Origin of the sequence: Paenibacillus sp. 2003, assembly GCF_031455635.1 — a bacterium.
Taxonomy (GTDB): domain Bacteria; phylum Bacillota; class Bacilli; order Paenibacillales; family Paenibacillaceae; genus Paenibacillus; species Paenibacillus amylolyticus_B.
In genome coordinates, this window is record NZ_JAVDTB010000011.1 from 1 (window position 1) to 57671 (window position 57671).

The following is a 57671-nucleotide window of genomic DNA, read 5'->3' on the forward strand; positions in this document are numbered from 1 at the left end:
CGCCCACAGGAGGGCGGAGGGCATGATGATTCCAATAATCAGTGGGACGATTAACATGGGCAACCAGAGCTGAACGCTGGCTGTGACGGACCGGATATCTTTACGTACCAGTGCACGTATGGCTTGGCGGTTATTCATGGTGGTGTGCCTCCCTTATGGCAAAATAGATACTTTCCAGATCACTGCCCGTGATGCGGGCCTGATAGACTTGACCATGCTCCGTTAATTGCCTTAGCAGTAATGGAATATCTTCACGCGATGTAAGCTGGAATGTCGCTTGATGTGCGGAGATTATTTCAGGTGTAAAGTTGGTTGCCGTGTGCCATCCATCGGACATGTCGGCTTCTACTTCGAGCTTCGGAGTGGACAGGTACCGGCTAACAATCTCCTGTTCCGTGCCTTCCTCCACGATGCGCCCCTTTTCCATGAAAATATAATGATCACAGACGGCTGACAGTTGGGACAGCACGTGGGATGAGACCAGAATTGTCATCTTTTCTTCCTTATTTAACTGACGGATAATGCGCAGCACCATCTGAATTCCATCCGGATCCAGGCCATTGGTGGGCTCATCCAGAAACAGGATGGAAGGACGGTGCAAGAGTACTCGTGCAAGGCCCAAGCGTTTCTTCATGCCTGTGCTATAGGTGCCGACTTTTCGATGCTGATAATCCTGTAACTCGAACAGAGTTACAAGCTCATCGATTCGTTTCTTGGCATGCTTCAGGCCAAAAACATCTGCGAAGAAAGTCAGATTGTCACGCCCGCTCATATTTTCATATAATCCACTTTGTTCGGTAAGAGTGCCACACATGGCCAGTACTTTCTCCGCCTCACGAGCGGCGTCCAATCCGTTAATGGTTACCTGTCCACCGGAAGCGCCTAAGACCCCATTCATGATGCGAATCAGTGTGGTTTTGCCCGAACCGTTGGGTCCAATCAACCCGGTGACACTACCTTGTTTAACTGTGAAACTGACATCATGCAGTGCTTGATGCACCTTGAATTGCTTGGATATGTTGCGTACTTCGATCATGTATATTCACCGTCCGATCTGAGTTTGGAGATTATACGTGCGGTAGGCTGATATCGTTCAAATGGACGACAAAAAAGATATTTTCCTCCTTCAATAGTCCCGAATGTAGGATGCACAATTACCCTGAAGTCTGCCTGAAATCGGGTCTCAGGTTTGTTTTCACTCTGCCTTGTAACATGTATCCTTATTTTAGGGTAGAACATCCGTTTCATTGCTATTTATAACGTGGTAATGAAAGATAAGGCCATACGTCTCATGAATGCCTGAAATATGCATATACGCCGGTCTTGGTTATCCAGGGCCGGCTTGACGTGATGTTTGGCGTGCCTGTCACGGGGAACGTCTGTTTCTAACGATTACATAATGAATTCGTCTAACACATCCATATGAATACATTGTATGGATACATATTGTGTTTGGACGTAGAGGAAGGTGAGTGAGTCATGACAGCATCCAATGAATATCGTTTTCAAGTGAACCTGAGCGGGATGATCCAGATTTTATCCAACCATCTATATAGTAGTCCTAAGGTGTTCTTGCGCGAACTGATGCAGAATGCGACGGATGCGATTACCGCACGAACGGAGTCGGAGCCGGGGTATCAGGGTGAAGTGCGTGTTGAACTGACGGGAACAGGTGAGCAATCGACCATGATGGTGGAGGACAACGGCATCGGCTTGACTGAAGCTGACATCCATGAATTCCTGGCCATGATTGGACAATCCTCGAAGAGGAGGCAGCAAGCGCTGCTGGATGAAGAGACTTCGTTTATCGGACGTTTCGGGATCGGGTTGTTATCCTGTTTCATGGTGAGTCACGAAATTGTCATGCTGACGCAGTCCGCGAAGGGCGGCCCTTCGATGGAGTGGCGGGGCAAGCCGGATGGCACCTATACGATTCGACAGTTGGACACACAGCTGTCCCCGGGGACCAAAGTATATCTGCGTTGCACACCGGACGCGGCGCACTACTTTGAACCAGATTATGTGAAAGAAGCTCTGTTCTATTATGGAGCGTTATTGCCGTATCCGGTCACGTTGCATCATGACGGCGCGCAACATGTGGTGAATAGCGAGACACCGATCTGGCTGATGGACCCTGCGCTCGCACGTTCACGCAGATCAGAGGTATTGGCATTTGGTGAACGTCTGCTTGGCGAGCAGTTCCAAGACTTCATTCCGTTGACGACAGCTTCAGGCCGTACCGGAGGTATTGCTTTTGTACTGCCACACGCGGTTAATCTCAATGCCAAGCGTTCTCACCGGGTTTACCTGAAGCGAATGCTGATTTCGGAGAAGGCCGAGAACATTTTGCCAGAGTGGGCGTTCTTTGTGAAATGTCTGATCTGGACAGATGAGCTTCAACCGACGGCATCACGAGAGCATTTTTATGAAAATGAAAAGCTGGAGGAAGTTCGCTCCGAACTCGGAGACGCACTTCGCAAGGGACTGGCGGACATGGCTGAGAGCCAGACGGAACGGCTACAGAAGCTGATTCGCCTGCATGCCTTATCCATGAAGGCACTGGCTGTGCAGGATCAGGCATTCTACGCGATGATTCATCGCTGGCTGCCTTTTGAGAGTACGAGGGGGCACCGTGAACTGGGTGAGCTAATTGATGAAGGAGAGACATTGTATTTCACGTCCTCTGTTGATGAGTACCGTCAGATTCATCATGTGGCATCCGCACAATCGATGCTGGTGATTAATGGTGGTTACATCTATGACAGCGAGTTGATGGCTACACTGCCGATGACTGTGCACAACGTACACACGGAGCGGCTACAGCCGGATCAGGTCTCGATGAGTTTCACCGATGTGCCACCCGCTGAGCGTAATCAGTATTATGATGCGTTGCGACTGGCCGATTCTGCTCTGCAGCGCTTCCGTTGTCGGGCTGAGGTGAAAGGTTTTAAGCCATCGGATCTGCCGGTGTTGTTCACGCTGTCTCAGGAATCGTCAACACTTCGTGCGCTGGAAAAAGCAAGCGAGGAGAGCACGGAATTGTTCTCGTCTGTTCTGGGTTCATTGTCTTCTGGCATGAGTTCAGCAGGGTACTCAACCTTGTATTTGAACGTGAGTAATCCGATCATTCAGCGGGTACTGACATCACCGGATGATCAGATGACACCGATTGCCATCGAAATGTTATACGTCAATGCACTGATGATGGGGCATTATGCCATGAGCAAGCAGGAGCTTGAAGTGTTAAATCAGGGCATTGTTCGTTTTATAGATTGGGGTTTGCGTGCAAATACAGATCGTAAGGGGGATGCCTGATGAAGACAGAGATGGATTTTGAAGAACTGATGGACGAGGCCTATGGCTTGCCCAATGGTCCGGCGAAGTTCGGTATGCTGGAGGAAGCGGCAAGAGTTGCCGATGTGAACGGCATGGCGGAAGAGGCATACGAAGCAAGATCGGAGATTGTGGAGACAGCAACATTCTGTGGTTATCCGATGAAAGCATTGATTGCTTTTTCCTGGCAGCTGGGCAAGTTCGACCAACAGCCCGAAGAATATGATGAAGAAACATTAATGTGGTCGTACAAATGGATATTGGGCAAGATGCCCGACTTCCCGGAAATATCACGTGAGAAGATCCTGGAGCTGTTGGAGGATTTCGGACGGCGTTTCAAGTCCTACGGTTACAGCGAACGCTCATACTGGTATTATCGGTTCCGGATCTTTATGGATTTTGGGGAGCTGGAGGAAGCGGGACGCAGTTATGATCGATTCAGAACGATGGATCGTGACTTTATGAGTGACTGCGAAGCCTGTGAGCAGGATGAGATTATGCGATATTTCTTGTTAAAAGGAGACGATGAGAAGGTGTTGGAGGTCGCCCAGCCTATCCTGAAAGGTCGTATGAGCTGTGCAGAGATTCCGCATCTGACTTTGTCTGAAATTTTGATGCCGCTATATCGGTTGGGACGGACTGCAGAAGCAGATAAACATCAGACCAAGGGATATCGCCTGATCAAAGGCCAGAACGATTTTGTGCAGAGTTTTGCGGAGCAGATGGATTATCTCACACGTACGAATCCGGCAAAAGGCATTGATGTGCTGGAGGAAACACTGGTGTTTGCTGCTGATCATGAAGATCCTTACGCCAAAATGTTGTTTTATGCCAGAGCAGCATCGTTGCTTCGCCGCTGGGCGGAAGAATCTCCGGAATACCGATTGCGTCTGCCAGCATCTTTCCCGTATGAAGGGGATCCAGGCGACCTGCTCAAGCTGGCCGATTACTTTGCGGAGCATGCTCAGACCGTTGCAGCCAAGTTTGATCAGCGCAACGGGAACCGCCATGTATCTTCGTTGATCGAATAGAGACGGATATAACTGAGTAACAGATTTTTATAATAAGTTATGAAAAGTAACGAAACAGGCTTGTTCGAGAAGGATATTACCCTTCTGAACAAGCCTGTTTTTTCTTGCATCATAACCATGATAAATCTAATCGGTATGAAGATATTTTATTTTTTATTGTCCCGATGCTGCAGAAGGGACCGGCGTTGGTACTGGAACCGGTGCAGTTTCAGATGTCTCCTCTGCAGCTTCGGCTTCTTCAGCAGGTTCTGCTTGCGGCTGCCTAGCAGCCATCAGCTCAGCGACGATTTGATCTGTTGGTTGGGTAAGCAACGCATACATAATCGCAGCCTCTTCCTGACGAATCAGAGGTTTGCGGGAAAGTAAATCAATGGATCCATCTTCCAGCACTTTTACCTCAGGTCCATGGATACCAAGCTTCGCCATCATCTGAACGGCTGGTACAGCCCATGGGTCCGTGTGTCCCGCAAGTTTGACATCCGTGAACAGTTCACTAGGATATTGCAGTTGCAGAATTCTCCACATCATGACCATGGCTTCCTGTCGGATAATCACTTGATCCGGCTTAAACTGTTGTTCATCCTTGCCAGTAATCATACCCATTTCATATCCAAGTTGGATATATCCGGCTGCTGCATGGTCTGCCCAGTCGGTGCCTGCAGGAGGTGTTGTTTTGCTGGGCTTCAATCCACTCAGTTTAAGCGTGTTCTCAATAAATTCAGCTCGTGTCACAGCTGTTTTCGGTTGGAAAGACTTGTTAGCATCATTCTCATAATATCCAAGAGATTGTATGGCATAGATTGCTTCAGCATAAGGACTGTTATCACGAACATCCCGGAAGCCCATAGGCTTTTGCCCTTTTTTCTCATAACCCATGGGGTTGAGGTAAGGTTCTTTCATATAGATGGTTCCATCAGCATTTTTCTTGAATGCTGTGAATTGACCGGTCAATTCATCTTTGAATAGATTATCTTCCACTTGAATCAGGTTGCGTTGACCCAGAAAAACGTCCGAAATGCTCAGTTGTCCAGGCTCTGTACCAGCATTTTTCAGGGAGCTGACGATCGTGCTAATTCGCAGATCCGCGTACAATCCGTTGAAGCGTTGCAGCTCAGCTGCGGATTGCGGCGTGTATGCCTTGAACTGTACAGGCTCTGCATATTGCGGGAAGAAACTTTGAATGAATGCCGGGTAGAACAGATTACGAAGTGCTCCATTTTGATTATACGTCAGGAAAACGCCTGTATTTTGCTCGGGAATAAGGAAGAGATAAGAGCTGAATCCGGTCAGGTCGCCTCCTTTTGTAATGATACTTGGACTACTTCCTGCTCCGGGAAGCTGAAATGCAGCTTCGAATCCATACGTGGTGTTTGGTAACAGTGGATGAATGGAGGAACGGTACTGTTCCATGCTTTTCACCGTGGATTCCTTGAGAATCCGCTCGTTGTCTTTCACGCCATCATTCAGAAACGCAATCATGAACTTCCCGATGTCCTCAGCGGTAGACAACATGCCACCTTGAGGCATTGGTGTTGGAGAGATGGTGTACAGATCAAGCGGATTGTGTGCCGCATCATAGCCTGTAGCTAGCTGCTTTTGGAACTTTTTGTCCAGCATGAAACTGCTGTTATCCATTCCCAACGGTTTGAAGATATGTTGTTGCATGTAGGATTCAAAGGGCTCGCCGCTTACATTCTCAACAATCATGCCAAGCAGCAAAAACGAGAAATTATCGTACATGTAGGCGCTACCAGGCTCTCGAACGACAGGAGGCATGTGTTGCAGTGCGTAATCCTCCATCGCTATGTACTTGTCGAAATCAGTATGGATGTCTTCCTGCTGCGGATCACGGATCTCGAATCCGGTCGTGTGTGTGAGCAGGTTCTCCACAGTTACAGGTTTATCAAAAGGATTATCAAATTCGAGCCCTTTCACATAGGTCTGAAAATCAGCTTGCAGATCAACCTTGCCTTGCTCGACCAGCTGCATAACAGCTGCTGACGTGAACGTTTTGGAGACAGAGGCTACACGGAAGGCCGTATTTTTCGGATCGATCGCTGTTTTGCTCTCCACATCGGAGAAGCCATATCCTTTTTCCGCCAGAACTTTGCCATCCTTCACAACAACAACGGAGGCTCCCACATAATGGGGTTTTGCCTCAGGTGAATCGAAGAATGAATCCAGAAAAGCTGTAGCCGATTCAGTTGTCAGCGCTTTCGTCTTTCCTTGTTCAGCAGCTACTGGAGTCGCGGTCTCCGCCTGGACTGCGGGTACCGACAGACTGAGAGACAAAACCACAGCCATAAAAGCTCCTGTTAGGGAGGTGAACCTGAAACGGGTCTTCCGTTTGGATAAATGCATGCAAACACTCCTTTATGAAAATATTTACAAAATAGTTACCTACCCATGTATTACTGATTACTCGCACGATAGGTTTCACGATAATAGATTCCGATGTTGGCAATCCAGATCACAGAGAGCATTACAATCGGGAATGGAGCAAAGGTAAAGAGCATCGAATATAGAACCATAGAGACCATTCCAACACCAAGAAGTACATTCATCATCTGAAAAGAACGATAGGCTGCGCGATACACGATCCATTTCTCACCTTCATCCAGCTTCTCAAAATGATCTTTCTTCATATTGCGCGAGTTCAGATCCAGAGTGCGTTCAGGGTAATAACGGTTGTATCGCTTCACAGTCAGAGTTTGCACGACCACAACGATGATCATAGAGATACACGAAGCAACAAAATTTAAGAGGTTGAACAGTTCTGGAGAATTCGGCATGGTTCGGTTGGATGCATACAAGGACAAAGCAAGTGCTGCCCAGGTAAACGTAAGAATAACGCTGAATCCGCTGAGGATCATCGCTTTTCCGAGGGAGCGCTCTGCGGGTGAGATGAGTGAATCGGAATCTCCATAAGCATCATCTTCCATGGGAGGGACAGATGGCGTGCGGGAGAGACTGAAGATGTTCCACACCGTCATAACTACCACAAGAGCTGCCAGGATTGCGAATAAAAGATCATAGTCATAATACACGGACAGCGTCCAGTTCAAGTCAGAAGGGAGTTTACTGACTCCGCTAGCTCCGAGAAAACCAACTACAGCGCCACCTGCTGCATACAAGGGAAGACGCAACCGCTTTTTAAGGGACGAGGATGATGAATTTTTCATTTTAATCTCCACCTTTCAGTTCAAAGATTTTTTCGACAGGTTCACGAAATACATGTGCTATTTTTAGTGCCAGAACGACCGACGGAGAGTAATCTCCACGCTCAATCAGGGCAATGGTTTGACGGGATGCACCAATGAGTTTGGCCAGTTCTGCTTGGGATAGCCGGTCTCTGGCTCGTAACTCCCGAACGTGATTGTGTAATTCTTCCACTTGCTCACCTCCATGAACCTAATGTACATAATATTTGACTAAATGTAAACTATAATATACAAAATGTTAAAGATAATTTACTTCTAAACGTTGATAATGGACATGAAAAAGAGAGCCTGCTGGGCTCCCTTGGATGATTATTTTGTTGTCGGAAAAGTTGTCGGAAAAGTGAAATCAAGATGCATCTGCACACGGCAGATGTTGATTCTGTTCCTCTGCCTTCCGAAGTAACATTCGGAAAAAGACGAGCGCTCCAAGCCCCATCAGGATATACAGACCAGCCATCGCATAGGAGGGTAGAAAGGCTCCAATGGTTAACCCGAGACTGCCGAGAAGGGCAGCAGCGTTGTAACTCAACCCGTCAGCAGCCATATAGGCAGCACGGTCCGAATCTGGAATCATACCCGCGAGCATGACCTGACGAACAGGGGCGTACATCAATTCTCCAACGGTTAGCAGTATAGCGGATGAGATGAGTAACCAGGCCCAGTTGCTGAAAGCAAGTACGGTGAAACCTGCGGTATAGAGGAGCATACCGACAGTCATGATAGATCGGGACTGGAAGCGACCTATCCATCTGGAGAACGGAATGGCAACCAAGGCGACCATTACGGTGTTGATGACCATGATCAGGCTGAACATATGCAGACCTGAGATATCTGAGCCGAACAGTTGGGCGGTGAATTCATTTTTTAGACGAACAGCGATGTATTTATCCAACTGAAATTCCAGGGAGACTGCAAGTACAGTAGCCGTGAAAAATATCATGAAACGTTTGTCCTGAAAGACCGCCCAGTACGTTTTCAGTATGTTCCTCTGGATGGGAGCATCGCCATAACCAAGTACACGTTTATCCATTGTTTCACGAATCATAAAGATCAAAATAAACAGGGTAGCTAGGCTTTCAAGGCATACCAGACTGAACAATAGGAAACGAAATGATTCGAAAAATAGCCCGCCCATCAGTGCACCAAAAGTTACAGCAACGTTTGTGGTCCAATATTGCAATCCATATACATAATGACGTTCATGTTCACTGCTCACGTCGACAATCATGGCATTAGCAATCGGCACGGTGATCCCTGAACTGAGACTGCTGAGCAGAAACAGGAGACAAGTGACAATGATCGAATCCATCCACGGCGAATTGGCGATGGCCAAGCCGAGTAGAGCCACGACCTGCAGAGTTTGTGCAATCACCATTAACTTCTTCCGTCCAATTCGGTCAGACCAATATCCTGCCCACAATCCCACAATCATGGAAGCCACAATATTGACCGTCAGCAACAACCCCGCCAAACCTGCGCCAATCTGAATACTCAGATAGATCGCCATGAATGGAATGATGGACTTCTGGGTCAGATCGGTGAAAAAATCAGTAATGATACGTATCCTGATGTTAGGGTGCAGATCGGCGTATTTCATAAGTCGTTTTTCTTCCTTCCCACTGGTCATGTTGATGTTACTGAGTATAATGGAGGAAAACCTGAAGAAAAACTGTAGAAGCATCCGGATGGATTTCGTATTTTAGCAGAAGGTAGGGCATATATGGACGTATCAGAACATTACATTCAACTGCGATTAAACTTTCCACATGTACATGATGAACAAGAATTGCATACAACGGTAGGTGAACTCGCCGATCTATTATGTTGTACCATGCGCAATATGAACCTCATTATGAACAAATTCAAGGAGAACGGATGGGTCAGGTGGAACCCGCAGCGCGGCAGAGGCAAAAAATCGATGCTGGTATTTTGTGTCCCGTTGCTTGAAGTGGCGCGTGAACGATTTGACCATCTCCTGGATGGGAACAGGATGGAGGATGCCTATGAACTGGCCACCACCTTGCCAATTACGATGAGAGAACATCTGATACAGCAAATGCAGCATCAATTTGGTCTGCGTTCGAATGGAGGGGACAGAGGACGAGTGGATACATTGCGGATTCCACGGAATATCCCTTTTAAGACATTGGATCCCACGCAGACGGCCATGTGGGGAGAAGTTTTTATTGTTGCGGAGGTTTTTGATTGTTTGGTTCGCTATAATGCTGAACACCAGGTCTGTGAACCGAGTCTTGCTATGGCATGGGAGAGTCATTCAGAGGGGAGGGAATGGACTTTTTATCTGCACAAAGGTATACCATTTCATCATGGCAGAATATTGGATTCAGAGGACGTGAAGTTTACCTTTGATCGCATTATCTCTGACAATAGTAACCCGTGCAGACCTCTGTTTGGATCTATTGAGCGCATAGAGACGTTGGACGAATTGACAGTACGTTTTGTGTTAAACAAGCCTAACTTCATGTTCCCGGATCTGATGAGTAGTATGTCTGCATCGATCTTGCCGAGAGATGTGGAGATGAATCCGCTCCATCCGATTGGAACAGGACCTTATCGGTTGACACGTCATGATTCCAAGCTGCTTGTGTTGGAAGTATTCCCTTCCTACTTCCGAGGCCGAGCCTATATTGACCGCGTTGAAGTATGGCAACTTCCCCACTCTGGGAGGGTGGAGTCCGTCATCAAGCATAATATATTTCCGGATGCGGAGCCTCGTGCCGTGCAGCATGAGATGCAGGGTGGCATGTATATGACGTTTAATATGCAAAAGGAAGGGCCACAGCATGATGTGAATTTTCGCCGGGCTGTTCAACAACTATTGAATGCGCAGGAGTTGTCGCAAGCGCTCGGAAGCACGAACACGCAGGCTGCTTATAGTTTGATTCGAGGACGAGTACAGCAACCTTTAAAGGTGGGTTCAAATCAAGGGGAGCCATGGAAACAGCAATCGGAACAACTGGATGGTTCGGTCACACCTGTATCTGAACTTTCCGTGGAGACCTCACTGGCGCGGGCCTCAGCATTATTGCGTCATAGCTCTTATCAAGGGCAGAGTTTAAGTCTGTGGGTGGAAGAAGGCGAGAAGATGGAGGCAGATATGGTCTGGTTTGCAGAGAGAAGTAAACAGATTGGCCTACATATCAACATTATGCAGGGAGATCCGATCCATGCAGTCTATCAAGATGGGTTCGGGGATTGTGATCTGATCTATACAGGAGAAATCTTCAATGATCATGTCGTGCTGAGTCTCGTGACGATGTACACCTTCCAGAACACGTTATTCCTGATTGCGATGAATGATTACTGGAGACATGAACTGGAACAGGAATGTGGACGAGTGGTGATGATCCAGGAACCTGCGGAGCGGTTGAATAGATTGATTCGGTTAGAAGATCGACTGATTCAGGAGGCGTTGCTTCTGCCGACCTACAGCTTCAAGGAAGAACACGCCCATCATGATTCGTTGCGAGATTATCGTCTTGCGGGGTATGGTCTGCCTGATCTGCGGAGATTGTGGGTGAAGAGAAGACCTGGTGCCGAGGAAGAGGATACGAGTTACCCAGTGTATATTCCGTTGTGGTAGGTATGGATACCACAACGGAATGAATCAGGTGTTCACCAGTTCTGATCGTTTACGAAACCCTGGTGAATTCAATAGGTTTTGTACCCGGCTCAAGCAACAAAGGAATGGAGATGGATTGAGCAACTTCTGATGATTCATTCAGGGTGAATGTAAATGTAATCTTTAGCCCGAATGTGACCAGTTCGACAGAGAACGTATCTTTTCCGTTGTATTCCATGGGCATTTCAATGGCGTTAAAGGTTGCTTGCAACCCGTCCGTTGTCTCCTGAATAGACATCTCGCCATAACCAGGATGCGTGTAAATACCCGCATAAGCGGTGTAAGGACGATCACAAGATGTAATGTGAGGTTCTTCAACTTTTTCCTCAACGGCAGAGTCTGGCTGAAAAGGTACTTCCAGAGGATTCTCCGGATTAGCCTCCGTTTCTGCTGATTCTTTCCCCATTAATTTGCTCAATTTGGAACTCCAATTAACGGGCTCCAATCCAAGCAGTTGATCCATGATATGAAAAGCAACCGTATACGGAATTATACTTCCGTTGGTATTGCTCAGAACCACGATTCCAATCTGCTCTTCTGGCAAAAAGGCAACTTGTGATGCAAAGCCATCAATAGCCCCACCATGATGAATCATGGCATGTCCACGATAAGGCTCAATCATCCAACCCAGACCATATGTACTCACAGGCAGTTCTTGGCTTATGAACGGCGAATCACTGGGCATCTGAGGACTATGCATAATCTTCATCTGCTCCTTAGATATCAAGGACGTTCCTTCCCATTGACCTTGATGCAACTGGAATTGAAGCCATGCAATCATATCGGCTAGATTGCTGTTAATGGAACCAGCAGGTCCTACGGCATCAATGGCTCGAAAAGGTATTCTCGTATTCTGACCATCCTTCTCCATATAAGGGTACGCATAGTCAGGCTGAAGTTGCATTTTTTCAACAGAGAACAGACTTGAGTTCATACCCAGCGGATTAAATAGGGTCTTCTGAACCATCTGCTCCCACGAAGTTTCATTGAGCTGACCAACCAGATAACCTGCCGTCATGTACATCAGGTTCTGATACTGCCATTTGTTTCGGAAATCCTGATTCGGCTCCAGATACTGTAATGTACGAACAAGTTCTTCTCTTGTACGCGGGGAGTTGTACCATACCAACTCATGCCTTGGAAGACCCGAACGATGACAGAGCATGTCGCGAATAGTTATACGTTCTGTTGCGACCGGATCGAACATCCGGAAGTCTTTCATATACGACTTCACAGGGGTATCCCAGTCGAGTATCCCCTGATCCACAAGCAGAGCAGCAGTTGCTGCGGTAAAGGCTTTGGTACTTGAACCGATGGCAAACAACGTATTAGGGGTAACTTCAAGTTTGGACTCCAGGTCACGATAACCGTAGCCTTTTTGCCAGACGACTTCATCCTTATGGACCACAGCCACCGCTGTGCCGACACCATTCCATAATTGAAGCTGCTCGTCGATGAATTCATCCAGTCTTTCCAGTGATGTGCTAAGTTTTGTTGTCGTCATGCTTTTCCCTCCCAATATTCAATAAAACGAATAATCTCCTACAATTCACTATGCCTTTTCTGGATAAAGTTAACATCCTCCCCGAGACTGATTTTGCGTAGCAATGCCGTATTAACGGACTTCACCGATTGCTTGTCAAACTAGTCCGCATATATCGAACAAGTCCCTCATAACATGTACTAATCAAGTAGGGGTTCTGCTGCAAGCACAATCCTGAAGTGAAAACATGTGCTAAAGGGGATGATGTCATGCGCCGAATATCATGGATGCTTGCCATGGTATTGGTCTTATCGGCCTTACTTGCCGCCTGCGGGAAGAAGGATGCGGCAGCTGTGGTCAAAGATCTGAACGAAGTCGTAGGAGAGATGGAAAGTTACCAGGGGGCAGGCGTGATGACGCTGCATACCGGAGATACGCCGCAGCAGTACAAGGTCGAGGTATGGCATCAGAAGCCTTCCTATTATCGTATTGCGTTAACGAATGCCAAAAAGGATGTAACACAGATTGTCCTGCGTAACGATGAAGGTGTGTTTGTTCTGACGCCGAGCCAGAACAAAAGCTTCCGTTTTCAGAGCAATTGGCCAGATAATCAGGGACAGGTATACCTCTATGAAACATTGATTCGGAGCATTACGGGGGATACAACTCGCCAGTTTGCGGATGAGAAGGAAAGCTATGTATTTGATGTAGCTGCCAACTACAATACACACGCACTTGTCAGACAGAAAATCTGGCTGAACAAAAGCGATTATGCTCCTAAACAGGTGGAGGTATCCGACTCCAATGCCAATGTTGTGGTCGATGTGAAATTTGACTCCTTCAAGTTCGGGACTGAATTTGAGAAAGATGCCTTTGACATGCAACGTAACATGACAGCCGCTACAGAAGAAGGCGGCAAAACAGGAACGGACTCCGGTGTCACTCCTGTAGAACAAACCGGTAATGAGGGCGGTAAAGAACCTGCCAATCCTCAGACTGCGCCTGAACCTGACGGAGCTGTCACTGATGGACAGACGGGTGTAGGTGGGGACACAGAGCAGCAAGGTACAGAAGGTGCTGCAACAGGTCAGGAAGGCGAAGAGCCAACACTCGCAGAACCGGAAGATGCAGACAGCTTCGGCGTAATTCAGCCGACCTATGCGCCGGAAGGTGTGCAGCTCAAGGATGATCAGATTCTGGAAGAGGCGGGGGACTATTCGGTTATGCTTCGTTATGAAGGAACATATAATTACACGATATTCGAAGCCAGACCGCAGGATCGTGCTGTGTCGCTTGCCCCATCCCGTGTACTGGATCTGGGATTCACACTAGGGATGGTCAGCGGAGATGCGTTGCAGACACTGACATGGACGACAGATGGCATAGAATATCGGATCACCAGTGCCGACCTGCCTGATAACGAAATGGTACGTATTGCAACATCGATGCAAGAAGAGTCAGGCAAATGATTTTTGAACAAATGAACGAATAGTAGCATAAACATAAGGAATGCTAAGAAGCATCGGAGACCTGTTCTCCGGTGCTTTGCTTTGATGTAAGACAGGTATTCATCTGGCGCCGTTTTTCTTACTCGATACACCCAATAATGCAAAACGCGCTTCTACGCAGAAGGAACCGGGTAAATAATCGATATAAGCAGATTTTGCTGGGGGTGGAAAGTGGAATTTAGCCCTGCCAATCTCGCTTATTGGTCTTCTTCTGTGTTCGCATTTGTTCCTCAAACGGCGCACCTTACATCTGTTTTTGAATGCGAAACTTCGGTTCATTTGACAGTCACATGCTGGAGCATTACGATGGAGTCTGACGTGAGCCGGATTAAGATGATTAGAGAAGGTGACTTAACGTGCAAGGACAATATCGGCCGACCCAAGCGGAGATCAATTTGGATCATTTGTGTACTAACGTAGAATCTTTCCGCGAGGCATTGCCTCAGGGCATGAAATTCCTCGCCTGTGTGAAGGCCAATGCCTATGGACATGGAGCGGTGGAGACGGCCAGAGAACTGGAACGAGTGGGTGTGGATTACTTAAGTGTGGCTTTTCTTGACGAAGCTCTGGAACTGCGACAACATGGAATTACGATTCCAATTCTGGTATTGGGTTATACGCCGCCTGAAGGGATCGCTGTTGCATGGCAACATGATGTGACCGTCACACTGTTCAGCAAGGAAGTGCTTGAAGCCATTCGACATCTGGATGCGAGCACATTCGCTAACAAACTGAAGGTTCATATTAAAATCGACAGCGGAATGGGCCGATTAGGTCTGTTGCCTGGTGATGAGGCATTGGCTTTCATTCAGGAAGTAGCTTCGCTCAATCAGGTGATGCTGGAAGGCATGTTTACCCATTTTGCCAGAGCAGATGAAGAAGACAAAACCTATACACTGGAGCAGTATAGACGGTTCCAAAGCGTGGTTCATGCGCTCAGGGATCAGGGATGTTCCATCCCGATTATACATACGGCGAACAGCGCCGCTGCCATTGATACACCGGAATTATCCTATGACATGGTACGTGTGGGAATAAGCCTGTACGGACTGTATCCTTCGGCTGAGGTGAATCATCAGGTGGTGAAGCTGTCCCCGGTATTGACGCTGAAGACAAAAGCGGTTCTGGTCAAAACACTGCCACCCCATTGGGGGATCAGTTACGGAACCCGTTATTTTACGCAAGGGTACGAACGAATAGCGACACTGCCGCTCGGATATGCAGACGGATTCTCCAGAATGCTGACAGGTAAAGCACAAGTGCTTGTACGCGGCCGCCGCGTCCCTGTCGTCGGTACAATCTGCATGGATCAGTGTATGGTGTCGTTACAATCTTTCGCGGAAGAGGCGGAAGAAATTCAAGTCGGCGAAGAGGTTGTCCTCATCGGTCATCAGTCTGGTGGCGTTATAACCGCAGACGAGGTGGCATCCCAGCTCGGTACGATTGCTTATGAAGTGATCTGCATGATGGCGCACCGCATTCCACGGGTATATACCCGCGGGGGAGCAGTAGTCGCCAGAATCAATCCACTTTTGACATCCTGACAGCTAACTGGACGTCATTACCAATAAACTTTTTTTCAGAACAGAAGGAAAACTGTCGGAGCATCTCGAATTATGTATGACGGTAAGGATTTAATTCCTTAATTGAGATGTTTGGTCTGTACGAATATTGTTCCCCGTGTTTATAATGGAGTACAGCATACTTGATATACTCGGGGCATATATATTCCTTTGTATAAAAGTTCTGGAAAAACGTAATACTGGTTCACAATGGCGAAAGGTTTGTGGGGGTGGAAGAAAGGTGGCCAACTTGCAGAACACCAAGCGGATCATGATCAGTTTACCTGATTATCTTTTGCAGGAAGTGGATGGCATCGTAGCGCTGGAGAATTCCAACCGCAGCGAATTGATTAGGCAGGCTATGAAGTTGTATTTAACGGAGCGTAAGAAACGTTACATCCGTGAAACGATGCAGCGAGGGTACATGGAGATGGCAAAAATTAATCTGACCATGGCATCCGAAGCCTTTCATGCGGAGGAAGATGCGGACAGCACTCTGGACCGCTTAGTTAGCGGGGTGTAGACATTGATCGTAAAACGTGGTGACGTTTTTTTTGCGGATCTTTCTCCCGTTGTCGGTTCCGAGCAAGGTGGAGTCAGGCCGGTTCTGGTGATCCAGAATGATATCGGCAACCGGTTCAGTCCAACTTGTATTGTGGCGGCTATCACCGCCCAGATCCAGAAGGCAAAGCTGCCAACGCATGTGGAAATTGATGCGGCTGCACACGGCTTTGACCGGGACTCGGTTATTTTGCTCGAACAAATACGGACGATTGATAAACAGAGGCTGACTGACAAGATTACCCATCTGGACGAGGAGACCATGAAATTGGTCAACGAAGCCTTACAGATCAGCCTTGGTTTAATCGATTTTTAAGCAGCAACCAGCGTCTTGTACGCTGTCCTGCTGTCCGTTGGCAATGGATGTTCCTGTAAGGGAACACACTGAATTCAGACTGTAATCAAAAGAGCGTATGACATCCTTCGGGCTGTTATGCGCTCTTTTGATTAAAGCTTGATGAAAGCGTAGAACATTGGCGATCTTTTCGCTATAATGAAACCTGAGAAACCGTTTACCCGAAAGACCTATATATAGAGGTGGAGGAGACATATGAGCATTTACATCAATCAGGAGAAACTTCAATTTCATTTACAGACCCGTGAGGCCAGTTACGTATTTCAGGTACTGCCTTCAGGATATTTGGTGCATTTGTATTATGGCAAAAAATTACGCGACACCGATCTGAGCTGGTTGCATGTACGGACAGAACGAGCGTCCTTTAGCCCTAACCCGGTGCCAGAGGATCGTACGATCTCCTTCGATACGTTGCCAGTGGAATTGCCAGTGTATGGCACGAGTGATTTCCGTAATCCTGCAATCCAATTGGAACTTGAGAATGGCTCAACGGTTTCGGAGTTTACGTATACAGGCCATCGATTGGTCAAAGGAAAGACAGCGCTTACCGGACTCCCAGCAACGTATGTGGAATCCGATGACGAAGCAGAGACGCTGGTTATTGAATTGGAAGACCGCGTTGCTGGTATCAAAATCGAGCTCTCCTATACAGCCTTTACGGCATTTAATGCGATTACACGCTCCGTGCGTATCGTTAATGAGAGCGCTACCCCAGTGAATGTAGTGCGTGCGCTCAGTTCTTCCGTCGATTTCCCGCATGCAGATTATGAATTGTTGCAATTGTCCGGGGCTTGGACACGGGAACGGGATATCGTTCGCAGACCGCTTGCTTCTGGACTACAAGGTATTGAGAGTCGTCGCGGTTCAAGCAGTCACCAGCAGAATCCATTTATTGCGCTGATGACACCAGGCACGGATGAAGACCAAGGTGAAGTCTACGGATTCAGTCTCGTTTATAGTGGCAGCTTCACCGCACAGGCTGAAGTGGATCAGTTCCAAACCACCCGTGTATCGCTCGGGATCAACCCGTTTGAGTTCAGCTGGAAGTTGGAGCCACAGGAAGCGTTCCAGACACCTGAAACGGTTATGGTGTACTCGACTGCAGGTTTGGACGGCATGTCACAGTCCTACCACGAATTGTATCGGGAGCGTCTGGCACGCGGAAAATTCCGCAATGCGGAGCGTCCGGTGTTGGTCAATAACTGGGAAGCGACTTACTTTGGTTTTGATGCAGACAAGATTGAACAGATTGCTCGCGCTGGACAGAAGTTGGGTATTGAGCTGTTTGTCTTGGATGATGGCTGGTTTGGGCACCGGGACAGTGACAACTCCTCGCTGGGTGACTGGATTGTCGATAAAAACAAATTGCCACAGGGACTGGATGATCTGGCTAACCGCGTAACAGGTCTGGACATGCAGTTCGGACTGTGGTTTGAGCCTGAGATGATCTCACCAGACAGTGAACTGTACCGTGCGCACCCAGACTGGTGTCTGCATGTGCCTGATCGTCGCCGGACAGAAGGACGTCAACAACTGGTACTCGACTTCTCTCGTCAGGATGTACGTGATGAGATTGTACGCATGTTGACAGACGTACTTGGTTCTGCACCAATCACTTATGTGAAATGGGACATGAACCGGAATATGACGGAAGTGGGTTCCGCATTGCTTCCGGCAGACAGACAGCGTGAGACTGCGCATCGTTACATGTTGGGGTTGTATGACGTCATGGAACGAATCACTTCTGCGTTCCCGAACATTCTGTTCGAGAGTTGTTCAGGTGGTGGTGGCCGCTTCGATCCAGGTATGCTGTATTACATGCCACAGACGTGGACAAGTGATAACACCGATGCGATCTCCCGTTTGCGGATTCAATACGGTACGAGTCTTGTGTACCCGGTAAGTTCAATGGGGTCGCATATCTCAGCGGTACCGAATCATCAGGTCAACCGGATAACTTCGCTTGAGATTCGGGGACATGTTGCGATGTCGGGCAACTTCGGGTATGAGCTGGATCTGACAAAATTCACGGAGGAAGAGAACGACATCGTGAAAGCCCAGGTTGAACTGTACAAAGAGATTCGTGGAACGGTTCAATATGGAACATTCCGTCGCTTGCTCAGTCCGTTTGAAGGCAATGAGACAGCTTGGATGTTTATTGCACCAGACGGAAGCGAAGCTGTTGTATTCTACTTCCGTGTGCTCTCAGAGCCTAATGCGCCACTTCAGCGCCTGAAGCTGAAAGGATTGGACCCGAATGCAGATTATCGCCTGAAAGGCGGATCGGAGACCTTTACCGGCGATGCCTTGATGTATGGCGGCATTTCGGTAGGCAGTACATCAGGAGACTATCTGAGCGAGATGTTCCGCTTTGAACGCGTCTAGATAAAGTGAACTACAGTTTATTTACACGGATACTACGATGACAGAACAACCTTCCAATCGCTGTTATCCCCAGATTTTTTGATTCCCTTTTCTCAAAGGGAAAATCCGGGGATAGCGTATGCTTCCGATGTAGCTTTCTTTCAGAAAGCTTTTAGGCGAGTGTATGCTTTCGAAGTAGCTTTCTTACAGAAAGCTTTTAGCTTCGCTTTTTCAGGTTTTTTCTGTCCTCTCCGTTATCGTGTAAATGAGCAGTTTCACTTATTAGATTGCTATTTTATTTAGAGTTTTAAAAAAAGGAAAGACCGAGGAGCGTCGTGTTGACGTTTTTCGGTCTTTTTTTGACGTAATGGGGAAGGCTTGAGGATGACATCATTCTGTCAGAACTTGTATGCTTGCGGATTGATGGAAATCTGGACGTGATTCTGTGATAATATAGGGTAGAGTGGAAGAAACAAATGGTTCAACTATACTGTAATTACAGCAGCAAAGCTGCCCTGAAATGATTGTAACGAACGATTCAGGAAGGAAAGAGGGATTTATTTTGTCTGAACAGGAAACGGTTCTGGAACCCAATGAAGAAACAATAAAGGCAGAACGCCATGAACGAATCATCAAACAGGTAGCCAAGGAACTGTCACTGTCCTTGAAGCAGGTCCGCACAACGTCGGAGCTTCTGGACGAAGGCAATACGATTCCATTTATCGCCCGCTACCGTAAAGAAATGACTGGAGAGCTGGATGAGAACCAGCTGCGATCGATTGAAGAACGCATTGTTTATCTGCGCAATCTTGAGGATCGCAAATTGGAAGTCATCCGTATTATAGAGGAACAGGGCAAGCTGACCGGAGAACTGAAGAACTCCATTACCCAAGCTGTGAAGCTGCAGGAAGTGGAAGACTTGTATCGTCCGTTCCGTCAGAAGCGGAAAACACGTGCCAGTGTGGCCAAGGAAAAAGGTCTTGAGCCCCTTGCTGTATGGATCTGGGGTCAACCGAAACAAGGAGATGCACTCCAGGAAGCTGCGAAATATATCAATGCTGAACTGGGTGTAGAAGATGCGGAGGCAGCGCTTCAGGGAGCCAAAGACATTCTCGCGGAGAACATCGCAGATGATGCTGCCATTCGTGCCTGGATTCGTCGGTACACCTTGGATCACGGGATGCTGACTTCGGAAGCGAAGGATGCTCAAGAGGAGTCCGTGTACGAGAATTATTATGATTACCGCGAATTAGCCAAAAAGATGCCTCCACACCGTATTCTCGCAATTAATCGCGGTGAACGTGAGAGTATTCTGAAAGTTGGCCTGGACGTACAGGCAGAACCGGCCCATCGCCATATGGAAGGACAGATCATTCGTGGTGCTTCTGCCGTGCAGGATATCCTGCGTGATGTGATTGAAGATGCATACAAGCGGCTTATTGCGCCTTCCATCGAGCGAGAAGTTCGTGGAGAACTCACGGAAAAAGGTGAAAATCAGGCCATATCGGTTTTCTCGGCCAATCTGCGTAACCTGTTGCTTCAACCGCCGATTCACGGCAAACGTGTGCTGGGTGTCGATCCGGCCTATCGTACCGGTTGTAAACTGGCTGTAGTAGATGATACGGGCAAACTGCTGGAAGTGGCTGTGACCTACCCAACGCCACCACACAACAAGAAACGTGAAGCTGCGGAAGTATTCCATCGGATGATCAAGCAATATGATATCGGACTGATCGTCATTGGTAATGGTACCGGATCACGTGAAACGGAGCAGTTTGTTGCCGAGATCATTCAGGAGAACGGTGATGAAAGTCTTGTGTATCTGATTGTTAACGAAGCAGGCGCGAGTGTATATTCTGCATCCAAGCTGGCCCAGGAAGAGTTCCCTGATCTGGATGTTGCGGAGCGCAGTGCAGCTTCCATTGCTCGCCGGGTACAAGACCCGCTGGCGGAGTTGGTTAAGATTGATCCAAAAGCCATTGGCGTGGGTCAATATCAGCATGACGTCTCCCAGAAGGTTCTGGAAGAAAGCCTGAAGGCTGTTGTCGAATCCGCAGTTAACCATGTGGGTGTGGACGTAAATACGGCATCACCTTCGTTACTGTCATATGTTGCCGGAGTTAACGCTACGATTGCCAAAAACATTGTGAAATACCGTGAAGAGAATGGCCGGTTTACGAACCGCCGTCAGCTTCAGAAGGTGCCACGTCTGGGTGCCAAAACCTATGAGCAGTGCGTAGGATTTATGCGTATTGGTGAAGGTGAGAATCCATTGGATCGTACACCGATTCACCCTGAGTCTTACAAGGTGGTGGATCAGCTGTTCAAGGAGCTTCAGGTTGCACTGGACAAGCTGGGCAGCAAGGAACTGTCGGTATTACTGTCAGAGCAACAGCCAGAACAATTGGCCGTGAAACTGGACGTAGGTGTGCCTACATTGCGTGACATTCTGGACAGCTTGCAGCGTCCGGGTCGTGACCCGCGTGAAGAAATGCCGTTGCCAATCTTCCGTACAGATGTATTAAAAATTGAGGATCTGGTGGAAGGCATGGAGTTGCAAGGTACGGTTCGGAACGTTATTGATTTTGGTGCCTTTGTTGATATTGGAATTAAGAGTGATGGGCTTGTCCATATCTCACAGCTCAGCAACGGATATGTTAAACATCCGATGGATGTTGTATCCGTCGGGGATAATGTAACGGTCTGGGTTATGAATGTGGATACCAAAAAAGGCCGTGTCGGCCTTACGATGAAGAAGCCTGCTTCTGCGCAACAGTCTTCTTAAATAGTAGGATTGGAGAACAGCCTTCCCTAACCAGGAAGGCTGTTTGTTGTCGACAGTAATAGTCCCGTTGTCCGTTCTAATTCCTCTAGTAAGTACGGTGGGCAATATGTGCATTTTCTTAAAGTACGTGTTCAAAAGGCCTTCCTTCGTAATCCGATGCAGACTTTTATGAACAACCTCTTAAAGTTCGTTCTCCGCGCTGCGTGGTGTGCCATTTGCTGGTTTGTTACGATAAAAGAACCAGCATTCGTTCAGCAACTTGATTTGCCGGCTATCCTTTTTGTGAAATGCACGCATCAGTTGATTGCAAAGCCATTGAGGCAAGGGTATCTCCTCCTCTTGCATAATTCATCTGTACGTTAGCATATGTGGCAATAGCCTGGACTGTGCGGGATAAGTGGAGGCCTCCGGCAAATCAATGTCTCGTTGACTCAAAAAAAGCACAAATCCCAATTCAGGGAGATGTGCTTTTCGTTCTCATCATTATAAAATGATAACTGCGGTGAATTAGAGAGCTTCCATCTCTTCTTCATACCATTGTTCCAATTGGGCCTGAAGAGCCCGGATTTCTGTAAGCAGAGAAATCAAAGGATAATGGCTTTCACGTAGTGCTGCAAAAGATTCTTCAAGCGCATTGATATAATCAAGGCCGCCGATGATAGTAAGATTTTCGTTTAGGAGATCGAGGCTGTCACATTCGGCGATCGCCCAAGGCAGGACAGGGACATCTGCTGCCGTGAGTTTATCAATTTCCTTGTGCAGGCGCAAGTTGAGCGCACTGAGTTGATAGGCGTAATCTGCCGGCATTTCCACGAACTGCAATTGTTGTTCCTGCTGCAGGATGACATAGCGCATTGTAGGCATAACGAGTAATAATCTCCCCTCATACATTCTACTTGACAGTGTAGCCTACGAAACGGTTAAAATTCAAGTATTATGCCGGAAAAACAAATGCTCCGAGGGGGTGCAAGGAGAGGATACCGATGGAAAATGAGGAATTGCAACAATGGATTGAACAGGTATCACTGGATCATTTCGGAGTACCGTTCACCCATGAAGCGTTGTTTAACAGTCGCCTGACCACTACGGGTGGGCGTTATATGCTCAAAAGTCACCGGATTGAAATCAATCCGCATCAACTCGAAGCCTATGGGCGAGATGAGGTTGAGAAAATCATCAAGCATGAGCTGTGTCACTATCATCTGCATATTCGTGGGCGCGGTTATCAGCATCGTGATCCGGAATTCAAGGCTTTATTGCAGAAGGTAGGTGGCTCGCGTTACTGCCAATCCCTTCCTGAGGGCAAAGGCAGAAAGCCGCTGCCATATCGTTATAAGCTGGTATGCAAGAGCTGTGGTACGGAATATTTGCGCAAGCGGAAAATAGATCCGAAGCGTTACCGTTGTGGTCGTTGCGCGGGAAAACTGGGGCTTCAGAATATCTGATGTGTGTATCGTTCAATGTATTAAAGAAAGTGATGGAAGGGATGTTGACTTGGATTATTAATCATGATAAATTAATCTTATTCAAGTTAATTTTCCCTGATAGCTCAGTTGGTAGAGCACTCGACTGTTAATCGAGTTGTCACAGGTTCGAGCCCTGTTCGGGGAGCCATTTCTTGGAGAGATACCCAAGTGGCTATAAGGGGACCCTCTGCTAAGGGGTTAGACTGCGTAAGCGGTGCGAGGGTTCGAATCCCTCTCTCTCCGTTCTGAATTAAACTTCTCTGCAAAGGGATGAGAACCCTAAAGGTTCGTCGGAGCATAAGCTTCGTTAGCAATACTCCGCAGTCTCGAACGAAGTGAGAGTAACCCTCTTTCTCCGTTCCGATTGACAAAAAATCCTCTTCACATTAGATCGGTTAACGGTCAGTGTGAAGGGGATTTTTTGCGTTTACTGATCTTTGGTTATCCCTCGTGTACGCTTCTGCTTAAAGTGAAATGTTCAACACCTCGTATAAACCTTTCTTGCCTGCTTCCGTTACTTCGACAGAGCGACTTCCTGTTTTTTGACGAATCCAGTCCAGTTCCGATAATCGATGTCTGAGTTGTTCCCCAAGCATGCCTGAGAGATGATGACGGCGTTCGCTCCAATCCAGACATTTGCGAGCGATGGCCCGGCGTGATCCTGGCTTCATCTGAAGTTTAATTCCAAACGTAGTGAACCACTGTATTCCTTTCTCTGTAACTTGATAATCCTTGCTGTGTGCCTCTTCGGGCTCTGAAAGATACCCCTTCTGTATTAAGGCTTCACAGAGCGAGATTCCCAATTTCCCAGCCAGATGACCATAACAGGTCCGTGCATGACTCAGTTGTTGAAGCTGATCGGATTGTTTGAGAGAGCGGATCTGTACAGGCGGAGCAATACTGGCCATCGTTTCAATCAGATTAGCAATTTCTTTGTTTGCAAGACGGTAGTATCGATGGCGTCCTTGTTGTTCAACTTCGAGTAATCCTCCCTCTACGAGTTTAGCTAGATGGCTGCTTGCCGTCTGGGGAGTGACACTTGCCATATGAGCAAGCTCACCTGCGGGCAACGCACGGCCATCCAGTAAGGATGACAGAAAAATAGCGCGGCTTGGATCAGCGATTAACGACGCAATAACAGTAATATTCGGATATACATTCATACTTCGATCATATCTGAACTATTACTGTATTACAATCCAGTTGTATCGGTCAGATTGAGCTTATAAATCATTGGAATTGGAACAGGAGAGGTACAGGATGAAAAAGATAACGAAACAGGACTTTGCTGCAGAGCAGTTGTCCGCGAGTCCAGCAGTGATTCAACATGAAACGATTAATCCCAGTATTTTATATTATGGCACGCCTGTATTGCTGCTAAGCACATTAAATGAGGATGGGTCAACTAACCTGTCACCATTATCTTCGTCTTGGGCGCTGGGGGACTGTCTGGTTCTCGGTCTAGGAACACAGGGCAAAGCCTATGAAAATCTGAGTCGACACCCTGAGTGCGTGATTAATCTGCCAGATGCATCTATGTGGAAACAGGTTGAAGCATTGGGGCGTTATACTGGAGTTACACCGGTTCCTGAGGAGAAAAGGCAGATGGGATATGAATATTGTCATGATAAATTCACTGTAGCTGGACTGACATCTGAATGCTCGGTTCAGGTGGCTCCAGATAAAATAGTTGAATGTCCGCTCCAAATTGAAGCGGCTGTACAACACATACGTATTCCCGAACATACACCGTTCATGGCGATTGTCGAAGTGAAAGCGTTGAAGGTGCACGCGCACACAAGGCTAATATCTGGACCGAACAAGATTAATCCGGAGGAATGGCATCCGCTGATATATAATTTCAGACATTATTTCGGATTGGGCAAGAGACAAGGGGGAAATTTCCGGGCAGAGAATTGACCTGAGTGGAGGCTTTTTATTATATAAGATGAATTAATCATTTACACGATAACGGAGAGGACAGAAACAAACTGAAAAAGCGAAGCGCTCGCCTAAAAGTTTTCTGAAAGAAAGCTACTTCGGAAGCATACGCTATCCCCTGATTTTCCCCTTTAGGAAAGGGAATGGAAAAAATCTGGGGATAACAGCGATTGGAAGGTTGTTCTGTCATCGTAGTGCCAGTGTAAATAATCTTTTGTTCAACTTATATAGTCAGGGAAAGATTGGGTAATAGTAAAGATAGACTAATGTAAGCATATACATAATGAAAGAGGTGATGTGCATGGAAGTGGAATATTTGATGCGTGTACTCATAGCTGGAATATGTGGTGTGCTAATCGGATATGAGCGCAAGAATCGAATGAAAGAGGCAGGAATTCGTACTCATTTTGTGGTTGCTGTCGGTGCAGCCCTGATGATGATTGTGTCGAAGTATGGATTCCAGGATCAGGCTGGCTGGGCCAATCTGTCGCTTGATCCATCAAGGATTGCGGCACAGGTCGTTAGCGGTGTGGGGTTCATTGGAGCAGGGATGATCTTCACACAACGGCATACGGTCAGGGGATTGACCACAGCGGCTGGCATATGGGCTACGGCAGGCATGGGACTTGCTGTGGGTTCAGGTCTGTATTGGACGGGTGCAGGCGTGACACTGCTTATTGTAGTGGCACAGATGTTACTGCATAGACCCACACGCTGGCTGGTATCCGCCCGAACAGAGACTTTAACCATCCATCTGCAAAATGAGGGAGAGGCCCTGAAGACTGTTTTGGCACTGCTGGGACAGGAGAAGATCTCGGTCATCGGATTTAAGACTGAACAGCAAACAAGCACAGACTCCGTGGAAGAGACTGTGCTTGAGTTCACGTTGCAACTACCGGGTTCATACCGGGGCGAGCAACTGATTATTTTGTTACAGGACGTGCCTCACGTTCGATCTGCGGAGTTAAAATGAAGCGAACCTGCATGGCTCAACAGGCGACCATGCAGGTTCAGTGCTTAATTCAGTATGGGTTCAATTACTGACCTTCTCCGACAATCGTTTCTGGACGGGACACCGGTTTACCTTCAAGCAGGCACTCAATGGCATGGGCAACACCGTGCTCCACATTGGTCAGCGTTATGGCTTTGGCTAATGCCTGGATTTCGGGTTCGCCATTACCCATGGCGATGCCGAGTCCTGCCATTTTTAACATGGAGACATCGTTGAAGTTATCACCGATCGCTACTGTATCTTCCATGGAGATGTTCAGGTGAGCCGCAAGTTTGGTGAGGGCATTACCTTTGGATACGTCCGGGTGCTGCATTTCGAAGTTGTGCTCAAAGGATACAACCATAGCGACATCGGATCGGGAAGCGAAGTATTCTCGTCCTGTCTTTACTTTGGCCGGATTCATGGAGAAGGCCATAATATTATAAATGTAGGCTTCTGCCGGAATTTCGAGGTGGCTGTTTACGCGGTGGTAGTCTTTTTTGTCATAGTGTTTCTTGATGGAGCGAATCATGCGTGCAATGTCCTCACCAGGGTTCGAACCAAGAACACGTTCCATCTCGGCGAGCAAGGTCTCATGACTGCTACGCGGGGCATAGATGCCTTGTTGTGTTGAAGCCTCATAATAGACATCATGATCTTCCAGCCACTGCATGACGGAAGCTGCTGTGCCATGCTCGAGCGGAAGATGGAATAAACGTTCACCGTCTGCGTCATGAATTGTCGCTCCGTTGGAGCCGATAATTGGGGTTTTGATTCCGCCTTCGCGGCTGATGGTCACAACATCGGAATAGACGCGTCCTGTTGCAATGGTAACTTTCATACCGGATTGCTGGGCCTTTTGGATAGCTGCGGCATTCTCCGGGCTAATCTGGCTATCTATGTTCAACAAAGTTCCATCTAAATCTGTGGCAAATAATTTCATATATTTACAACTCCTTATCATCTGTAGGTTCAGGAATGAGAATCTCAACCTGTTGTTCGGCTAGAAAAACAAGCCATTCTTTGGTTGGCCATTGATCCGTAATCAATACATCCACCAATGACCAGTCGGCAAAACGATAACCATAACGTCTATCAAATTTGGATTGATCTGCAAGAACAACAACTTTCTTGGCAGCTTTCATCATTTGGTGTTTAATTTTCCCTTCCTCTTCGGAAGCACTGAAGCCATCCATGGTGATACCACCAATTCCGATAAAGGCTTTATCTACATAATAGTGGGAGAGGGTCTCTATAACAGAGGTACCGTAGACATAACGTTGTTCCTTATCTACTTTGCCTCCGAGCAAACGAATCTGGACAGCAGTGTGATTGGAGAGAAGATCAGCGGAATGAATCGAATTAGTAATGACGGTACAGGATTTGCCGTTTAAGTTCTCGGCACAGGCCTGCACAGTCGTGGAAGAGTCCAGAATAATGATCTCGCCTTGCCTTACAATGGCCGCAGCGAGTTTGCCGATGGCCCTCTTTTCCTCAGATACATCGAGTAAACGGTCTTTGTAGGATCTAAATTCTTGTGGAGGAGGGGGGAGAATCGCGCCGCCGCGTGTTCGGATAATGGCATCCTGTTCCTCAAGCTTAATCAGATCCCTGCGTGCAGTATCCCGTGATACATCAAACAAGGCGACAATATCATCGGCTGAGATGCGATTGTGTTTGCGTAGATGTTCAATAATGAGCTGCATTCGTTCTTCTTGAAACAAACATGTCACCTCCGAGTATATGGATGACCGTACTTATACTGATACTTTAATTATAAGTATTCTTAATGTGATTTGCAATATTATAAGTGAACGTAAGTTTTTATAAGTGTTTTAATGGATGATTTACATTGTTCCTGCATGGGGATGACATTGGCATGAACGGGAGGTGGCTAATAACGGGGCTCTGAAGAACAGTATGCAATGGACAAAAAGGCTTGAAAAATAAATTTTAAAAAAAGTATTGCAAGTTCATTTTCTCCTATGGTATACTCATTCTTGTCGCCAAGAAAGACAACTTGTTATTAAGGCCCGTTGGTCAAGGGGTTAAGACACCTCCCTTTCACGGAGGTAACAGGGGTTCGAATCCCCTACGGGTCATATCTTCACCACCTCATGAGATCTACATTTTCGATGAGTAATCCTCAAAGTCATTGCTCTTATAGACAAGAATGAAGCATGGCACATCCGGTGAAGTTTACAGCAAGAGCCATTAGCTCAGTTGGTAGAGCACCTGACTTTTAATCAGGGTGTCGAAGGTTCGAGCCCTTCATGGCTCACCATTTTTTACAATTGAATATGCGGTCGTGGTGGAATGGCAGACACGCTATCTTGAGGGGGTAGTGGGTGTATACCCGTGGAGGTTCGAGTCCTCTCGACCGCATCACAGCAACAATATAAGATAGACTTCTATGATCATTCATGGGAGTCTATCTTTGTGTAATACGATATACCTCATCCTGTTCCAGGCATATAAAGGCTGAGCATTCAGGAATAATGTGGTATAATTCAAGCAGATGAGTTGATTATTACGGTTGGAAGGCGGTTCTTGTATGCAGTCGATCTATGAGCGAATTGAACACCTGATTGCCGAACGAGGAATGACCAAGAAGGCTTTCTGCCAACAGCTGAAGATTAGCACAGGCAATCTGGGTGATTGGAAACGTGGCAAGTCTATTCCGAGTACGAATAAATTAATTGAGATTGCTTCGTTTTTTGATGTGAGCCTCGACTGGCTCATGATTGGACGTCCATCGAAGGAAGCGATGGTTCGGGAAAAACGGGAGGATTATTTTTTTGACGTTTTGCGGCAATTGAATTGCCAAGAAAGTGAATTATCGACTGTGGAACAGTCTTTTATCAGCGAATATATTGAGTTCACCCGTTACCGAAAATCCAAGGAAAGTAAGGATGCAGGCGACTATCGCTACAAACCTGAGAACAAATCAGAGAACGATTCTGAGGAAAACGAAGCGTAAACGATATGAGCATCCATAGACTAAATGTACAAAAACCTCTGGACTAATCCGAACATACTCGGAGAACGTTCAGAGGTTTTTTGTATGAACCATGCATACTTTACGCCCTTATTTACGAAAGACAAGGGTTTCTTTGCCCAGCAGGTGGGGACGGAGTGTATTCCAGATCTGAAGACATTGCTCCTGAAGCTCCCAAGCTGCCATGCCAAGGAGTCGAACGCCGATGCCTCCGGTTACCAGCAAACTTGCACCTGCGAGCATCCGTCCATCTGGTGGCAGCGCGGATCTGACTTGCTCCAACTCCATAGTACCGAGCCCCGGGGCGATCATCCATAACGCAGCGGTATGGGTATAGTGAAGGAGAGACGCCGAGTGTTTGGGATCATCTGTATCCGGTTCAAGTCCGAATCGATCCCAGACAGCCAGTTGCTCACCTTGCCATATCTCCGTCAAGCTGCGGTAACGCTCGAATTGGAACGCTTCTCCCCGATGAATCCGTCCGGCAGACCAGATATCTGCATAGACCAGGGTCGCCTGTTCTTCCAGCTCAAAGGTTACAGCGAGTGAAGAAGAACTTCCCTTGAAAGGGATGACGCATTCAGGAAAGTACTCCAGCGTGGCCCCCTTTCCCAACCGAAAGTGATGATTAACGGATGAGGGAATGGAAGGTGTAGGATGAAGTCTGGTAGCAGATGTGCTGCTCAACATGACATGGGTGCCTTCACCTAATTCCCACTCGGAATGATAATGATCCCCGTTAAGGACTCCGGGCGAGACGTCTGACGTGTACACACATAATTCGGTTCCACCTCCGGGAGGTCGAAAGGAACGGCTAAACCGGAGCGGTGCGCTGTAATAACGATCGGTCATGACAGTTCGGTCGCCTTGAAAGGCAAAGGTGGCCCGAAGCTCGCTGCGGCGTGTGAAAGGCGCACCTGAACTTTCATTCCGATTCACCTCTGTCCCCGAGGGGACAGAAGATGAATTAATGCGAGTGAGTGCCATGTTCATGGCTGTGTGAATGCAGATGTGCAGCGGAAGCATCGTCATCCATGTATTGATGTTCGAGCCAGTGGACAATCTCGGACACACCTTCACCGCTCATTAGATTAGACATGACATAAGGGCGGCCTTCGCGTACCCGCTCGGTATCATTTTTCATAACTTCCAGGCTTGCTCCAACATAAGGGGCGAGGTCGGTTTTGTTGATTAACAACAGATCTGAACGCGTGATGCCGGGACCGCCTTTGCGAGGAAGTTTCTCCCCTTGGGCAACGTCGATAATGTAGATGAACACATCGGCCAGTTCCGGACTGAATGCGGCAGAGAGATTGTCGCCGCCGCTCTCGATGAAGATTAGTTGCAGATCCGGGAAACGTTCAATCAACTCGTCAACTGCTTCGAAATTCATGGAGGCATCCTCACGAATAGCCGTGTGCGGGCATCCACCTGTCTCTACGCCAATAATACGCTCTGGTGCCAGGGCGTTCTGACGCAGCAAAATCTCGGCATCTTCCTTGGTATAAATGTCATTGGTGATGACAGCAAGGCTGTAACGTGTACGCAGTGCCTTGGACAGCTTCTCCACAAGGGCTGTTTTACCTGAACCTACCGGTCCACCAATTCCAATTCGCATCGGACGACTCCGATCAAATGCCTTACGTTCCCACTCCGGATGATGCGTATGATTAGCTCCTCCACACATAACAATTCCTCCTTGGTTATATAAAAGTTGATGTTAAGACATAAACAGCCGCGCGGGTAAGGTCTCATGCCGCATGGCGTAGATTTCCTGGGCGATTCCGAAGCTGTGCATATCTTCCGGGTCATTGTCCCGCATGAGAGCCCATTCCGCTTCGATATCATCAAGCAGTTTCTGAATCAACATCTGCGCTTCGGTTTGTCCGATGGGCAGCAGGCGAAGTGCGCTGTTCACATAAGCGTTCACCGAGGTATACAGATGCCCGGTAACGGCTTCATCCAATTCAATCTCCAATTGATAGTTGATATAACCGTGAATGGTCGTGATGCCGCAATACGCGCCGTATTCCCGGATGGCCTCATCAATCAGGGAAAAGTCCATCCATGGATAGAGTGAGCGGGCCAGCTTGAGCAGTCGCTTTCCCATTTTGTGGCTGCTTTCCCTGAGTTCCCGAGGGGAGCGCTGGGCGTGGACACGTTTATCGTACAGGGCAAGTAGAGCGGCATCTTGCTGTTTTATCGCCTGATAGACGCCTTTGATGGCAAGACCATCTAGTCGTACAAGACTGGAATGAAGCTGGCTGCGAATAAACTGTTCAAGCTGCGCGGTATTTTGCACGGTGCCATCATGCGTGTAAGCTTCCAGACCGAAGGAATGGGAGAAACCACCGATGGGCAGGGCTGAATCCAGCAGCTGAACATAACGGAGTAGCTTTGTGCCACTGTTCATCATGAGTGCCCCCTTATCAGCTAATCCGTATTCCTATCAAAACATAAAGTACCGCTGTGCCATAGGCAACTCGTCTGCGGGTTCACAGGTGAGAAGCTCGCCGTCGGCGCGTACCTCATAGGTCTCAGGATCGACTTCAATGACAGGGGTGACGTCGTTGTGAATCATGTCTTTTTTGCTGACCGAGCGGCAGCCTTTAACCGGTTCAACCCGCTTTTTCAGGCCCAATGACTCTTTGATCCCCGCATCTGCTGCGGCTTGGGAGACAAAGGTGATCGATCCGCTGGCAATGGCACTACCATAAGCTCCGAACATGGGTCTGCCAAATACGGGCTGAGGTGTCGGGATGGACGCATTGGGATCACCCATCTGGGCAAATGTAATCATGCCACCCTTGATGACAATCTCGGGTTTAACTCCGAAGTAAGCTGGTTTCCAGATGATTAGATCTGCCAGCTTTCCAACTTCCACCGAACCGACGAGATGACCGATTCCGTGTGCGATAGCTGGATTGATGGTGTACTTGGCGACATATCGCTTGATCCGATCGTTATCAGAGGGGGAATCCGGGTTGAGTTCAAGTTTGCCGCGCTGTTTTTTCATTTTGTCGGCTGTCTGCCAGGTGCGGATAATGACTTCACCCACTCGGCCCATGGCCTGTGAATCGGAACTGATGATGCTGAACACGCCAAGATCATGCAAAATGTCTTCGGCTGCGATTGTTTCGGGACGAATTCGCGAATCCGCAAAAGCGACATCTTCCGGGATGGAAGGGTCCAGGTGATGACACACCATCAACATATCGAGATGCTCTTCTACAGTGTTGCGTGTGTACGGTCGTGTTGGGTTGGTAGATGAGGGGATAACGTAGGACTCCCCAGCGGCCCGGATAATATCCGGTGCGTGTCCGCCACCAGCGCCTTCCGTATGGTACGTGTGGATCGTCCGGCCGTTGATTGCAGCCAGGGTGTTTTCGAGAAATCCGGTTTCGTTCAATGTATCGGTATGGATAGCCACTTGAACATCATGTTCCCCTGCGGCAGTCAGACAAGCGTCGATTGCGCTCGGGGTAGTGCCCCAATCCTCATGCAGCTTCAGGCCGATGACACCTGCTTCAATCTGTTCGATTAAAGGTGCGGTGCTGGAACTGTTGCCTTTGCCGAGGTAACCGATGTTCATGGGAAAAGCCTCTGCCGATTCTAACATCCGGTGGATGTGCCAGGCTCCTGGTGTGCAGGTGGTGGCTTTGGTTCCTGTTGCTGGTCCTGTTCCGCCACCAATCATGGTCGTGACCCCGGAGGATAATGCAGTCTGAATCTGCTGTGGGCAGATGAAATGAATATGGGTATCAATGCCGCCAGCGGTTACAATCATGCCTTCACCAGCGATGATTTCGGTGGAAGCACCGATAACCAGTGTGGGATGTACACCATCCATTGTATCCGGGTTACCGGATTTGCCAATGGCGCAGATGTGACCATCCCGAATGCCGATATCCGCTTTTACAATGCCCCAATGATCGATAATGATAGCGTTGGTGATAACGGTATCAGGAGTGCCGTCACTTCGCAGAGCAGTAGTAGACTGGCCCATCCCGTCGCGGATAACCTTGCCGCCCCCGAACTTGCTCTCATCTCCGTATACGGCATAATCATACTCAATCTCTGCCCATAGTTCGGTATCTGCAAGTCTTACGGCATCGCCGGTTGTCGGTCCAAACATGGACGCGTACTGTTCGCGGCTCATTCGTTTCATGAAGATTCACCCCCATCTTGTATGGGAGGGGAGAACGTCTTCAGGAATGCCTCCAGTTTCAGTGGATCAGGAGTTTGATCGGCAGAGCCTTCGGTTAATCCGTTGAACCCGTGAATCTGGCGTTTGCCGCCAAAGGTCGTGAGTTCAACAGGTTTCTCTTCACCAGGTTCGAAGCGGACTGCGGTGCCTGCCGGAATATGCAGGCGATGTCCAAAAGCTGCCGTGCGATCAAAGTCCAGTGCTGCATTAACTTCATAGAAGTGAACGTGAGAGCCGACCTGAACGGGGCGGTCGCCGCGGTTAAGGACAATGAGTCGTAGGGTTAAACGATCCGGATGACAGATGATGTCGTCATCTGGCTTCAAACGGTATTCACCAGGAATCATGGTTTCTCCTGCCTTTCTCAGCGTATAGGTTCATGTACGGTAACCAGTTTTGTACCGTCAGGAAATGTGGCTTCTACCTGTACTTCAGGAATCATATCGGGAACACCATCCATACAGTCTTCGCGTGTCAGGATGGTGCCTCCGTATCTCATTAATTCGGCAACACTCATTCCATCCCGTGCTCGTTCCATCAGTTCGGAGGTCAACAAGGCGATGGCTTCGGGAACATTCAACTTGAGTCCGCGTGCTCTTCGTTCACGGGCGAGGTTAGCAGCCACGGTAATCAGGAGTTTTTCCTTTTCCTGCTCAGTCCAGTGCAAGGCAATCCGACCTTTCGCTTATAATGTCTGATATGTTCATGGATCATGTTATATGTTAAATATACTCACACAGGGTGAATCCTTTGTCAATAAGCTTCAAAGCATATTAGCAGTATGCATGAAACGAGTAGGCATGAAATAAAATTATGTAAGCTATATTGACATGAAGAGTGTAACCCTCCATAATTTGGATCAACGAACATTTCGGACGCAAATGACCTTAATGTTCGTCAATAGACTAAAAAAAAGGGAGTGTAGGCTATTGAAGAAGAGGTCGGTCAAGTTATGGAGTATTTTGCTCGGTGCGGTCATTGTGATGACAGGATGTGTGGAGGGCGCTGCGCCGCCTGAAGCTTCGGGTTCAGGTGGTACAGGAGAGCCGGCTGCATCCGGTGATACGATTAAAGTTGGCATTCTTCACTCTCTCAGCGGAACGATGGCGATCAGTGAAGTATCTGTTAAAGATGCTGAGATGCTTGCCATTGAAGAGATTAACGCCGCGGGCGGAGTTTTGGGTAAACAGATCGAGCCTGTAGTTGAGGATGGCGCTTCGGATTGGCCTACTTTTGCGGAGAAGGCTGGAAAGTTACTGCAACAGGATAAGGTCGCTGCTGTATTTGGTGGATGGACCTCTGCAAGTCGGAAGGCTATGCTCCCGGTGTTTGAACAGAATAAAGGTCTATTGTTTTACCCGGTACAATATGAGGGATTGGAATCGTCGCCAAATATTTTTTATACAGGAGCAACAACCAATCAGCAGATCGTTCCATCCGTAACCTGGCTACTGGAGAACAGGGGCAAGACGTTTTATCTGCTCGGTTCAGATTATGTATTCCCAAAAACGGCCAATCAGGTCATTAAGGCACAACTCGCAGCAGAAGGCGGCGAAGTAGTGGGTGAAGAATACACACCGCTGGGCCATACCGATTACAGTACCATCATTAGCAAAATCAAAGCTGCGAAGCCGGATATTGTATACAATACGCTGAACGGAGATAGCAATGTGGCCTTCTTCAAACAATTGAAGGATGCCGGAATCTCCTCGGATCAGATGACGACCCTCTCGGTAAGTGTGGCGGAGGAAGAAATCCGTGGTATTGGCGCAGACGTATTGAAGGGACATCTGGCTTCGTGGAATTATTATCAGACAACCGATACACCTGAGAATGCAACATTTGTTGCCAAGTATAAAGAAAAATACGGTGCTGATCGAGTGACAGCTGATCCGATTGAAGCGGGATATGTGGCAGTTTATCTCTGGAAGGCGGCGGTGGAGAAAGCAGGATCAACCGACGTGGAGAAGGTGAAGGCAGCTGCCAAGGGTCTGGAGTTTGATGCCCCGGAAGGTAAGGTAACCGTGGATGGAGAGAATCAGCATATCTATAAAACCGTACGGATCGGTGAGGTGCAGGAAGATGGGCAGTTCAAGGAATTGTGGAATTCTGGTGAGCCTGTCAAGCCGGACCCTTATCTGAAAACGTATGAATGGGGAGCTTCCCTCAGCGCTAAATAACATAGAAACCTCGCAATAAAACAGGCAACTCGCTTCAAAGCAGCCGAAACATAAACGAGGGTGTGACAACACACCCTCTCACCGCATTGCGGTAAAGCGTTACTGTGATGTGGAAAAATGTTGCTGCCGCTAATTGAGGTCATGTGAAATATCGAGATTCACGGTATGGAGGAGGGGATAGCGATGGATATGTTTATCCTGCAGATATTCAACGGTCTGAGTATCAGTTCAATTCTGTTGTTAATTGCATTGGGGCTTGCAGTAACGTTTGGGCTGATGAATGTCATCAATATGGCTCACGGTGAACTGATCATGATCGGTGCATATGCAACGTATGTAACACAAAATTTGTTCATGTCCTATGCTCCAGCAGCGTGGTTTGGTGCCTATTTTGTTGTGGCTCTGCCGATTGCGTTCATTGTAGCGGCTCTGATTGGCTGGTTGCTTGAAGTAGTGTTGATCCGGCATCTGTATGGCAGGCCGCTGGACAGTCTGCTTGCGACATGGGGTGTAGGCATGATGCTGCAACAACTGGCCCGTACGATATTCGGAGCACCCAATGTGGGAGTATCCAGTCCGGCTTGGCTCAATGGGGGATTGGCGATCTCGGATGGCATTGTATTTCCGTACAAGCGAATTTTCATTATCGCATTAGTTGCGGTTGTGCTGCTGTGTATGTATCTCTATATCTATCGAACATCATCCGGAAGACGAATGAGGGCTGTAATGCAGAATCGGAGTATGGCAGGGTGCCTTGGAATTTCGACCCGGCGGGTGGATGGTATGACCTTTGCCATTGGTTCGGGCATCGCCGGAATTGCTGGTTGTGCATTAACGCTCATTGGTCCGATTGGCCCTTCACTTGGCACGTATTATATTGTGGATGCATTCATGGTCGTTGTTCTGGGTGGTGTAGGGAAATTGGTTGGAACTGTGTGTGGTGCACTGGGAATTGGGATGTTTAACACGCTGTTCGAAACCTATACCTCTGCCTCCATTGGCAAGGTGCTGGTATTTGTATGTATCGTTGCTTTTTTGCAATGGAAACCACGTGGCTTGGTCGCAATGCGTACACGGAGTCTCGATTAACGTGAAGAAGGGGGTTAGTTCATGTCCGCTTTACTCAAGACTGGCAGTCTGAAAATGAGGATTATCTGGGCGGTTGTACTGATCATGATGTGTCTTGCTCCACTGATCTCCACGGAGTTTCGTCTGAGTCTGTTAGCCAAGTTTTTGGCGCTGGCAATCCTGGCCATTGGTCTCGATCTGATCTGGGGATATGGGGGTGTGTTGAGTCTTGGGCATGGAGTGTTCTTCGGTCTGGGTGGGTACGCGATGGCGATGTATCTGAAGCTTCAGGCCAGTGGAGCAACGCTCCCTGACTTCATGGGATGGAGTGGCCTCAGTGGTCTGCCGTGGTTCTGGGAACCGTTTCGCTCTTTCCCGGTGGCGCTGTTATTGGGGATAGCCCTTCCGGCATTACTTGCCTTTGCGCTGGGATGGTTTACGTTCCGTAACCGGATCACCGGTGTTTATTTTACCATCCTGACTCAAGCCTTGGTTCTTATTACAGTAACGCTCTTTGTTGGCAAACAGGAATGGACGGGTGGAACAAATGGCATTACCGGATATAATTCGATCTTTGGTTTTACACTTCATTCCGCTGAAACAACCATTGTTCTCTATTATATAACGCTTGCCGTTCTGGTGATCGCATATGTGCTCTGTCGTCGAATGGTGAACAGTCGTTTCGGCCAAGTGCTCGAAGCTGCGCGGGATGGAGAGAATCGGGTGCGATTCCTCGGATATGATCCGGCAGGATATAAAACGCTGGCTTTTGCTTTTTCCGGTGCGCTTGCAGGCATCGCGGGCATGTTGTTTGTTCTTCAGGTGGGTATTATCTCGCCATCGATGATGGGGATTGTGCCCTCCATTGAGATGGTCCTGTGGGTTGCGCTGGGTGGTCGCGGTACGCTTATTGGAGCGGTCATCGGAGCGGTGGTGCTGAATGCAGCCAAAACAGGCATAAGTGAGGCTTATCCCGAAGGGTGGCTGTTTGTCATTGGTGGGCTCTTTGTAACGGTAGTTTTGTTCATGCCAAACGGAATTGTAGGTGTGTATCGTCATGTCGTTCGCTTGCTGAAGCGGAGAGGAGAGAGTGCGCATGTCCAAGTCACTCGGGAAAAACCTGAAGTCTACTGAGGAATCAGCGGTGTTGGTAGCCGAGGATGTTACGGTCGCCTTTGGTGGGTTCGTTGCGGTCAAAGGAATGAATCTGAAGCTGCATGAACATGACCTGCATTTTCTGATCGGACCCAATGGTGCTGGGAAAACAACGATGCTGGATGTGATATGCGGCAAAACAAAACCCATGTCCGGCTCGGTGAAGATGGCGGATGGCACGGAATTAACACGACTGAAGGAGCACCAGATTGTTCGCAAAGGTGTGGGACGCAAATTCCAGGCGCCATCGATCTTTGCAGGTCTGACGGTGCAGGAGAATCTGACGCTGGCGGCGGAGACTCGCCGTTCCCCTTTGCAAGCCATCGGTATTCGTCGATATGGGAAAATGAGTGCTGCCATGGAGCATGTTACCCTCCAGATTGGTCTGCAAGACCGCGTTGATGCTCGTGCAGGAGCGTTATCACATGGGGAGAAGCAGTGGCTGGAGATCGGCATGCTGCTTCTCCAGGAGCCACGTGTGTTGTTGCTGGACGAACCAGCCGCAGGCATGACGGATGAAGAAACGCACAAGACCGGGCGACTTCTGCAAGAGATTGCGCGTGAACGCTCGGTTGTGGTGGTGGAGCATGATATGGAGTTTGTGCGAGAGTTCGCAGCCAAGGTAACGGTGATGCATGAAGGGAAACTGCTGAAGGAAGGTACGATGGCGGAGGTACAGGCAGATCCGAAAGTGGCCGAAGTGTATCTGGGCAAAAGGAGGGATGACCATGCTGTCGCTGCAACGAATTGAATCCGGCTACGGGGAAAGCAATGTGCTTCGTGGTGTGAACCTGGATGTACAGCCTGGACAGGTGGTGTGTCTGATGGGCCGTAACGGTGTAGGGAAAACAACGTTGATGAAAACATTAATGGGGTTGCTCAAAACACGCAAGGGCAGTATTCAGTGGCAAAATCAGGAGTTATCCACTTTGGACACAGCCAAGCGGGCAAGGGCAGGGATCGGTTATGTACCGCAGGGGCGGGAAATTTTCCCGCAGCTTACGGTGAAAGAAAACTTATTGCTCGGTCTGGAGACAAGTGCGCCGGGAGTAAAAACGTTCCCGGAGGATGTACTGGCGATGTTTCCAGTGCTTGCGACGATGTATGGACGGCAGGGCGGGGATCTGAGTGGTGGACAGCAGCAACAGTTGGCATTCGCCCGGGCGTTGGCTTCGCGTCCGGGGTTGTTGCTACTTGATGAGCCGACAGAAGGCATCCAGCCTTCTATCGTGGAGGACATTCGGCAGGTTATTTTGCAGCTCAAGGCAAAGGGGAACCTCTCGGTTTTGCTGGTAGAGCAGAGTATCGATTTTGTACGAAGTGCCGCAGATTACATCTATATCATGGACAAAGGAACCATAACCCTGCACGGGACACCGCAAGAACTGGATATGTCGCAGTTTGAACATCATCTCTCCGTATAGTTGTAGTTAGTCGGCGAGTGGAGAAAGGTTTCAGGAACGCTTGTCCAGGATATTCGAGTATTTGGGATATAACCGCCGGATGCATTCCGGACAGATGTCATGGGTGAATTCGGCGTGGGTATGCTTCTCCAGATAACTCTCAACGGAGTTCCAGTGTTCCTCTTCGTCCTTGATTTGTTTGCAGACGGCGCAAATAGGCAGCAGTCCGCGCAATGTGCGCACTTCAGACAATGCCTTCTTCAATTGGTGTTCTGTCTTTCTCTGTTCGGTAATATCCATGTGTGCAATCAAAGCGAGATTGGTATCCAGAATTGAATTTGCATAAGATAGAGGGGTGAGTTCTACACGAAACCACCTCTTTTCGTTGTATACAGTATACACGCAGATGTCATATGTATGATTTCGATTAAAGGGTATTCCGCGTTCTTTCAAATTCTGTGCGACAAGTGCCATGTTAGCGTTCTTGCCTCGTTTTGCCCAGGCTTCCGTCAGATGCAGGTAATGTCTATAACTACTGTGTATATCCGGGTTAGGTGAGCATTGACCAAGTCCCTGTTGCCAGGCACGGTTACAACTTTGGATAATCCAATTGTGATCAACGATGATGAGTTGGTGACGTATGGACTGGAACGACAGCCTCTCCAGATCGGATGTAACATGTCTCATGGATGAGACCCTCCTTTGGCAGAAATCTTATCTCAGTTCATCTGGAATATCCAAAATATCAGCGACCAGGTGCCTGAATCGGGTTGCTTTGCGTGTGCCGTGAATAAGATTGGATAAACGATAGGGTGGGATGCCATGCTGTTCACAAAAGGTCTTCTGGTCCACTTGAAGTTCGGTTAGCCGTCGTTTGATGGCCCATCCGAACGGAGTAACTGGTTTTTTCTTGTTCAAAAGGGTTCACCCCTGGTTAGAATGTAGTATTCAGCCGCCCTTTCATCATGTAGAATATATAGAAATGCGAGCTGTATGTTTCATTATATACGTAAATTCGTCATCTAACAATTAAAAAAGACGGAAAAAAGTGTATTTTGTGATGATAAATGGCGTAAATACGTAAATAAAACAAATAAAATGACAAAAAACACGTCGGCAAGGAGGTTGCCGCGTGTTTTTTAGTTTGTCTGAATGAAGGGGAGCAGGTATGAGGAGGAAGAGGATTAGGCCCTGTAGGCATGAAGTCCAGCTCCAAGCATATGGAAACTGGGGAAAAACGATTTCATGGACATCGAGGTTGGCTGTGCCAGTCCATCCGCAGCCGAGGCGCTGACGGTCTTCCATTCATTCTCCAGATCTGTGGCCAGGCGGACCATCAGATCCTTGGTTGTATCGTTGTTCAGGGGAATGACTTTGGAGGCTTCGGTTATGCAGGCATTCATGGCTGAATGCAGGTAACCAAGGACCGCCTCCTCGACCGGGATGTCGAGGTGGTGGTTAATCCAGGCGTGAACAGTGGAGAGGCAGCCAACCGAATCGTATTTGGCACAGATCTGTTCGAGCTGGCTGAATTCAATCCAGGGGTGCAGAGCACGTGCAAGTCTGATCAATCGTTTACCCATGGCGGCAGCTTGTTCTCTGAGATCTCCAGGGGTTCGCTGAACATGGACGAGCTTGTCGATTAGAGCTATCCGCCATGTATCTTTGTGATCTGCTGCGGTATAGATGCCTTTGATGGCCATACCTTCAAGACGAACGATGCTGGGATGCAACTGACAACGCATGAATGATTCGAGATCTTCAGCATTACGAATGGTACCCTCCCTGATATGGATATCCATGCCGAAGGAATGGGTGAACCCTCCAACCTGAATAGAGGAATCAAGCAGGTTGACATAATCGAGCAGCTTATTCCCACGGTTCACAATCATTCGCCTCCTGTGTTCGTTAAATGTCACTTATAGTGACATTTATAATCCTTTTTGTTTGCTTTATGTTTATAAATCCGAATTATATGATAGTTATCTTCCCATAAATGTCCACTTTTTGTCAATGGTATCCGTGAAATTTAATGGATTAAATCTGTAATTTAATATTTGTGTTATTTTATATAACTTAATGTGTCATTTGTGTGGTGGAGTGCAGGGAGAACTATATAGAAGGAAGGACTATATATAAATGAATCAACAAGATCGGCTCTTACCGAAAAAGAGGAGATCAAATCTAATAATATGCAGTTCATGGGTAAAGATGACGAGATTATGCGATTTTTGATGAAAATGCCTAGCTGAAAAAGTAGTATTAAAAAATACTTTACTTTTAGTTCTGAACCCGGTATAATCAATTCTGTTGCCGATTATTTACGACATGCGGTCGTGGTGGAATGGCAGACACGCTATCTTGAGGGGGTAGTGGGCGTATGCCCGTGGAGGTTCGAGTCCTCTCGACCGCATCATATGAACGATGAAAAAGAAGCTTTCCGTTATTGGAGAGCTTCTTTTTTTGTCTTTTTCGAACAGTATGACATCTGGGTTGAGAAAAAAAGCCATCCATTACCGGGGCAATGGTGCTCTACCTTACGGCTACGGGTGGCCTGTGTATTATTTTTGAAGTAAGTTCTTGATATCTTCTTCAATCTTGTCCGGTGTTGTTTTGGGAGCATAACGTTTCAGTACCTGTCCGTTCTGATCCACAAGGAATTTGGTGAAGTTCCATTTGATTGCTTTGGAGCCGAGCAGGCCAGGAGCTTCTGTGCTAAGGTGTTGGAAAAGAGGGTGAGCGCTTGAGCCGTTCACATCAATTTTCTCAAACATTGGGAAGCTTACGCCATAATTCATCTGACAGAACTCGGCAATATCGTCGGAAGATCCTTTTTCCTGTGCAAACTGGTTGCTTGGGAAACCAAGAACTTCAAATGGAGCATCTTGAAATTTGTCTTGCAGTTCTTGCAGACCTTTGAATTGAGGAGTGAGGCCGCATGAGCTTGCCGTATTCACAATCAGGAGCACTTTGTCACGGTAGTCGGACATTTCAACTTCTTGACCGCGAAGGGTATTCACTTTGTAATCGTAGACTGTCATCTAAATCGCCTCCATTTATTTACTCTTATATCTTCTATTATATTGGCTACAATTAAATATTGCAAAACTAATGTGGTGTTAAAAGCATCAAAACAGGCAAGTTGTGCAGAATACGTGAATGAATTGCGAAGTGATTTTCGTCAGAGTGAGAATTAGATAGCCTTGAAGAGATGGATAGAGTATAACCTTATTGTAAGCGTTATTATAAACGAGTATTGGCAAAAATCTGCCGATTTGGTGATCTGTAAGGACTTTACACCGTCATGGCGGGGGTGTATGATTCATAACGTAATTTCAATTTAAACTAAATTGTACTTGAAAAACGAAACAAACGATAATATCGCTCGATCTTACCTTAAGATATACGAACGATGTTTTAATCGCTGAGTTTCCATTCATTGATGAATGGGAAACGGGGGAACCAACGGAATGCGCTGTCCAGGACAGTGGGCATTCATGGGGTGAATTTTCCGGTGACAGCCGGAAATAGGGCGACTCTCGCGCCCGAATCCGTCAGCTAACCTCGTAAGCGTTAAAGGGAGAGGCAACAAGCCGTACGCTGGTTCATGGTGTTTTCGCCATGGGTTATTTAAGAAGCGTTCGGGAGGCCTTGGTCCCCCACGCTTCTTTTTTGTTGTCTTTTCACGCCAAGGGAGGAACGAATGATGGATACTGAGATGATTTTAGTGACTGCTCCAAATGAAGCAGGACGCAAATTTATTAAATTGCTGATGTACAAAAAAATGCCGTTTGCCGTTCTAACCAACAGTGCAGGGGAAGAGCGCAGACTCCGTAGAATCGGAGTAGAACATGTCATTCGCATGAATACAGCTGCAGCTCAAAAATGGTTTTTGCCGCAGGGCAGCGTAGGTAACGTGTTTATTTTCGAGAACAGCCTGAATCTGACCTGTCGTTATTTACAGATCTGCCGTTCATGGACTTCGAAATCCCTGTGCGTCATTACGGAGCAGAGTCATCCTAAGGGCATCTATCGGGGCATGGGCGCAGACCGGATTGTATATTCGCTCAATGGGGAAGTTGGCTTTCTCCTCAATGGTTAATGCCATAGCTTGTGATTGCTCAGGTGTAAGGTGCCTGTTATAATTGAATGTATCGATAAACGGAAGTTTGAGGAGACTCATGCATGATGGTGAGTCTTCTTTTTTATGGGTTTAAAGGTGAACGCGAACTTTTAGATTAGGATCAGGAATCACCTGTGGCTTACAAGGAGGAATTGGCGTGCCGGATGTAGGTGGATTGAAATGGTTGTTTTTTGATGTTGGAGATACGCTGGTGGATGAATGGGAGCCGGTTGATGATATTATCGGACAGTTCGTCCGCGAAGCCTGTGCATTGGGGTATCCGGTGAAGATTGAGGCGGTACGCGAACTGTTCGCGAACTGTTACCAGAAATATGAGCAATGGCCTATGAGAGTGGCGATTCGCACATTTGTTGAAGACGAGGGACACCAGAAACAGATTCAGGACAAGTTGAAGTTTCAAAAAGATCTTGAACGTCCTTTTCCTTCAGCGGATTCCGTTCTTCAGCAGTTGTCACGGCATTATCGCATTGGTATTATTGCCAATCAGAGTCCTGGAACGGAAGAGAGACTGGAGAGCTACGGGTTGCGGAAGTATGTTGATGTTCTGGCATGTTCGGCTGAAGAAGGAGTGTCCAAGCCAGACCCTGAGTTATACGCTGTGGCCTTGAAGCAGGCCGGTTGTAAACCGGAGGAAGCCGTCATGATCGGCGATCGGATCGATAACGACATTATACCTGCTCGGAAGCTGGGCATGCGTACGATTCGAATTATGCAGGGTTACGGAAGATTCCAGCCAGAACTATCGGATGACAAACGTGCGGATTGGACTGTGGATTCATTGGATCAACTCCTGCCATTACTGATACCAAATCAGGATTAGATTTAGATGGTTGTTTATTGGAGTTTGAGTTTTACTATAAAAGGAAACATGTTGCTGTATTGCAACAATAAAGGCTGATCAACTTGGGTATTGCATACCAGAGTTGATCAGCCTTTTTAGTATTTAGTCGATTAGAACGAGATTAGAATAACCGGATCGTTTGAATGATCAGATATACATTCAGCACAACGATAACAGCTGCAATGAACCATGAGATGATTTTGAGCCACATTTTGTTGGCGAATGCACCCATGCTTTTTTTATCACTTGTGAACATCACCAGGGGAATTACAGCAAAGGGCAATTGAAGAGACAGCACGACCTGGCTCAAAATGAGCAGTTCTTCTGTGCCATGTTCTCCTGCAATGGCTGTCACAATTACCGCCGGGATGATGGCGATCAGACGTGTGACTAGTCTGCGCAGCCAAGCCGGAATTCGAATGTTCAGGAAACCTTCCATAACGATCTGCCCAGCGAGTGTACCTGTAAGGGTAGAGTTCTGACCTGATGCTAACAGCGCCACACCGAACAGGATACTTGCAACCGTTGTACCCAAAAGAGGTGTCAGCAGATGGTAGGCATCTGCGATCTCGGCAACCTGCGTCATGCCAGCACTGTGAAATACAGCAGCAGATACAATCAGGATGGCCGCATTGATGAACAGGGCCAGTGTCAACGCGATCGTAGAGTCCATGGTCGAGTACCGAATGGCTTCTTTTTTGCCCTGTGGTGTCTGTTCGATCTGACGGGTCTGCACAATGGAAGAATGCAGATACAGATTATGCGGCATCACGGTTGCTCCAATAATACCAATGGCGATGTAGAGCATAGCCGGGTTTTGCAGAATCTCAACATTTGGTACAAAACCATGGAGCACACCGCCCATATCCGGTTTTGCCAGAAACAGGTCAATACCGAAGCAGAGGGCGATGGTTGCCATCAGCACAATGACGAGAGTCTCCAAGGCACGGAAGCCTTTGTTTTGCAGTACAAGAATCAGGAGTACATCAACTGCGGTGATGATAACGCCGTATAACATGGGAATGTTAAATAACAGCTTTAACGCGATGGCAGAACCAATGACTTCAGCCAGATCGGTGGCTGCAATGGCAAGCTCACACAGTATCCATAACATCATGACAACAGGCATGCTGAATCGTTCACGACAGGCTTGAGCCAGATCCCGTCCAGTGACGATGCCGAGCTTGCCAGCCAGCGACTGAAGGACAACGGCCATCAGGTTTGATAACAGGATAACGGATAACAAGGTATACCCGAACTGTGAGCCGCCTGCGATATCTGTTGCCCAGTTCCCGGGGTCCATGTAACCTACGGCAACAAGGTATCCTGGGCCTACAAAGGCGAGGAATTTCTTCCACCATGCGGCATTCTGCGGAACTTTCATGGAACTGTGTGCTTCTCCAAGGGAAGGGGCGATGCCCGCAGTAGACAATGATTCTCTTGAAGTAGCGTTGAACGGATTTTTTTTACTCATACGATAATCACCTGACTTTGAATTATTGATTTGGAAATATTGTTGCGGAACAAACCGCTCATGATATATCTAAATTTTTATGTTTATTGTTACATTGTACTCCTTCAATTGTTTTTGTCTAGTGCAACTTTTATGTATCAGCACAAAATTTCGGTTGCAGCTTGAAGATGCCCCTTCGTATATTACCCAACCTTAGGGAAAATACAGCCATGGCATTGAAATGCATGAAAATAATAAAGTTGTAAAAGCTGATAAAGATATAAAATTGCGTTTCAAAATGAGCCAGAAGTTTAAATTGAAAGGAAGGCAGTAAAAACTATATGGATAAGGGAGAGATTCTTAATGGAAGCTTTATATACAGCAGTAGCGACAGTTAAAGGTGGACGTACAGGTTCCGTGACTTCTTCGGATGGCGTGCTTAAGCATGATCTGAAAATGCCAAAAGAGCTTGGTGGCTCCGGTGGTGAAGGTACTAACCCTGAGCAGCTTTTTGCCGCTGGATATGGAGCATGTTATGAAAGTGCCCTTGCCAATGTAGCACGCAAAGCAGGTGTGAAATTGGAGGATGTGGTCGTTACAAGTAACGTATCCATTGGTAAAGACCCTGCGGATGACGGTTTCCAGCTGTCTGTTCGTCTGGACGTTAGCATGCCTGGTGTAGATCACAGTCAAGCAGAGGAACTGGCCCGCAAGGCGCATGATTTCTGTCCATATTCCAAAGCAACACGTGGCAACATTGATGTTGTTTTAAACGTAGTCTAAGATTTGACTCCCGGCAAGTAAAGGGAACATATAGAGCAGGGTATCCCAGATACCTGATGTTCGACTACAAAGCCCTGCTGGCAATCGGCAGGGTTTTGTGTTGATTATAATATATGGACATGATGCAGGAGATTAGATGCCAGATCGCGTACTATTTTACATAATTGCACTCCCACTTCATGCTACACATTCCATAAAGGGGGAACAAAGATGAGTATTGAAGAGATGATCGAGCGGCGATTTGTGTGTACGAAATGCAGGGGGACGGATTGTAACATTAAGGAAGTTTCCATGTCAGGAGCAGGCCTGAGCAAGATGTTCGATATCCAGCATAACCACTACCTGTTCGTGGCTTGTGCTTCCTGCGGGTATGTTGAAGTATTTGATCCGGATGTCTTGAAAGGGAAAAAACAGGGGCAGGTTGGGACTATTCTGGATATTCTGTTTGGCGGGTAGACATGCGCGAGTTGACATTGAACTGAAATTTCTTTAATATAACTTAGTACTGAGTAGTGTCATTGCATGAACCAAATTTGAATTAAACAGGTGATATCCATGTCTTATAGACCGCGTATTGCAGATTTAGAATTAGCTTATGGTAACAAGGAAGACGGATTGTACGAATTCAAAATGAATTTGGTAGACGGTACAAAATGCCGTGTATTCTACTCCCGTTCCCCGGAATGGAAGATGACTAATATCAGCCGTTTGCAGAAAACGCCTTGTCCAGTATGTCGCAAAGATTTCATTTGCAAATGTATGGACCAGTGGGCAAGTGACCTGCATCAACAAATGATCGATGACCAATGGATGGAAAAGGCAGTTACGGAGTAATTGTCGGACAGATACGAGCGTGGGCACAATGCCTGCGCTCTTTTTCTTTTTATTTCCATTAATGCGAGTTCAAAAAGACCGGTTTTCAGTACCGAGAAGATGGGATGAAGCTAGAAATGGAGTAGCGGAGCGTAGGGAAAACTACGTGAGCAACGGACATTTCGGCTGAATTCCATATTCGATGCTGATGATGCCACCAGGCATCCTTCGTAATCAAAAGCGGACTTTTTGAACTACTTCTAGAAGAAATAAATTTAGAATTAGTGAACAAGAAGGCCCAGATTGGGTAAGTTACTCTAACCGCAACAATAGGAGGCAGCGAATATGACAGCAACTCAAACGGATGTGCATCAGGGACATCCCATCGTACTGGTGGATGGCGTCTGTCACTTCTGCCAGGGCTTAACCAAATGGATTATTAAGCGTGACCCCGAAGGGAAATATCATTTTGCATCGCTCCAATCGGATGTAGCCAAGGAACTGCTGGCGAAGGGCAATTTGTCGACAGACAGTATGGACACCTTTGTTCTGATTGAGAATGGAAAATACTATACACGTTCAACCGCTGCACTGCGATTGGCTAAAGGTTTGAAGTTTCCTTATCCATTGTTATATGTGTTCATTATTGTACCGAAATTTATTCGTAATGCAGTCTATAACTGGGTTGCTCGCAACCGTTATCGCTGGTTTGGCAAGGATGAAGCGTGCATGTTGCCTACACCGGAGATCAAAGATCGATTTTTGTGAGTGTGATTAATAACGGAAATAATTGGGTAATGACTACAGATCATATCTATTTTGGGAGGACAACAACTTGAAGAAGTGGACTACATTATTTATCGGGGCATTATTAGCAGTGAGCTTGGCAGCATGCGGTAACGATACAGATAATACGGCAACGCCGCCAGCGACTAACAACGAAACATCCAACGAGGGCAATACACCTGCAGAGCAGGCAACAAAGATCCCTACCTTGGACGAATTGATTACAAAAACGAATGCAGCAACCAAAGAAATGAAAAGCTTCACAACTGAAGCAAACATTGATCAGAATCTGAAAATGGATGCTGGTGAACAGTCCCAGGATCAACAGGTTAAAACATCACTCAAGATGGATATTATCAAAGATCCAATGATGATCTATCAAGAGATGAAAATGGAAATGTCGGGACAGGAAGCTCAGAACGTGAAGCAGTATATCACTTCGGATAAAATCTACTCTCAAGTTGGGGATCAATGGGTTGCGATTCCTGAAGCTCAAACCAAGGAACTGATTGAGCAGATGAAAGCAAGCATGAATCCCGAAGGTGAATTGGAGCAATTCAAAAAGATTGAAGAAGATACTGAAGTGACCGAAGAAGGCGACAATTATGTGATTAACGCTGACGTATCCGGTGATAATGTGAAGGAACTGGCCAAAGCCGTGATGGAGCAGAACGGATCGGATGCCCAGATGCAAGCCGTGCTTGATCAGATGAATATCACCAGCATGAAGATGAAATATATGATCAACAAAGAAACCTACCTGCCTGCAAGTACGGACGTAACCATGGTCATGGAGATGGAACAAAATGGACAGAAAATGACGATGGACATGAAGATGAACAGTACATTTTCTAACCACGATCAAGTGGAAGAAATCAAGATTCCACAAGAAGCATTGGATAGCGCTAAATAAATTGGTTATGCCAAATGTGCTGAAGATGATTTAAAGCGTTAAACGCGCTTCCTTGTATGCCGTTAACAGGCACCTCTGAACTAGATCTGTGTGAGCCGAGAGGTTTACCGGATTAGAATCAGGGGTGTTTTTCTGTTTAGCGGAGATTATGGTCAGGCTTGAAAGTGTTATAGTATAGTCATATTGAAGTAGAGAGGGGAGATAAAAGATGATTGAATATGCACACATCCACCATGTTAGTCTGGCTGTACGTGATCTGGAAATCGCGAAGAAATTCTATTCGGGGTTACTGGGAATGCAGGAGATTGAACGTCCGCCTTTCCGCTCCACAGGTACATGGTATGCCATCGGTAGCCAGCAGCTTCATCTGTTACAGCACCCGGAGGGTCACACGTTACGTGAGGCTGGGATTGACACAACAGACGGCCACTTTGCAATCTGGGTCACCAGTTATTCAGGGACTATAGCTTGGTTGGAGCAGCAGGGAATTGAGTATGAAGCAAGACCTGACAGTGTGGCTGGATTCGCACAGATTTTTGTACTTGATCCGGACCGTAACATTATTGAGTTCGATTCACCTTACAACTCGTAAGGGAAAAAGGGTTAGAATAAATCTCTTGATCCCCCAGAAATTGTATGTTATATTATCCATACATTCATAGCACGTGACGGAAGCACCGTCCATATACTGCATATTCATGCGGTTATTGGACGGTGTTTTTTTGTGCTTTTTGACAGGGAGGGAAGGGGAATTTGATTGTACTGAAGGTTGTTCTGGTTTCAAAGGATAGAGATTACATTAGCGCCTGGCTTGATTATGTACAGGGAAATTTGTCTGGTCTCCATGTGCGTTTCACGGCATTCTCCCAAGGAGATTCATTCAAGGATCACATGAATGAGCAAGAAGGTCGAGAATTACCGGATCTGGTTATTGCGGAACCGGAGTTTCTGAATGACTGGCTGAATAACGGGGGAGAAGTATCGGGTGTACCTTGGCTAATGCTTAGTGAAGGGATGGAAGAGGTAGATGAGGCCAAGCGGCTGATGAAATATCAACCCTTGCCTGCTTTGCTGGATGCTGTGATGCATGCTTGCCGGCAGCCACGCCGTAAGAAGGTTCACCATCCGGGGCAAGAGACTCTCTCCATCGGTGTAGTATCCGCTTCGGGTGGAAGTGGCAAAACGGCAGTGGCCCTGCATATGGCGAAGCAATTGGGACTTGCAGGATATGCTGTTCTCTATCTGAATTTGGAGACGCTGGACAGTACGCACCCGTTTCTGGAAAAGGGACTAACTAGAAGTGGGCAGCGTCACCCGGATGCGGAGACGGGATTGTCACGCCTGTTATACGATCTGAAGGTGGGAAGAAAGGAATCCGGCAAGCAGTTACAGGTGCAATCGAAGGGCGTAGATGGATATGTGGTCCGGCATGAAGCGCTGAAATCCGATGTGTTCTGGCCATTATCGAATCGGAAAGAACTGTTGCAAATGACTCGTGAGGATACGTCGAATCTGCTTCGTTATTTAACGGATTGTGGACAGTATGACGTGCTGATTCTGGATGGGGATTCCGGTTGGGATGGGCGCAGTGAAGGGGTGCTGGATGCAGCAGATGCATTTGTCTGGTTGGTTGAGGATGATATATCTGCCATGCATCGATGGGGGCAATGGTTGCAGCATGCTGAACGAACGAAGCCAGATTTGTACGAAAGTATGCTGGAGCGTGCACGCTTTGTGGTTAACAAATATCGGGACAATGTCGTCAATGCACTCCCACGCCCTGATCTGCATCTGGATGCAGTGTTGCCCTACATCCCTTCTTGGAAACAACTCAGTCAGGAGGAAGTCATGCTCAGTTCTCCGATCTTCCAACGTGAAGTGAAGAGATTATGTGCCATGCTGGTACAAGATGGCGAAGAAGAATTGAAGCAGACGGGTCGAATTCAGAAGCAGGATCGGTGGGCACTATGATGGATTCATCCAATAGAATACTGGATCGTGAAGAACAGTTTCAGATGATGCGCAGGGAAGTCAGGGCTGGCCTCGATTTAACCTCTTCCGCAGGAGATGATGAACTGTGGCAGGGGATAGAACGCAAAGTTCTGTCTGACCCGAAGCTGGATGATCTGACCTCAGGAGAGCGTCATACGCTGGTACAGCGATTGTTTGATTCCTTTCGTGGATTGGATATTCTGCAACCACTTGTGGATCATCCCGATATTACGGAGATTATGATCAATAGTCACAAGGAGATTTTTGTGGAGCAGGAAGGTGAAGTCAGCCAGATCACCCTTGAATTTGAGTCCAGGGAACGGCTCGAGGATATCATCCAGATGATTGTGTCCGGGGTAAACCGGATTGTGAATGAGTCTTCTCCAATCGTAGATGCCCGGTTAAAGGATGGTTCACGGGTCAATATCGTATTGCCTCCCATTGCTCTGAAAGGCCCCACGATGACCATTCGTAAATTCCCGAGTGAACCGATGAAGATGTCCGATCTGATTGAAAAGGGAGCCCTGCATGAAGAAGCGGCAGAATTATTGCAGCAGTTGGTACGGAGCAAATACAACATCTTCATTGGAGGCGGGACCGGATCAGGAAAAACGACCTTTCTAAACGCATTATCCCAGTTTATCCCTTCCGATGAGCGGATTATTACCATTGAGGATTCGGCTGAGTTACAGATAGTTACGGTACCAAATCTGGTATCACTGGAAACGCGGAATGCAAACACCGAAGGCAAGGGACAGATATCTATTCGGGATCTGATCAAATCTTCCTTACGGATGCGTCCGAACCGGATTGTGATTGGCGAGGTAAGGGGCGCAGAAGCGCTGGATATGTTGCAGGCCATGAACACTGGCCATGATGGATCTTTGTCTACAGGGCATGCGAATACCATCTCGGACATGATTAGCAGACTCGAAACGATGGTGCTCAGTGGTGCAGATCTTCCCATTGCGGTTGTAAGGCAGCAGATTAGTTCAGCAATCGATATTTTTGTACATCTATCTCGGCTGCGAGACCGCTCACGGCGGGTGACAGAGATTAGTGAAGTGATTGGTATGCAGAACGGTGAGGTTATGCTGAATCCACTGTTTCGTTTCCAGGAACAAGAAGAGCGTGAGGGCAAAATTATTGGCGGGTTAGTGCACGTTGGAAAGTTGAATCAGGTGGATAAAATTCAGATGGCTGGGCTTGGGGAATGGCTGGATGAATACATAGAACAATATAGTGTTGAAAAAGATCCGTCAGATAACAACGTGAATTAAAGTTATTGGAAGGTGATTACTGTTGGGTGAAGCCAGACAGATGTTGACGGATTACACCGTATATACGCTTTCCCGGAGACAGCGAATGGTCTGTATGCTGATTAGTGGTCTGCTGTTTTTTGGCATCGGAATTCTATTCTACCATCACTGGTTAGCTGGAGCGATCCTGGCTGCGGGTTGCATATGGGTGCCAAAACATTGGACTAAAGTGCTGTTGGAACGAAAAAGAATGACACTCAGTTTACATTTTAAGCAAGCGTTATATGCATTATCTTCGGCACTGGCCGCAGGAAAATCGGTGGAAAATGGATTCAAGGAATCTGTAGAGGATCTGCGGATGTTGAACCCGGAAGCGGATACCGATCTGATTCGTGAGTTCACGATATTGCGGACACGGATGGAGTATGGACAACCAATCGAAGAGGCGCTACAGGATTTTTCGGATCGGGCGCAGATTGAAGATATTACGAACTTTGCAGATGTGTTCATTACGTGCAAACGAACTGGCGGGGATCTGGTTGAGGTTGTGCGTCGTACCTCTGCGGTGATTGGTGAGAAGCTGGATATTCAGCAGGATATTATGGTCGCGGTATCGCAGAAAAAGTTCGAATCAAAGGTGATGTTTGCCGCTCCATTTATTTTTCTGATATTCCTCAATCTGACCGCCAAGGACTTTATGGAGCCGTTATATAGCGGGATGGGGTACCTCATCTCAAGTGGTGCTTTGGCAGTACTCGCCTGCTGTTATCTGTGGATTAATCGCATTATGGATATCAAAGTATAAGGAGCTGAAACGATGCTGCTTCCCGTTATAGTCGCAGGGATGCTCGGAGCGGGATGGCTGGTGCTGGATCGAACCCGGGGGCAGACCTATAAGCATCTGCGCAAGCTGGATATGGAAGGATTACGACTGAAAAAATTGCATGGTCCCTTCCTGTTTATATTGGACAAGTTTGAGATTGGACGCAGATTGCCTGTGCTCATGTTTCGAATGCAACATGCCATTCAGAAAATGTATGGCATACAGCACAGTGGAGAAAAAACGATGCTTTATTGCGCTGAAATGTTGACCTTTACATGGCTCATGCTGCTGGTGGGCTGCCTGTTATCACTCGTTGGAGATATGGGCATCGGAGGTATGGTAGGTGGGCTCGCGCTCGGTGCAGCGTTACCTTTTGCGCTCTACAAAGACATCAATACAAAGGTGCAGCGAAGAGACCAGGATATTCTTATGGAACTGCCTGAGCTGCTGAACCGAATTGTACTGCTGGTTGGCGCAGGGGAGACCGTGCAGCGTGCCATCGTTCACTGTGTGACAAGCCAGGGTGAACGGAATCATCCGTTGTACAACGAACTCAGAAAGACGGTGGGAGATTGGAATAATGGTTACTCGTTTCAACAATCATTTGAACAGTTCAGTCGCCGCTGCGGTGTACAGGAAGTGACGATTTTTACGACAACGGTACTGCTGAATTTCCGGCGTGGGGGAGGTGACTTTGTATTGGCGCTGCGGGATCTGTCACATGTGTTGTGGGAGAAACGCAAGGCTGTAAGTCGGGCGAAGGGAGAACAGGCTTCTTCCAAACTGGTGTTTCCGATGGTACTGATCTTTTTTACGATTGTGGTCATGATCGGGGCACCTGCTTTTATGATGATGAATATGTAGGAGGAATTGGGATGATGGAAGTGTTGAAGAACAAGGTAAACGTATTTTGGGAGGAAGAGGACGGACTCGGCACGTTGGAGCTGATTCTGATTATCGGGGTTATTATCATTATTGCTTTGATTTTTAAAGACCAAATTAAAAAATTGGTAGAAAGACTGTTAACTAATGTGAGTAATAAAAGTAATGAATTCTTCGAATAACAAGTTCAAAAAGGAAGAAGGGAGCTTCACCGTTGAAGCCTCCCTGATCTTCCCTGTCGTGCTGTTTATTCTTGTGTTATTGCTCTTTTTCACCATGTACATGTATCAAAAGACATTCCTGAATCAACATGCCTATGCCGCTTCCGAACGTGCAGCCTATAGCTGGGACAACAGTCACAAACAGGCGATGACAGGTGAATATGTTGCTGGAGAACATGACAATCTGTACTGGAGACTGACGGATGATCGTATGCTTGGAGCGCTGTTTGGCTGGGCGGGAGCTGATAATCAGGTTAGCGTTTCTATACCTGCTGGTGAAGGCGGCAATCTCTCGGAACAGAAATTAGCACAAGCGGTGCAACATATGCCCTCAGCTATGAAAGGAACGATTGAGTATCAGAATTCTCTGATTCAGCGGAAAGTAACAACCAAGCTGGAACAAGTAATTTCTTTGCCTCTTCCTTCTTTTTTGTTCGATTCAGGTAACCGTGTACTGACCCAAGGATCGTCTGCAGTTGTTGAACCGGTTGAATTCATTCGAACGGTAGATCTGGTCCGTTATTACGCAGCGAAGTTTAAAGGCAAAGGCGGAGAAGCCGCGAGTACTGCTGCGGAAGCAGGACAGGTTGTGCAGCATTTTGGCAAAAGCAAAAAGTGAGTAAAGGAGGAGGGCGGAGCTGTTTAGAAAAAAAGACGGTGAGTTGGGGGCCGTAACCCTTTTTTTAATATTAATCTTGGCCGGAGTTTATATGTTTGTCGCTATATTTATTGATTATGCTCGTATAGCGGCATTCAAGGTGCAGACTGAACGAATGACTCATGCTGCGATGAGATCCGTCATGTCAGCCTATGACACCTCACTGAGGGAGTATGGTTTATTCGGGTATGGCGACAGTAGTGGGGATGCAATTATGGCTAAAGTGCTGAATGATAGCGTGAAGCCTTCATCTGTGAAAGATGGATTCCCCATTCTGGATATCCAGTGGGATACAACTACGCTGAGCATGGAGCGTGAACTGGGCAGATACGATATATTTAATCGCCAGATTCAGGAGGATATGAAGTATCGGGCTCCGGTTGATTTTACCCTTGAAGTGATCAATCGGTTCAAACCGATGTCAGACGAGATGAAGGAAGCCGCGCACACGGTAGACTTGCTGAAAAAATTACAGAAGTTATATGACAAACGTGAAGAACTACTGGACGAAGCCATTGCCAATCAGACGGAATCCGCGGAGAAGCTGAAGAATCTTCCAAAGTTGATCATGGACCCGCCTTCACAAGCTATCTATGAAGAAATGTTGGAAGAAACACCAGAGACAGCTGCCGAGGTAGCAGCACGTTATGCAGATTATCTTAACAAGAAACAGGAAGATGAGGGACTGCCGTTCAGAGAGCAACAATACATATTGGAACTGGCTCGTTATCGGACTGGTGTTGGTAATGTGGTGGCAGGCATCAGCATGATCATACAGCCCGCGTTACAGGCCCATCAAACAAAGCTGGAGGAAGCACAGTCCAAAATCGAAGAAGCGCGCAAGATTAATGATGAAATGAAACGTGTGATCGCGGAGGGGGAGAACCGCTCACAGAATGCCAGCTATGACAACGTGGGCAACTCGAATCTTCCTGGGACGAGTCCTGCATCTACTGGATCAGGCACTGAGGCCAAAAGTACACGTTCTCTTGCTTCGGAGCTTGTGAGGGCAGATAGCCTATTTGATCAGTTGAAAGCACGTGTGGTTTCACAGAATTCGGACTTCTCTAACGTCAGAAGAGACAACATGGAGTTGAATAATCAGCTTCGCAGCGTTACGGGAATGAGTGGAGTTCCGATTAAACCGGCGGTCAGACAGGCAAGTCAGGTTACGGAACGATATATGGACACCTATGTACGTAGCGGTCCTGCCAATCTCATCCTCCAAAGTAAGCAGCAGCTGGAAAGTGGTCGTGGGTCGGATGCCCAGCGCAAAGCGAATGACAAAGAATCCAAAGGGAAATTGAAGGAAGTCAAACGAATCTTGTCGCAGATTCAGAATGGAAGTTCGGGTTCCATGGACGCTTTCAAACAGTTGGAGGAATATTACAACGCTAATATTTCTTTTAACGAGGCTAGTCGTGAGGAAGCCAAAAAGGCAGAGATTGCTGGTGATCCCTATGACTCTGGTGGCGATGCCATGAAGGGAATGGACAGTTTGTTTGGCGGGATGTCCGGTCTGCTGGACAGTCTTGGCGACGAATTATTTCAGAATGAGTATGCTCTAGCCTATTTCAATTCCATGGACTTTGGTCAGTTATTTACCTGGACTGAAGGTGGTGGAGATGCTGGTGAAGTCTTCAAACTGGAGAATCAGGAACTGGAGTATATCGTTTATGGGTTTCATAATCCATCGGGTAACATTGCTGCGGCATATGCGGAGATATTTGGGATGCGGCTGGCTATTCGAACCGCAGAAGGGTTAATTGAGCACAGCAAGCTTGGAAACCCACTTCTGGTATTATCGGCGGCAATCTTATACGGGATTACAAACGCCATCGAGGATATGGTGAAAATAGCAAAAGAGGGCAGTGTGGAATTGTCCAAGTATATCAAAGTCAAACTGACGTATAGGGACCATCTCCGATTGTTCCTATTGATGCATAGTAACAATGAACGCAAAATGTCCAGAATGCTGGCGCTAATTCGATTGAATACGGGTGTGAATCCAGATGAGAAACAGACGTATGCTTCGGGTAACATGCGCAGCAGCATCAAGCTGTGGTTTCTACCAGGGGTGGTTAGAAGCATAGATGCAGTTATGGGTAGTGAGGATCAGGTTGAAAGTGGGCGATTTTTCATTGAGCGGAAGGCGGATTATTCCTATTGAGTGATCAGGATCGTTTCGGTGGAGGGATTATGGATAAGCAGCAACAATATGAAAAAGAAAGCGCACAATTAGAGATTAGGTTAACCAGAATAATCAGATTGCAACGTTTGAAGTCTCTCAAAAAGCAGATATGTTCTTCGAAAAAGGAACAAGGTAGCATGGTTCTGGAAGCCTCACTAGTGTTACCTATCTTCTTGTTCTTTATCATGTTTCTCATCTTCATAGTGCAAATGACTCTAATCTCCACAGCGTTACAAAGCACAGCGGGTGAAGCGGTGAAGCAGTTATCAACGAAAATATATCCCGTTTCCCTTGCATTCACACCTTCTGATTCTGCCGGCGGAGAAGGTTCTGGAGGGGGTTGGAAGATACCAGAGTTATCTCTGACGGAATGGGCAGAAGGTTATGCTTCTTCTCTACCCGAGCCATTAAGTGATTGGGTACGTTCAGCGGCGGCAAGTGGTGAACAGCCACTACAGGAGATCAAGACATCCGTCTTGGAAACCGTACTTGATCCCACGGTAAAACCGCTGCTTCAACCATTTATCGAACCAACTCTGCTGAATATGGAACGTGTTCATGTGAATGGTATTTCCATACCTGATCTCAAAAACAAAACAAATCCATATTTCCGACTTGAACTGAGTTATGAATTGCCGGTAAAAGTCCCATTTCTCA

At 47.4% G+C, this 57671-nt stretch carries 56 protein-coding genes, 6 tRNA genes and 1 riboswitch (1 of these 63 running past the window's edge); of the genes, 40 read left to right on the plus strand and 22 right to left on the minus strand.

Annotation, left to right across the window (positions count from 1 at the left end):
- Window positions 1-130 precede the first annotated feature (130 nt).
- The gene (locus J2X75_RS27070) at window positions 131-1036 is read right to left on the minus strand and encodes an ABC transporter ATP-binding protein (protein ID WP_150366555.1); all 906 of its coding nucleotides are present in this window, start codon (window positions 1034-1036) and stop codon (window positions 131-133) included.
- A gap of 443 nt (window positions 1037-1479) precedes the next feature.
- Between J2X75_RS27070 and J2X75_RS27075 the strand changes: the two genes are divergently transcribed.
- Together J2X75_RS27075 and J2X75_RS27080 are read left to right on the plus strand one after the other, a co-directional pair.
- Entirely contained in the window at window positions 1480-3315 is a 1836-nt protein-coding gene (locus J2X75_RS27075) for an HSP90 family protein (protein WP_310342172.1), read from the plus strand.
- Window positions 3315-4364 carry a hypothetical protein gene (locus J2X75_RS27080; protein ID WP_310342174.1) on the plus strand — a complete coding sequence of 350 codons (1050 nt, stop codon included), beginning with the start codon at window positions 3315-3317 and terminating at the stop codon, window positions 4362-4364. The genes J2X75_RS27075 and J2X75_RS27080 overlap by 1 nt, the downstream gene beginning before the upstream one ends.
- A 153-nt stretch (window positions 4365-4517) precedes the next feature.
- Here the strand turns inward: J2X75_RS27080 and J2X75_RS27085 are convergent, their stop codons facing one another.
- The 4 genes from J2X75_RS27085 to J2X75_RS27100 form a co-directional block, all read right to left on the minus strand.
- The gene (locus J2X75_RS27085; protein ID WP_310342177.1) at window positions 4518-6725 is read right to left on the minus strand and encodes a serine hydrolase domain-containing protein; all 2208 of its coding nucleotides are present in this window, start codon (window positions 6723-6725) and stop codon (window positions 4518-4520) included.
- A gap of 50 nt (window positions 6726-6775) precedes the next feature.
- A complete protein-coding gene (locus J2X75_RS27090) occupies window positions 6776-7546 on the minus strand; it encodes a DUF3169 family protein (protein ID WP_310342179.1) in 771 nt (256 codons plus the stop codon).
- A gap of 1 nt (window position 7547) precedes the next feature.
- Entirely contained in the window at window positions 7548-7757 is a 210-nt protein-coding gene (locus J2X75_RS27095) for a helix-turn-helix transcriptional regulator (protein WP_017690042.1), read from the minus strand.
- A 174-nt stretch (window positions 7758-7931) separates the two neighbouring features.
- The gene (locus J2X75_RS27100; RefSeq protein WP_310342183.1) at window positions 7932-9182 is read right to left on the minus strand and encodes an MFS transporter; all 1251 of its coding nucleotides are present in this window, start codon (window positions 9180-9182) and stop codon (window positions 7932-7934) included.
- A gap of 123 nt (window positions 9183-9305) precedes the next feature.
- Here J2X75_RS27100 and J2X75_RS27105 point away from each other — a divergent pair, with 123 nt between their 5' ends.
- Complete coding sequence (locus J2X75_RS27105; RefSeq protein WP_310342186.1) at window positions 9306-11189, plus strand: ABC transporter substrate-binding protein; 1884 nt, start codon at window positions 9306-9308, stop codon at window positions 11187-11189.
- Window positions 11190-11238: 49 nt separating this feature from the next.
- Here the strand turns inward: J2X75_RS27105 and J2X75_RS27110 are convergent, their stop codons facing one another.
- Complete coding sequence (locus tag J2X75_RS27110; RefSeq protein ID WP_310342188.1) at window positions 11239-12732, minus strand: serine hydrolase; 1494 nt, start codon at window positions 12730-12732, stop codon at window positions 11239-11241.
- Window positions 12733-12980: 248 nt separating this feature from the next.
- On the opposite strand from J2X75_RS27110, the gene J2X75_RS27115 reads away from it, so the two are divergent.
- From J2X75_RS27115 to J2X75_RS27140, 6 genes are all read left to right on the plus strand, one after another.
- Window positions 12981-14180 carry an outer membrane lipoprotein-sorting protein gene (locus tag J2X75_RS27115; RefSeq protein WP_310342191.1) on the plus strand — a complete coding sequence of 400 codons (1200 nt, stop codon included), beginning with the start codon at window positions 12981-12983 and terminating at the stop codon, window positions 14178-14180.
- Between the two features lie 395 nt (window positions 14181-14575).
- Entirely contained in the window at window positions 14576-15763 is a 1188-nt protein-coding gene (gene alr, locus J2X75_RS27120) for an alanine racemase (RefSeq protein ID WP_310342194.1), read from the plus strand.
- Between the two features lie 259 nt (window positions 15764-16022).
- A complete protein-coding gene (locus J2X75_RS27125; RefSeq protein ID WP_017690037.1) occupies window positions 16023-16304 on the plus strand; it encodes a CopG family ribbon-helix-helix protein in 282 nt (93 codons plus the stop codon).
- Window positions 16305-16307: 3 nt separating this feature from the next.
- Complete coding sequence (locus tag J2X75_RS27130; RefSeq protein WP_024630714.1) at window positions 16308-16658, plus strand: type II toxin-antitoxin system PemK/MazF family toxin; 351 nt, start codon at window positions 16308-16310, stop codon at window positions 16656-16658.
- Window positions 16659-16892: 234 nt separating this feature from the next.
- On the plus strand, window positions 16893-19082 hold the full coding sequence (locus J2X75_RS27135) for an alpha-galactosidase (protein WP_310342198.1): 2190 nt from the start codon (window positions 16893-16895) through the stop codon (window positions 19080-19082).
- Window positions 19083-19623: 541 nt separating this feature from the next.
- Window positions 19624-21846 carry a Tex family protein gene (locus J2X75_RS27140; RefSeq protein ID WP_240768262.1) on the plus strand — a complete coding sequence of 741 codons (2223 nt, stop codon included), beginning with the start codon at window positions 19624-19626 and terminating at the stop codon, window positions 21844-21846.
- Window positions 21847-22026: 180 nt separating this feature from the next.
- Here the strand turns inward: J2X75_RS27140 and cmpA are convergent, their stop codons facing one another.
- Entirely contained in the window at window positions 22027-22170 is a 144-nt protein-coding gene (gene cmpA, locus J2X75_RS27145; RefSeq protein WP_017690033.1) for a cortex morphogenetic protein CmpA, read from the minus strand.
- 183 nt (window positions 22171-22353) lie between these two features.
- The gene (locus tag J2X75_RS27150; RefSeq protein ID WP_017690032.1) at window positions 22354-22710 is read right to left on the minus strand and encodes a hypothetical protein; all 357 of its coding nucleotides are present in this window, start codon (window positions 22708-22710) and stop codon (window positions 22354-22356) included.
- 119 nt (window positions 22711-22829) lie between these two features.
- Between J2X75_RS27150 and J2X75_RS27155 the strand changes: the two genes are divergently transcribed.
- The 3 genes from J2X75_RS27155 (at window position 22830) to J2X75_RS27165 (ending at window position 23555) form a co-directional block, all read left to right on the plus strand.
- Complete coding sequence (locus tag J2X75_RS27155; protein ID WP_310342204.1) at window positions 22830-23291, plus strand: SprT family protein; 462 nt, start codon at window positions 22830-22832, stop codon at window positions 23289-23291.
- A 93-nt stretch (window positions 23292-23384) separates the two neighbouring features.
- A tRNA-Asn gene (locus J2X75_RS27160) sits at window positions 23385-23460 on the plus strand.
- 6 nt (window positions 23461-23466) lie between these two features.
- A tRNA-Ser gene (locus J2X75_RS27165) sits at window positions 23467-23555 on the plus strand.
- 221 nt (window positions 23556-23776) lie between these two features.
- Here the strand turns inward: J2X75_RS27165 and J2X75_RS27170 are convergent.
- Window positions 23777-24475, minus strand: a complete 699-nt coding sequence (locus tag J2X75_RS27170) for an ArsR/SmtB family transcription factor (protein ID WP_124116976.1) — start codon at window positions 24473-24475, stop codon at window positions 23777-23779.
- Between the two features lie 97 nt (window positions 24476-24572).
- Between J2X75_RS27170 and J2X75_RS27175 the strand changes: the two genes are divergently transcribed.
- Both J2X75_RS27175 and J2X75_RS27180 read left to right on the plus strand, forming a co-directional pair.
- On the plus strand, window positions 24573-25232 hold the full coding sequence (locus J2X75_RS27175; RefSeq protein ID WP_310342206.1) for a flavin reductase family protein: 660 nt from the start codon (window positions 24573-24575) through the stop codon (window positions 25230-25232).
- Between the two features lie 322 nt (window positions 25233-25554).
- Window positions 25555-26226 carry an MgtC/SapB family protein gene (locus tag J2X75_RS27180; RefSeq protein ID WP_091033649.1) on the plus strand — a complete coding sequence of 224 codons (672 nt, stop codon included), beginning with the start codon at window positions 25555-25557 and terminating at the stop codon, window positions 26224-26226.
- Between the two features lie 64 nt (window positions 26227-26290).
- Here J2X75_RS27180 and J2X75_RS27185 read toward each other — a convergent pair whose 3' ends face one another.
- Together J2X75_RS27185 and J2X75_RS27190 are read right to left on the minus strand one after the other, a co-directional pair.
- Window positions 26291-27187: a Cof-type HAD-IIB family hydrolase gene (locus J2X75_RS27185; RefSeq protein WP_310342209.1), complete on the minus strand. Its 897-nt coding sequence runs from the start codon at window positions 27185-27187 to the stop codon at window positions 26291-26293.
- 4 nt (window positions 27188-27191) lie between these two features.
- On the minus strand, window positions 27192-27968 hold the full coding sequence (locus J2X75_RS27190) for a DeoR/GlpR family DNA-binding transcription regulator (RefSeq protein WP_307538939.1): 777 nt from the start codon (window positions 27966-27968) through the stop codon (window positions 27192-27194).
- A 306-nt stretch (window positions 27969-28274) separates the two neighbouring features.
- Here J2X75_RS27190 and J2X75_RS27195 point away from each other — a divergent pair.
- The 4 genes from J2X75_RS27195 (at window position 28275) to J2X75_RS27210 (ending at window position 29224) form a co-directional block, all read left to right on the plus strand.
- A tRNA-Glu gene (locus J2X75_RS27195) sits at window positions 28275-28346 on the plus strand.
- Window positions 28347-28452: 106 nt separating this feature from the next.
- Window positions 28453-28528 (plus strand) — tRNA-Lys (locus J2X75_RS27200).
- Window positions 28529-28546: 18 nt separating this feature from the next.
- Window positions 28547-28629, plus strand: a tRNA-Leu gene (locus J2X75_RS27205).
- A gap of 169 nt (window positions 28630-28798) precedes the next feature.
- Window positions 28799-29224, plus strand: coding sequence for a helix-turn-helix domain-containing protein (locus J2X75_RS27210; protein ID WP_036610863.1), 426 nt, complete (start codon window positions 28799-28801; stop codon window positions 29222-29224).
- A gap of 108 nt (window positions 29225-29332) precedes the next feature.
- On the opposite strand, the gene J2X75_RS27215 is transcribed toward J2X75_RS27210, so the two are convergent.
- The 6 genes from J2X75_RS27215 to J2X75_RS27240 are packed head-to-tail and all read right to left on the minus strand — an operon-like array spanning window position 29333 to window position 34116.
- Window positions 29333-30181, minus strand: coding sequence for an urease accessory protein UreD (locus J2X75_RS27215; RefSeq protein WP_310342214.1), 849 nt, complete (start codon window positions 30179-30181; stop codon window positions 29333-29335).
- A 28-nt stretch (window positions 30182-30209) separates the two neighbouring features.
- Window positions 30210-30929, minus strand: coding sequence for an urease accessory protein UreG (gene ureG, locus J2X75_RS27220; protein WP_017690021.1), 720 nt, complete (start codon window positions 30927-30929; stop codon window positions 30210-30212).
- Between the two features lie 33 nt (window positions 30930-30962).
- On the minus strand, window positions 30963-31658 hold the full coding sequence (locus J2X75_RS27225) for an urease accessory protein UreF (protein WP_310342217.1): 696 nt from the start codon (window positions 31656-31658) through the stop codon (window positions 30963-30965).
- Between the two features lie 33 nt (window positions 31659-31691).
- Window positions 31692-33410, minus strand: coding sequence for an urease subunit alpha (gene ureC, locus J2X75_RS27230; protein WP_310342219.1), 1719 nt, complete (start codon window positions 33408-33410; stop codon window positions 31692-31694).
- Window positions 33407-33796 carry an urease subunit beta gene (locus J2X75_RS27235; protein WP_307538931.1) on the minus strand — a complete coding sequence of 130 codons (390 nt, stop codon included), beginning with the start codon at window positions 33794-33796 and terminating at the stop codon, window positions 33407-33409. The genes ureC and J2X75_RS27235 overlap by 4 nt, the downstream gene beginning before the upstream one ends.
- Window positions 33797-33813: 17 nt before the next feature.
- On the minus strand, window positions 33814-34116 hold the full coding sequence (locus J2X75_RS27240; protein WP_076209470.1) for an urease subunit gamma: 303 nt from the start codon (window positions 34114-34116) through the stop codon (window positions 33814-33816).
- Window positions 34117-34378: 262 nt separating this feature from the next.
- Between J2X75_RS27240 and urtA the strand changes: the two genes are divergently transcribed.
- The 5 genes from urtA to urtE all read left to right on the plus strand — a co-directional run bounded on the left by urtA (window position 34379) and on the right by urtE (window position 39276).
- Complete coding sequence (gene urtA / locus J2X75_RS27245; RefSeq protein ID WP_169480114.1) at window positions 34379-35629, plus strand: urea ABC transporter substrate-binding protein; 1251 nt, start codon at window positions 34379-34381, stop codon at window positions 35627-35629.
- Between the two features lie 183 nt (window positions 35630-35812).
- Complete coding sequence (gene urtB, locus J2X75_RS27250; RefSeq protein WP_105597714.1) at window positions 35813-36718, plus strand: urea ABC transporter permease subunit UrtB; 906 nt, start codon at window positions 35813-35815, stop codon at window positions 36716-36718.
- 21 nt (window positions 36719-36739) lie between these two features.
- A complete protein-coding gene (gene urtC / locus J2X75_RS27255) occupies window positions 36740-37831 on the plus strand; it encodes an urea ABC transporter permease subunit UrtC (RefSeq protein ID WP_310342225.1) in 1092 nt (363 codons plus the stop codon).
- Window positions 37794-38603 (plus strand): urea ABC transporter ATP-binding protein UrtD, encoded by an 810-nt coding sequence (gene urtD, locus J2X75_RS27260; protein ID WP_310342228.1) that lies wholly within the window; start codon window positions 37794-37796, stop codon window positions 38601-38603. The genes urtC and urtD overlap by 38 nt, the downstream gene beginning before the upstream one ends.
- A complete protein-coding gene (urtE, locus tag J2X75_RS27265; RefSeq protein WP_076209466.1) occupies window positions 38581-39276 on the plus strand; it encodes an urea ABC transporter ATP-binding subunit UrtE in 696 nt (231 codons plus the stop codon). Before urtD ends, urtE begins: the two co-directional genes overlap by 23 nt.
- Window positions 39277-39306: 30 nt before the next feature.
- Here the strand turns inward: urtE and J2X75_RS27270 are convergent, their stop codons facing one another.
- The 3 genes from J2X75_RS27270 to J2X75_RS27280 all read right to left on the minus strand — a co-directional run bounded on the left by J2X75_RS27270 (window position 39307) and on the right by J2X75_RS27280 (window position 41141).
- Window positions 39307-39942: a nitrogen regulation protein NR(II) gene (locus J2X75_RS27270; RefSeq protein ID WP_091015300.1), complete on the minus strand. Its 636-nt coding sequence runs from the start codon at window positions 39940-39942 to the stop codon at window positions 39307-39309.
- Between the two features lie 27 nt (window positions 39943-39969).
- A complete protein-coding gene (locus J2X75_RS27275) occupies window positions 39970-40173 on the minus strand; it encodes a hypothetical protein (RefSeq protein WP_017690011.1) in 204 nt (67 codons plus the stop codon).
- Between the two features lie 266 nt (window positions 40174-40439).
- Window positions 40440-41141: an urease accessory protein UreF gene (locus tag J2X75_RS27280; protein WP_310342234.1), complete on the minus strand. Its 702-nt coding sequence runs from the start codon at window positions 41139-41141 to the stop codon at window positions 40440-40442.
- A 444-nt stretch (window positions 41142-41585) separates the two neighbouring features.
- On the opposite strand from J2X75_RS27280, the gene J2X75_RS27285 reads away from it, so the two are divergent.
- Window positions 41586-41668 (plus strand) — tRNA-Leu (locus tag J2X75_RS27285).
- A gap of 148 nt (window positions 41669-41816) precedes the next feature.
- On the opposite strand, the gene J2X75_RS27290 is transcribed toward J2X75_RS27285, so the two are convergent.
- Entirely contained in the window at window positions 41817-42296 is a 480-nt protein-coding gene (locus tag J2X75_RS27290) for a glutathione peroxidase (RefSeq protein ID WP_091015296.1), read from the minus strand.
- 371 nt (window positions 42297-42667) lie between these two features.
- Window positions 42668-42843: riboswitch (cyclic di-AMP (ydaO/yuaA leader) on the plus strand.
- Between the two features lie 115 nt (window positions 42844-42958).
- Here J2X75_RS27290 and J2X75_RS27295 point away from each other — a divergent pair.
- A complete protein-coding gene (locus J2X75_RS27295) occupies window positions 42959-43357 on the plus strand; it encodes an HAD family hydrolase (RefSeq protein ID WP_235193755.1) in 399 nt (132 codons plus the stop codon).
- Window positions 43358-43535: 178 nt separating this feature from the next.
- Window positions 43536-44219: an HAD family hydrolase gene (locus J2X75_RS27300; protein WP_307538914.1), complete on the plus strand. Its 684-nt coding sequence runs from the start codon at window positions 43536-43538 to the stop codon at window positions 44217-44219.
- Between the two features lie 142 nt (window positions 44220-44361).
- Here J2X75_RS27300 and J2X75_RS27305 read toward each other — a convergent pair whose 3' ends face one another.
- Window positions 44362-45714: an Nramp family divalent metal transporter gene (locus tag J2X75_RS27305; RefSeq protein WP_310342239.1), complete on the minus strand. Its 1353-nt coding sequence runs from the start codon at window positions 45712-45714 to the stop codon at window positions 44362-44364.
- A gap of 342 nt (window positions 45715-46056) precedes the next feature.
- Here J2X75_RS27305 and J2X75_RS27310 point away from each other — a divergent pair, with 342 nt between their 5' ends.
- The 14 genes from J2X75_RS27310 to J2X75_RS27375 form a co-directional block, all read left to right on the plus strand.
- Window positions 46057-46476: an organic hydroperoxide resistance protein gene (locus J2X75_RS27310; RefSeq protein ID WP_036610819.1), complete on the plus strand. Its 420-nt coding sequence runs from the start codon at window positions 46057-46059 to the stop codon at window positions 46474-46476.
- 210 nt (window positions 46477-46686) lie between these two features.
- Window positions 46687-46932, plus strand: coding sequence for a zinc ribbon domain-containing protein (locus J2X75_RS27315; RefSeq protein WP_036610816.1), 246 nt, complete (start codon window positions 46687-46689; stop codon window positions 46930-46932).
- A gap of 99 nt (window positions 46933-47031) precedes the next feature.
- Window positions 47032-47310, plus strand: coding sequence for a hypothetical protein (locus J2X75_RS27320; protein WP_017690003.1), 279 nt, complete (start codon window positions 47032-47034; stop codon window positions 47308-47310).
- Window positions 47311-47634: 324 nt separating this feature from the next.
- A complete protein-coding gene (locus tag J2X75_RS27325) occupies window positions 47635-48057 on the plus strand; it encodes a thiol-disulfide oxidoreductase DCC family protein (RefSeq protein ID WP_124116962.1) in 423 nt (140 codons plus the stop codon).
- A 67-nt stretch (window positions 48058-48124) separates the two neighbouring features.
- Window positions 48125-48988, plus strand: coding sequence for a DUF6612 family protein (locus tag J2X75_RS27330; protein ID WP_310342243.1), 864 nt, complete (start codon window positions 48125-48127; stop codon window positions 48986-48988).
- 208 nt (window positions 48989-49196) lie between these two features.
- Window positions 49197-49580, plus strand: a complete 384-nt coding sequence (locus J2X75_RS27335) for a VOC family protein (protein ID WP_017690000.1) — start codon at window positions 49197-49199, stop codon at window positions 49578-49580.
- Window positions 49581-49741: 161 nt separating this feature from the next.
- Window positions 49742-50959 carry a nucleotide-binding protein gene (locus tag J2X75_RS27340; protein WP_310342246.1) on the plus strand — a complete coding sequence of 406 codons (1218 nt, stop codon included), beginning with the start codon at window positions 49742-49744 and terminating at the stop codon, window positions 50957-50959.
- A complete protein-coding gene (locus J2X75_RS27345; RefSeq protein ID WP_397384399.1) occupies window positions 50959-52260 on the plus strand; it encodes a TadA family conjugal transfer-associated ATPase in 1302 nt (433 codons plus the stop codon). The genes J2X75_RS27340 and J2X75_RS27345 overlap by 1 nt, the downstream gene beginning before the upstream one ends.
- A 40-nt stretch (window positions 52261-52300) precedes the next feature.
- Window positions 52301-53044 carry a type II secretion system F family protein gene (locus tag J2X75_RS27350; protein WP_091016179.1) on the plus strand — a complete coding sequence of 248 codons (744 nt, stop codon included), beginning with the start codon at window positions 52301-52303 and terminating at the stop codon, window positions 53042-53044.
- A 12-nt stretch (window positions 53045-53056) separates the two neighbouring features.
- A complete protein-coding gene (locus J2X75_RS27355; RefSeq protein ID WP_310342250.1) occupies window positions 53057-53926 on the plus strand; it encodes a type II secretion system F family protein in 870 nt (289 codons plus the stop codon).
- An 11-nt stretch (window positions 53927-53937) separates the two neighbouring features.
- Window positions 53938-54126, plus strand: a complete 189-nt coding sequence (locus J2X75_RS27360) for a Flp1 family type IVb pilin (protein WP_221819185.1) — start codon at window positions 53938-53940, stop codon at window positions 54124-54126.
- Window positions 54110-54784: a TadE/TadG family type IV pilus assembly protein gene (locus J2X75_RS27365; RefSeq protein WP_310342254.1), complete on the plus strand. Its 675-nt coding sequence runs from the start codon at window positions 54110-54112 to the stop codon at window positions 54782-54784. The genes J2X75_RS27360 and J2X75_RS27365 overlap by 17 nt, the downstream gene beginning before the upstream one ends.
- Before the next feature lie 91 nt (window positions 54785-54875).
- The gene (locus J2X75_RS27370; RefSeq protein WP_310342256.1) at window positions 54876-56993 is read left to right on the plus strand and encodes a hypothetical protein; all 2118 of its coding nucleotides are present in this window, start codon (window positions 54876-54878) and stop codon (window positions 56991-56993) included.
- Between the two features lie 29 nt (window positions 56994-57022).
- A protein-coding gene (locus J2X75_RS27375; RefSeq protein WP_397384401.1) for a pilus assembly protein crosses the window boundary here: on the plus strand, window positions 57023-57671 show its 5' portion. It continues 383 nt past the right edge of the window; 649 of the gene's 1032 nt are visible here — the first part of the coding sequence; the start codon lies at window positions 57023-57025; the stop codon falls past the right edge of the window.

Excerpts from the sequence above, each read along its gene's own strand:
- J2X75_RS27070 (WP_150366555.1), bottom strand. The coding sequence starts at position 1,036 with ATGATCGAAGTACGCAACATATCCAAGCAATTCAAGGTGCATCAAGCA.
- J2X75_RS27075 (WP_310342172.1), top strand. The coding sequence starts at position 1,480 with ATGACAGCATCCAATGAATATCGTTTTCAAGTGAACCTGAGCGGGATG.
- J2X75_RS27080 (WP_310342174.1), top strand. The coding sequence starts at position 3,315 with ATGAAGACAGAGATGGATTTTGAAGAACTGATGGACGAGGCCTATGGC.
- J2X75_RS27085 (WP_310342177.1), bottom strand. The coding sequence starts at position 6,725 with ATGCATTTATCCAAACGGAAGACCCGTTTCAGGTTCACCTCCCTAACA.
- J2X75_RS27090 (WP_310342179.1), bottom strand. The coding sequence starts at position 7,546 with ATGAAAAATTCATCATCCTCGTCCCTTAAAAAGCGGTTGCGTCTTCCC.
- J2X75_RS27100 (WP_310342183.1), bottom strand. The coding sequence starts at position 9,182 with ATGAAATACGCCGATCTGCACCCTAACATCAGGATACGTATCATTACT.
- J2X75_RS27105 (WP_310342186.1), top strand. The coding sequence starts at position 9,306 with ATGGACGTATCAGAACATTACATTCAACTGCGATTAAACTTTCCACAT.
- J2X75_RS27110 (WP_310342188.1), bottom strand. The coding sequence starts at position 12,732 with ATGACGACAACAAAACTTAGCACATCACTGGAAAGACTGGATGAATTC.
- J2X75_RS27115 (WP_310342191.1), top strand. The coding sequence starts at position 12,981 with ATGCGCCGAATATCATGGATGCTTGCCATGGTATTGGTCTTATCGGCC.
- J2X75_RS27135 (WP_310342198.1), top strand. The coding sequence starts at position 16,893 with ATGAGCATTTACATCAATCAGGAGAAACTTCAATTTCATTTACAGACC.
- J2X75_RS27150 (WP_017690032.1), bottom strand. The coding sequence starts at position 22,710 with ATGCCTACAATGCGCTATGTCATCCTGCAGCAGGAACAACAATTGCAG.
- J2X75_RS27155 (WP_310342204.1), top strand. The coding sequence starts at position 22,830 with ATGGAAAATGAGGAATTGCAACAATGGATTGAACAGGTATCACTGGAT.
- J2X75_RS27170 (WP_124116976.1), bottom strand. The coding sequence starts at position 24,475 with ATGAATGTATATCCGAATATTACTGTTATTGCGTCGTTAATCGCTGAT.
- J2X75_RS27175 (WP_310342206.1), top strand. The coding sequence starts at position 24,573 with ATGAAAAAGATAACGAAACAGGACTTTGCTGCAGAGCAGTTGTCCGCG.
- J2X75_RS27180 (WP_091033649.1), top strand. The coding sequence starts at position 25,555 with ATGGAAGTGGAATATTTGATGCGTGTACTCATAGCTGGAATATGTGGT.
- J2X75_RS27185 (WP_310342209.1), bottom strand. The coding sequence starts at position 27,187 with ATGAAATTATTTGCCACAGATTTAGATGGAACTTTGTTGAACATAGAT.
- J2X75_RS27210 (WP_036610863.1), top strand. The coding sequence starts at position 28,799 with ATGCAGTCGATCTATGAGCGAATTGAACACCTGATTGCCGAACGAGGA.
- ureG (WP_017690021.1), bottom strand. The coding sequence starts at position 30,929 with ATGTGTGGAGGAGCTAATCATACGCATCATCCGGAGTGGGAACGTAAG.
- J2X75_RS27225 (WP_310342217.1), bottom strand. The coding sequence starts at position 31,658 with ATGATGAACAGTGGCACAAAGCTACTCCGTTATGTTCAGCTGCTGGAT.
- ureC (WP_310342219.1), bottom strand. The coding sequence starts at position 33,410 with ATGAAACGAATGAGCCGCGAACAGTACGCGTCCATGTTTGGACCGACA.
- J2X75_RS27235 (WP_307538931.1), bottom strand. The coding sequence starts at position 33,796 with ATGATTCCTGGTGAATACCGTTTGAAGCCAGATGACGACATCATCTGT.
- urtB (WP_105597714.1), top strand. The coding sequence starts at position 35,813 with ATGGATATGTTTATCCTGCAGATATTCAACGGTCTGAGTATCAGTTCA.
- urtC (WP_310342225.1), top strand. The coding sequence starts at position 36,740 with ATGTCCGCTTTACTCAAGACTGGCAGTCTGAAAATGAGGATTATCTGG.
- urtD (WP_310342228.1), top strand. The coding sequence starts at position 37,794 with ATGTCCAAGTCACTCGGGAAAAACCTGAAGTCTACTGAGGAATCAGCG.
- urtE (WP_076209466.1), top strand. The coding sequence starts at position 38,581 with ATGCTGTCGCTGCAACGAATTGAATCCGGCTACGGGGAAAGCAATGTG.
- J2X75_RS27270 (WP_091015300.1), bottom strand. The coding sequence starts at position 39,942 with ATGAGACATGTTACATCCGATCTGGAGAGGCTGTCGTTCCAGTCCATA.
- J2X75_RS27290 (WP_091015296.1), bottom strand. The coding sequence starts at position 42,296 with ATGACAGTCTACGATTACAAAGTGAATACCCTTCGCGGTCAAGAAGTT.
- J2X75_RS27295 (WP_235193755.1), top strand. The coding sequence starts at position 42,959 with ATGATGGATACTGAGATGATTTTAGTGACTGCTCCAAATGAAGCAGGA.
- J2X75_RS27305 (WP_310342239.1), bottom strand. The coding sequence starts at position 45,714 with ATGAGTAAAAAAAATCCGTTCAACGCTACTTCAAGAGAATCATTGTCT.
- J2X75_RS27310 (WP_036610819.1), top strand. The coding sequence starts at position 46,057 with ATGGAAGCTTTATATACAGCAGTAGCGACAGTTAAAGGTGGACGTACA.
- J2X75_RS27315 (WP_036610816.1), top strand. The coding sequence starts at position 46,687 with ATGAGTATTGAAGAGATGATCGAGCGGCGATTTGTGTGTACGAAATGC.
- J2X75_RS27320 (WP_017690003.1), top strand. The coding sequence starts at position 47,032 with ATGTCTTATAGACCGCGTATTGCAGATTTAGAATTAGCTTATGGTAAC.
- J2X75_RS27325 (WP_124116962.1), top strand. The coding sequence starts at position 47,635 with ATGACAGCAACTCAAACGGATGTGCATCAGGGACATCCCATCGTACTG.
- J2X75_RS27335 (WP_017690000.1), top strand. The coding sequence starts at position 49,197 with ATGATTGAATATGCACACATCCACCATGTTAGTCTGGCTGTACGTGAT.
- J2X75_RS27345 (WP_397384399.1), top strand. The coding sequence starts at position 50,959 with ATGGATTCATCCAATAGAATACTGGATCGTGAAGAACAGTTTCAGATG.
- J2X75_RS27350 (WP_091016179.1), top strand. The coding sequence starts at position 52,301 with ATGTTGACGGATTACACCGTATATACGCTTTCCCGGAGACAGCGAATG.
- J2X75_RS27355 (WP_310342250.1), top strand. The coding sequence starts at position 53,057 with ATGCTGCTTCCCGTTATAGTCGCAGGGATGCTCGGAGCGGGATGGCTG.
- J2X75_RS27360 (WP_221819185.1), top strand. The coding sequence starts at position 53,938 with ATGATGGAAGTGTTGAAGAACAAGGTAAACGTATTTTGGGAGGAAGAG.
- J2X75_RS27365 (WP_310342254.1), top strand. The coding sequence starts at position 54,110 with ATGAATTCTTCGAATAACAAGTTCAAAAAGGAAGAAGGGAGCTTCACC.
- J2X75_RS27370 (WP_310342256.1), top strand. The coding sequence starts at position 54,876 with ATGTTTGTCGCTATATTTATTGATTATGCTCGTATAGCGGCATTCAAG.